The 56957-nt window shown below is 63.7% G+C and carries 58 protein-coding genes (2 of these 58 only partly in view); 19 read left to right on the top strand and 39 right to left on the bottom strand.

Annotated features, from left to right (window positions below):
- The 10 genes from V3587_RS14415 to V3587_RS14370 form a co-directional block, all read right to left on the bottom strand.
- On the bottom strand, positions 1-13 hold the beginning of the coding sequence (locus V3587_RS14415) for a hypothetical protein (protein ID WP_124568190.1). Its footprint begins 503 nt before the window's first position; only the first 13 of its 516 coding nucleotides appear in the window; it begins with the start codon at positions 11-13; its stop codon lies beyond the left edge, outside the window.
- The gene (locus V3587_RS14410) at positions 6-443 is read right to left on the bottom strand and encodes a hypothetical protein (RefSeq protein WP_019744370.1); all 438 of its coding nucleotides are present in this window, start codon (positions 441-443) and stop codon (positions 6-8) included. The genes V3587_RS14415 and V3587_RS14410 overlap by 8 nt, the downstream gene beginning before the upstream one ends.
- A gap of 15 nt (positions 444-458) precedes the next feature.
- Positions 459-614 carry a hypothetical protein gene (locus tag V3587_RS14405; protein WP_003941930.1) on the bottom strand — a complete coding sequence of 52 codons (156 nt, stop codon included), beginning with the start codon at positions 612-614 and terminating at the stop codon, positions 459-461.
- Between the two features lie 57 nt (positions 615-671).
- Entirely contained in the window at positions 672-1334 is a 663-nt protein-coding gene (locus V3587_RS14400; RefSeq protein WP_283376746.1) for a hypothetical protein, read from the bottom strand.
- A gap of 73 nt (positions 1335-1407) precedes the next feature.
- On the bottom strand, positions 1408-2382 hold the full coding sequence (gene hemB / locus V3587_RS14395) for a porphobilinogen synthase (RefSeq protein WP_283376747.1): 975 nt from the start codon (positions 2380-2382) through the stop codon (positions 1408-1410).
- 75 nt (positions 2383-2457) lie between these two features.
- Positions 2458-4020, bottom strand: a complete 1563-nt coding sequence (locus V3587_RS14390; RefSeq protein ID WP_003941969.1) for a uroporphyrinogen-III synthase — start codon at positions 4018-4020, stop codon at positions 2458-2460.
- Positions 4021-4080: 60 nt separating this feature from the next.
- The gene (hemC, locus tag V3587_RS14385; protein WP_050656226.1) at positions 4081-5055 is read right to left on the bottom strand and encodes a hydroxymethylbilane synthase; all 975 of its coding nucleotides are present in this window, start codon (positions 5053-5055) and stop codon (positions 4081-4083) included.
- A complete protein-coding gene (locus V3587_RS14380) occupies positions 5052-6413 on the bottom strand; it encodes a glutamyl-tRNA reductase (protein ID WP_003941867.1) in 1362 nt (453 codons plus the stop codon). Before V3587_RS14380 ends, hemC begins: the two co-directional genes overlap by 4 nt.
- A complete protein-coding gene (locus tag V3587_RS14375; RefSeq protein ID WP_283376748.1) occupies positions 6410-7297 on the bottom strand; it encodes a redox-sensing transcriptional repressor Rex in 888 nt (295 codons plus the stop codon). The genes V3587_RS14380 and V3587_RS14375 overlap by 4 nt, the downstream gene beginning before the upstream one ends.
- A 140-nt stretch (positions 7298-7437) precedes the next feature.
- A complete protein-coding gene (locus V3587_RS14370; RefSeq protein WP_095970481.1) occupies positions 7438-7698 on the bottom strand; it encodes a glutaredoxin family protein in 261 nt (86 codons plus the stop codon).
- 200 nt (positions 7699-7898) lie between these two features.
- On the opposite strand from V3587_RS14370, the gene V3587_RS14365 reads away from it, so the two are divergent.
- Positions 7899-8894, top strand: coding sequence for an HAD family hydrolase (locus tag V3587_RS14365; protein WP_124568188.1), 996 nt, complete (start codon positions 7899-7901; stop codon positions 8892-8894).
- A gap of 39 nt (positions 8895-8933) precedes the next feature.
- On the opposite strand, the gene V3587_RS14360 is transcribed toward V3587_RS14365, so the two are convergent.
- The 7 genes from V3587_RS14360 to V3587_RS14330 form a co-directional block, all read right to left on the bottom strand.
- On the bottom strand, positions 8934-9971 hold the full coding sequence (locus tag V3587_RS14360) for a lysophospholipid acyltransferase family protein (RefSeq protein WP_200315957.1): 1038 nt from the start codon (positions 9969-9971) through the stop codon (positions 8934-8936).
- Positions 9968-11101, bottom strand: a complete 1134-nt coding sequence (locus V3587_RS14355) for an NAD-dependent epimerase/dehydratase family protein (RefSeq protein ID WP_283376749.1) — start codon at positions 11099-11101, stop codon at positions 9968-9970. The genes V3587_RS14360 and V3587_RS14355 overlap by 4 nt, the downstream gene beginning before the upstream one ends.
- A gap of 217 nt (positions 11102-11318) precedes the next feature.
- Complete coding sequence (locus V3587_RS14350; RefSeq protein WP_003402602.1) at positions 11319-11420, bottom strand: 30S ribosomal protein bS22; 102 nt, start codon at positions 11418-11420, stop codon at positions 11319-11321.
- Between the two features lie 244 nt (positions 11421-11664).
- Entirely contained in the window at positions 11665-11901 is a 237-nt protein-coding gene (locus V3587_RS14345) for a helix-turn-helix domain-containing protein (protein WP_003941845.1), read from the bottom strand.
- Between the two features lie 126 nt (positions 11902-12027).
- Complete coding sequence (gene proC, locus V3587_RS14340) at positions 12028-12843, bottom strand: pyrroline-5-carboxylate reductase (RefSeq protein WP_124568185.1); 816 nt, start codon at positions 12841-12843, stop codon at positions 12028-12030.
- Positions 12844-12877: 34 nt separating this feature from the next.
- On the bottom strand, positions 12878-13723 hold the full coding sequence (locus V3587_RS14335) for a thioesterase family protein (RefSeq protein WP_235171642.1): 846 nt from the start codon (positions 13721-13723) through the stop codon (positions 12878-12880).
- A complete protein-coding gene (locus tag V3587_RS14330) occupies positions 13723-14358 on the bottom strand; it encodes a MerR family transcriptional regulator (RefSeq protein ID WP_095970483.1) in 636 nt (211 codons plus the stop codon). Before V3587_RS14330 ends, V3587_RS14335 begins: the two co-directional genes overlap by 1 nt.
- A gap of 155 nt (positions 14359-14513) precedes the next feature.
- On the opposite strand from V3587_RS14330, the gene V3587_RS14325 reads away from it, so the two are divergent.
- The 4 genes from V3587_RS14325 (at position 14514) to V3587_RS14310 (ending at position 20533) form a co-directional block, all read left to right on the top strand.
- Entirely contained in the window at positions 14514-15137 is a 624-nt protein-coding gene (locus tag V3587_RS14325) for a TetR/AcrR family transcriptional regulator (RefSeq protein ID WP_166811142.1), read from the top strand.
- Positions 15138-15296: 159 nt separating this feature from the next.
- On the top strand, positions 15297-16763 hold the full coding sequence (locus V3587_RS14320; protein WP_124568181.1) for a wax ester/triacylglycerol synthase domain-containing protein: 1467 nt from the start codon (positions 15297-15299) through the stop codon (positions 16761-16763).
- A gap of 3 nt (positions 16764-16766) precedes the next feature.
- Positions 16767-19103, top strand: coding sequence for a glycerol-3-phosphate 1-O-acyltransferase (locus V3587_RS14315; RefSeq protein WP_124568180.1), 2337 nt, complete (start codon positions 16767-16769; stop codon positions 19101-19103).
- Positions 19100-20533: an HAD-IB family hydrolase gene (locus V3587_RS14310; RefSeq protein ID WP_003941905.1), complete on the top strand. Its 1434-nt coding sequence runs from the start codon at positions 19100-19102 to the stop codon at positions 20531-20533. The genes V3587_RS14315 and V3587_RS14310 overlap by 4 nt, the downstream gene beginning before the upstream one ends.
- Here V3587_RS14310 and V3587_RS14305 read toward each other — a convergent pair.
- The 3 genes from V3587_RS14305 to V3587_RS14295 are packed head-to-tail and all read right to left on the bottom strand — an operon-like array spanning position 20513 to position 23479.
- Positions 20513-21397, bottom strand: coding sequence for a sugar phosphate isomerase/epimerase family protein (locus V3587_RS14305; RefSeq protein WP_095970386.1), 885 nt, complete (start codon positions 21395-21397; stop codon positions 20513-20515). The genes V3587_RS14310 and V3587_RS14305 overlap by 21 nt on opposite strands.
- 7 nt (positions 21398-21404) lie before the next feature.
- Positions 21405-22529: a hypothetical protein gene (locus V3587_RS14300; RefSeq protein WP_235171641.1), complete on the bottom strand. Its 1125-nt coding sequence runs from the start codon at positions 22527-22529 to the stop codon at positions 21405-21407.
- Entirely contained in the window at positions 22529-23479 is a 951-nt protein-coding gene (locus V3587_RS14295; RefSeq protein ID WP_003941975.1) for a Ppx/GppA phosphatase family protein, read from the bottom strand. Before V3587_RS14295 ends, V3587_RS14300 begins: the two co-directional genes overlap by 1 nt.
- A 66-nt stretch (positions 23480-23545) precedes the next feature.
- Between V3587_RS14295 and V3587_RS14290 the strand changes: the two genes are divergently transcribed.
- On the top strand, positions 23546-24331 hold the full coding sequence (locus V3587_RS14290) for a hypothetical protein (protein WP_003941928.1): 786 nt from the start codon (positions 23546-23548) through the stop codon (positions 24329-24331).
- A 73-nt stretch (positions 24332-24404) separates the two neighbouring features.
- Here V3587_RS14290 and V3587_RS14285 read toward each other — a convergent pair whose 3' ends face one another.
- The 8 genes from V3587_RS14285 to V3587_RS14250 form a co-directional block, all read right to left on the bottom strand.
- The gene (locus V3587_RS14285) at positions 24405-25094 is read right to left on the bottom strand and encodes a response regulator transcription factor (protein ID WP_003942020.1); all 690 of its coding nucleotides are present in this window, start codon (positions 25092-25094) and stop codon (positions 24405-24407) included.
- Entirely contained in the window at positions 25091-26326 is a 1236-nt protein-coding gene (locus V3587_RS14280; RefSeq protein WP_003941938.1) for a sensor histidine kinase, read from the bottom strand. The genes V3587_RS14285 and V3587_RS14280 overlap by 4 nt, the downstream gene beginning before the upstream one ends.
- A 162-nt stretch (positions 26327-26488) precedes the next feature.
- Positions 26489-27244 (bottom strand): phosphoglyceromutase, encoded by a 756-nt coding sequence (locus V3587_RS14275; protein ID WP_003941992.1) that lies wholly within the window; start codon positions 27242-27244, stop codon positions 26489-26491.
- A 46-nt stretch (positions 27245-27290) separates the two neighbouring features.
- Positions 27291-28892 (bottom strand): AMP-binding protein, encoded by a 1602-nt coding sequence (locus V3587_RS14270; RefSeq protein ID WP_095970388.1) that lies wholly within the window; start codon positions 28890-28892, stop codon positions 27291-27293.
- Positions 28893-29031: 139 nt separating this feature from the next.
- Complete coding sequence (locus tag V3587_RS14265; protein ID WP_283376750.1) at positions 29032-29529, bottom strand: YbjN domain-containing protein; 498 nt, start codon at positions 29527-29529, stop codon at positions 29032-29034.
- The gene (gene mshA, locus V3587_RS14260) at positions 29526-30854 is read right to left on the bottom strand and encodes a D-inositol-3-phosphate glycosyltransferase (RefSeq protein WP_095970485.1); all 1329 of its coding nucleotides are present in this window, start codon (positions 30852-30854) and stop codon (positions 29526-29528) included. The genes V3587_RS14265 and mshA overlap by 4 nt, the downstream gene beginning before the upstream one ends.
- Before the next feature lie 42 nt (positions 30855-30896).
- Positions 30897-31724 (bottom strand): alpha/beta fold hydrolase, encoded by an 828-nt coding sequence (locus V3587_RS14255; protein ID WP_283376751.1) that lies wholly within the window; start codon positions 31722-31724, stop codon positions 30897-30899.
- Positions 31670-32896, bottom strand: a complete 1227-nt coding sequence (locus tag V3587_RS14250; protein ID WP_095970486.1) for an MFS transporter — start codon at positions 32894-32896, stop codon at positions 31670-31672. The genes V3587_RS14255 and V3587_RS14250 overlap by 55 nt, the downstream gene beginning before the upstream one ends.
- A gap of 111 nt (positions 32897-33007) precedes the next feature.
- Here V3587_RS14250 and V3587_RS14245 point away from each other — a divergent pair, with 111 nt between their 5' ends.
- The 3 genes from V3587_RS14245 (at position 33008) to V3587_RS14235 (ending at position 35239) form a co-directional block, all read left to right on the top strand.
- Positions 33008-33781 carry a PIG-L family deacetylase gene (locus V3587_RS14245; protein ID WP_019744397.1) on the top strand — a complete coding sequence of 258 codons (774 nt, stop codon included), beginning with the start codon at positions 33008-33010 and terminating at the stop codon, positions 33779-33781.
- Positions 33782-33845: 64 nt separating this feature from the next.
- Positions 33846-34238 (top strand): PaaI family thioesterase, encoded by a 393-nt coding sequence (locus V3587_RS14240; protein ID WP_283376752.1) that lies wholly within the window; start codon positions 33846-33848, stop codon positions 34236-34238.
- Entirely contained in the window at positions 34235-35239 is a 1005-nt protein-coding gene (locus V3587_RS14235) for a tocopherol cyclase family protein (RefSeq protein ID WP_283376753.1), read from the top strand. Before V3587_RS14240 ends, V3587_RS14235 begins: the two co-directional genes overlap by 4 nt.
- On the opposite strand, the gene V3587_RS14230 is transcribed toward V3587_RS14235, so the two are convergent.
- Positions 35205-36074, bottom strand: a complete 870-nt coding sequence (locus V3587_RS14230; RefSeq protein WP_283376754.1) for a LysR family transcriptional regulator — start codon at positions 36072-36074, stop codon at positions 35205-35207. The two genes, V3587_RS14235 and V3587_RS14230, sit on opposite strands and share 35 nt — an antisense overlap.
- A 70-nt stretch (positions 36075-36144) precedes the next feature.
- Here V3587_RS14230 and V3587_RS14225 point away from each other — a divergent pair, with 70 nt between their 5' ends.
- On the top strand, positions 36145-36504 hold the full coding sequence (locus V3587_RS14225; RefSeq protein ID WP_166811125.1) for a YybH family protein: 360 nt from the start codon (positions 36145-36147) through the stop codon (positions 36502-36504).
- A gap of 15 nt (positions 36505-36519) precedes the next feature.
- Here V3587_RS14225 and V3587_RS14220 read toward each other — a convergent pair whose 3' ends face one another.
- On the bottom strand, positions 36520-37791 hold the full coding sequence (locus V3587_RS14220; protein ID WP_095970487.1) for an ROK family transcriptional regulator: 1272 nt from the start codon (positions 37789-37791) through the stop codon (positions 36520-36522).
- A 342-nt stretch (positions 37792-38133) separates the two neighbouring features.
- Here V3587_RS14220 and V3587_RS14215 point away from each other — a divergent pair, with 342 nt between their 5' ends.
- From V3587_RS14215 to V3587_RS14205, 3 genes are read left to right on the top strand one after another with little or no spacing between them, the layout of a single operon-like run.
- Complete coding sequence (locus V3587_RS14215) at positions 38134-39111, top strand: TauD/TfdA dioxygenase family protein (RefSeq protein WP_095970394.1); 978 nt, start codon at positions 38134-38136, stop codon at positions 39109-39111.
- Positions 39108-41429 carry an arylsulfatase gene (locus tag V3587_RS14210; RefSeq protein ID WP_283376755.1) on the top strand — a complete coding sequence of 774 codons (2322 nt, stop codon included), beginning with the start codon at positions 39108-39110 and terminating at the stop codon, positions 41427-41429. The genes V3587_RS14215 and V3587_RS14210 overlap by 4 nt, the downstream gene beginning before the upstream one ends.
- A gap of 15 nt (positions 41430-41444) precedes the next feature.
- Positions 41445-42194: an SDR family NAD(P)-dependent oxidoreductase gene (locus V3587_RS14205; RefSeq protein WP_095970396.1), complete on the top strand. Its 750-nt coding sequence runs from the start codon at positions 41445-41447 to the stop codon at positions 42192-42194.
- 15 nt (positions 42195-42209) lie between these two features.
- On the opposite strand, the gene V3587_RS14200 is transcribed toward V3587_RS14205, so the two are convergent.
- The 4 genes from V3587_RS14200 to V3587_RS14185 form a co-directional block, all read right to left on the bottom strand.
- Positions 42210-42968 (bottom strand): ESX secretion-associated protein EspG, encoded by a 759-nt coding sequence (locus V3587_RS14200; RefSeq protein ID WP_283376756.1) that lies wholly within the window; start codon positions 42966-42968, stop codon positions 42210-42212.
- Complete coding sequence (locus tag V3587_RS14195) at positions 42965-44494, bottom strand: hypothetical protein (protein ID WP_283376757.1); 1530 nt, start codon at positions 44492-44494, stop codon at positions 42965-42967. Before V3587_RS14195 ends, V3587_RS14200 begins: the two co-directional genes overlap by 4 nt.
- A gap of 128 nt (positions 44495-44622) precedes the next feature.
- On the bottom strand, positions 44623-45819 hold the full coding sequence (locus V3587_RS14190; RefSeq protein ID WP_283376758.1) for a L,D-transpeptidase: 1197 nt from the start codon (positions 45817-45819) through the stop codon (positions 44623-44625).
- Between the two features lie 32 nt (positions 45820-45851).
- Positions 45852-46895, bottom strand: a complete 1044-nt coding sequence (locus V3587_RS14185; RefSeq protein ID WP_283376759.1) for a UDP-N-acetylmuramate dehydrogenase — start codon at positions 46893-46895, stop codon at positions 45852-45854.
- A gap of 74 nt (positions 46896-46969) precedes the next feature.
- Between V3587_RS14185 and V3587_RS14180 the strand changes: the two genes are divergently transcribed.
- The 3 genes from V3587_RS14180 (at position 46970) to V3587_RS14170 (ending at position 48841) form a co-directional block, all read left to right on the top strand.
- The gene (locus V3587_RS14180) at positions 46970-47467 is read left to right on the top strand and encodes a DUF2505 domain-containing protein (RefSeq protein WP_095970400.1); all 498 of its coding nucleotides are present in this window, start codon (positions 46970-46972) and stop codon (positions 47465-47467) included.
- Between the two features lie 77 nt (positions 47468-47544).
- Entirely contained in the window at positions 47545-48045 is a 501-nt protein-coding gene (locus V3587_RS14175) for a DUF2505 domain-containing protein (protein ID WP_095970401.1), read from the top strand.
- Between the two features lie 7 nt (positions 48046-48052).
- Entirely contained in the window at positions 48053-48841 is a 789-nt protein-coding gene (locus V3587_RS14170) for an SAM-dependent methyltransferase (RefSeq protein WP_095970402.1), read from the top strand.
- A 70-nt stretch (positions 48842-48911) separates the two neighbouring features.
- On the opposite strand, the gene V3587_RS14165 is transcribed toward V3587_RS14170, so the two are convergent.
- From V3587_RS14165 to V3587_RS14155, 3 genes are all read right to left on the bottom strand, one after another.
- The gene (locus tag V3587_RS14165) at positions 48912-50954 is read right to left on the bottom strand and encodes an Ig-like domain-containing protein (RefSeq protein WP_283376760.1); all 2043 of its coding nucleotides are present in this window, start codon (positions 50952-50954) and stop codon (positions 48912-48914) included.
- Between the two features lie 81 nt (positions 50955-51035).
- On the bottom strand, positions 51036-52472 hold the full coding sequence (locus V3587_RS14160; RefSeq protein ID WP_283376761.1) for an Ig-like domain-containing protein: 1437 nt from the start codon (positions 52470-52472) through the stop codon (positions 51036-51038).
- Positions 52473-52784: 312 nt separating this feature from the next.
- On the bottom strand, positions 52785-53363 hold the full coding sequence (locus V3587_RS14155) for a type IV toxin-antitoxin system AbiEi family antitoxin domain-containing protein (protein ID WP_095970405.1): 579 nt from the start codon (positions 53361-53363) through the stop codon (positions 52785-52787).
- 127 nt (positions 53364-53490) lie between these two features.
- Here V3587_RS14155 and V3587_RS14150 point away from each other — a divergent pair, with 127 nt between their 5' ends.
- The gene (locus V3587_RS14150; protein ID WP_007735358.1) at positions 53491-54261 is read left to right on the top strand and encodes an LmeA family phospholipid-binding protein; all 771 of its coding nucleotides are present in this window, start codon (positions 53491-53493) and stop codon (positions 54259-54261) included.
- Here the strand turns inward: V3587_RS14150 and deoC are convergent.
- Positions 54258-54923: a deoxyribose-phosphate aldolase gene (gene deoC / locus V3587_RS14145; protein ID WP_095970489.1), complete on the bottom strand. Its 666-nt coding sequence runs from the start codon at positions 54921-54923 to the stop codon at positions 54258-54260. The two genes, V3587_RS14150 and deoC, sit on opposite strands and share 4 nt — an antisense overlap.
- A gap of 64 nt (positions 54924-54987) precedes the next feature.
- Here deoC and purU point away from each other — a divergent pair, with 64 nt between their 5' ends.
- A complete protein-coding gene (gene purU / locus V3587_RS14140) occupies positions 54988-55875 on the top strand; it encodes a formyltetrahydrofolate deformylase (RefSeq protein ID WP_003941509.1) in 888 nt (295 codons plus the stop codon).
- On the opposite strand, the gene V3587_RS14135 is transcribed toward purU, so the two are convergent.
- A complete protein-coding gene (locus tag V3587_RS14135) occupies positions 55872-56549 on the bottom strand; it encodes a GntR family transcriptional regulator (RefSeq protein ID WP_185564635.1) in 678 nt (225 codons plus the stop codon). The genes purU and V3587_RS14135 overlap by 4 nt on opposite strands.
- 174 nt (positions 56550-56723) lie before the next feature.
- Here V3587_RS14135 and V3587_RS14130 point away from each other — a divergent pair, with 174 nt between their 5' ends.
- A protein-coding gene (locus tag V3587_RS14130; protein ID WP_283376762.1) for an HpcH/HpaI aldolase family protein crosses the window boundary here: on the top strand, positions 56724-56957 show its 5' portion. Its footprint extends 519 nt past the window's final position; 234 of the gene's 753 nt are visible here — the first part of the coding sequence; it begins with the start codon at positions 56724-56726; the stop codon falls past the right edge of the window.

The following is a 56957-nucleotide window of genomic DNA, read 5'->3' as shown; positions in this document are numbered from 1 at the left end:
CACGGTCAACCACGGGCGAACCAACTTCGGGTGGTGTCGCGATAGATCGCGACGCAGGCACAGATCAGCATGACGGGAACGACAAGCGCGAGCACGGTACTGATCCCCGCGACGACCAGCGCGATCTGCAGCACCGCGAACACTCCGGACACGATCACCAGGATCCGTCGGCACAGAGGTTTGCCGGCGCGGGTGGGACCGGCGAGGCCGCCGATCGCGAGGCCGGTCAACAGCAGAACCAGTCCGGACACCCGCACGAAGGTGACGTAGATGTCGATGTTTCCGGCCGAAACGCCTTGATCGGTGAACTGCTCACGCAGCGAATACGACGCGCTGGTGACATTGATCAGGCCGAAGAGTATGAGCAGGAACGCGCTGGCGATCCACAGCCAGAATGCTGCCTCGACGGCCGTCGGGCGCCTGACCTTCGTAGAGATACTCACGGGTTCAAGTGTGCGCTATCCGCTGACGATGCCCGGAATCATGAGCATCAGGAGTGTCACCAGAACAGAGGCTCCGAGGATCGCGAACAAGATCACTTCGGTGCGTGAACCACGTTGGCGCAGTGGCGCGTCGTGGGTGCTTTCCGTACGCAGGGCTTCCTGAGAACTCATCGCGTCCGACCTCTCCCCTACTACTTCAGTGACCCGTTTCACAGTACCCCGAGCTACCTACCGGTTCCCCGCCGGGGGGAAACGAAGAAAGTACGGATTGGACTCTTTTCGGTGCATCATCACGATCGCCCCGACAGCCGCAACTGCCTGCAGGATTTCCGCTCCGCCGAACAGCAGAGTGGCCGCACCGCCGTCGCCGCCGAGCCCGAAGATCACCGGGATCGCGGAGACCAGCATGAAGACGCCACAGAACGTCAGCAACATTCGAGCCCAGTTCTTGCCGCGACTCATCGCGCGCACGAACAGGAGGAACACCGCGGTGACAATCACGACCAGAACCGCAGAGAACACGATGACCAGTGGGAACATGCCCTCCACGTCGGAACGCGTCAGGCCGGCGTCGACAGCTGCTTGGTTTCTGAGCATCTCGTCGACGAACATCGACTTCTGCCCGAGCAGCATCCAGATCATCGCGCCGCCCTGGACCAACCCCAGAGCCGTCACGGCCCACCACAGCTGAATCGCAGTCACGACGTCCGTCGGCGGCTCGAGCTTCGGCTGGGGCCTCGGGTATCCGTTGTAACCGGGGCCGTAACCCGGGATCTGACCCGTCGGCATCGGTCCGAGTTCGCGGTACGGCTGATTCTCGAACGGCTGGTTGTCGTAGGGAGGTTCCCGGCGGGGCGGTTCCTGGCGCGACGGCGGCCACTGCTCGGTCATGACACCAGCGTATCGGTCGACGCCGGCGCAGCCACCATGTGTGACTCCGTCACAGCCACCATGTGTGACTCCGTCACAGCCATCCGGCAACTTCCGACGCCCAGTACGTGAGGACCACGTCGGCACCGGCGCGGCGAATGCTGGTGAGCGATTCGAGAATCGCCGCATCCCGATCGATCCACCCGTTCTGCGCGGCGGCGGTGATCATCGAGTACTCCCCCGAGATCTGGTACGCAGCGACCGGAACCGGAGACCGGTCGGCGGTCTCACGCAGAATGTCGAGGTAGGACATTGCCGGCTTGACCATCACCATGTCGGCGCCCTCGGCGATGTCGAGGTCTACCTCGCGCATCGACTCGCGGCGATTGGCCCCGTCCTGCTGATAAGTACGACGGTCGCCTTGCAGTGAGGATCCGACGGCTTCACGGAACGGCCCGTAGAACGCCGACGCGTACTTCGCGGCATAGGCGAGCTGGCCGACCTCCACATACCCGGATGCATCGAGTGCGCCGCGGATCGCGGCCACCTGACCGTCCATCATGCCACTGGGACCGAGCAGATGCGCACCCGATTCAGCTTGCGCGAGAGCCATTTCGACGTATCGGTTCAAGGTTGCGTCGTTGTCGACGGTGCCGCCTGCAGTCAACACGCCGCAGTGGCCGTGATCGGTGAACTCGTCGAGGCAGGTATCGGCCATGATGACCGTCGAATCGCCGAGTTCGTCTGCCAGAGCACGCAATCCGACGTTGAGGATGCCGTCGGGATCGGAGGCGCCGGACCCCTGCGGGTCCTTGTCCTCCGCCTTCGGTACACCGAAGAGCATCAGGCCACCGACTCCGGCTTCCACCGCTTCCACCGCGGCGGACCGCAGCGAATCGAGGGTGTGCTGGAAAACGCCTGGCATGGAACTGATCTCACGCGGGGCGTCGATGCCGTCTGCAACGAACATCGGCAAAACGAGGTGCCGGGGTTCGAGCGAGGTCTCAGCCACGAGTCGCCGGAGCGCAGGGGTGCGCCGGAGCCGGCGAGGGCGATGAGTGGGAAACACGAGAAGTAGCCCTCCTTCGTCGGAACCTGTGAGTGGTTGAGGAGTCCACAGACTCCTCAACCACTCACGGGTGCGCTAGCGCCTTCGAGACTTCTTGCGCGGGGGCGGCAGAGCACCTTCGGCACGCAAGCGCGCTGCGTGCTCGGCTAGAGCCTCCACCAGCGGTCCCACCTGCGAGGTCTCGGGCTGCACGTCGACGCGCAGACCGAACTCGATAGCGGTTTCAGCCGTCTTCGGGCCGATGCACGCGACCAACGTGCGGGCGTGCGGCTTGCCGGCGATGCCGACGAGGTTGCGCACTGTCGAGGACGAGGTGAAGCAGACGGCGTCGAATCCACCGGTCTTGATCATCTCGCGGGTCTCGGCCGGCGGCGGCGCTGCCCGGACGGTGCGGTAGGCGGTGACGTCGTCGATCTCCCAACCACGTTCACGTAGGCCCTCGGCGAGGGTTTCGGTTGCAATGTCCGCGCGCGGCAACAGAACCCGGTTGACCGGATCGAAAACGTCGTCGTACGGAGCGAATTCGGCCAACAGGCCTTCGCTGGACTGCTCACCGGTCGGGATCAGCTCGGGGTTGATACCGAACGAGCGAACCTTGGCAGCGGTTGCTTCGCCGATGCAGGCGATCTTCACACCGGAGAAGGCGCGAGCGTCGAGACCGAACTCCTCGAACTTCTCCCATACTGCGCGAACGGCATTGGTGGAAGTGAAGACGACCCACTGGTAGCGACCGTCGACGAGACCCTTGACCGAACGCTCCATCTGAGCCGGGCTGCGGGGCGGCTCGACGGCGATGGTCGGAACCTCGATCGGGATGGCTCCGTGAGTGACCAGACGGTCGCTCATCTCGCCGGCCTGATCCTTGGTGCGCGGCACGAGGACAGTCCAGCCGTACAGTGCGCGCGATTCCCACCACGACATCTTGTTGCGCTGCGCGACAACCTTGCCGACCGTGACGATGAGCGAGCCCACCAGTTCGGATCCGGCTTCGTTGAGAGTGGCGAGAGTTGCCTCGACGGTTCGCTGCTGACGAGTGGTGCCGCGGACGGTGATGGCAGCGGGCGTCTGCGGAGCCAAGCCGTTCTCGACCAGCGCGCTGGCGGTCTCGGCGAGATGTCCTGACGTTGCATGCAGGACAAGCGGTCCCGGTGCAGCGGCCAGAGCAGCCCAGTCGACTTCACCGCGAACGTCGGCCTCGGTGTGACCCGAGCCGAGCGCCATGCCTGCGTAACTCGGCACAGCCGAACCGGAAGGCAGACCCGGGAGAACCTCGAACTGAACCTGCGTGCGGGCGACTGCGGTGACCTCCGCGATCACGGAATCGGTGGTCAGCGGGTCGCCGGAGACCAGACGCACGACGTCGTGGCCGTTCTTGGCCTCGTGAACCAATGTCTTTGCAACCTCGGCAGGTTCACCGAGTGCCGGACGCACGTCCGCGATCAGCTCGCCGGTCTCCTCGTCGCGGCCCATGTCGATGCCGACGAGCGCGACGACGCCCTTGTCGACGTCCGGATCGGTGAATGCCATTGCGGCGCCGGTGAGGACGTCACGTGCGCGAACGGTGAGCAGGGCGGGGTCGCCCGGTCCCGATCCCACGAACAGGATCCGTCCGGGAGTGTTCTTTCGGACTCGGGTCATCGGTGATTCTCCAGTGCGCTGTATCGAAATGGGAACTTGGTGCAAGTGCAAAGTGGGGCGTCAAACATCGGCTGCCTCGCCTGTAGTCACGTTCATCAACTCACGGGCGCCGAGTTCGAGTAACTCGCGCGCTACCGCTCGGCCGAGTTCCTCGGCCTTGTCCGGCGCACCCACTGCGCCGGTACGGATGACGTCCGAACCGTCGATGGCGGCTGCGCAGCCGCGTACCGACAGTTCGTCGAAGATTCTGCCGTCGTCGTCGAGAGATTCGACGATCTCCGCGATCGCACCGACCGGCGCGGTGCAGCCGGCTTCCAACTCGGCGAGCAGGGCACGCTCGGCAGTGACTGCCGCACGGGTACCGGCGTCGTCGTGCTCGGCCAGGATCGCCGCCAATTCCGTATTGGCAGAAAGGCATTCGACGGCCAGAGCACCCTGGGCCGGAGCGGGGAGCATCTGGACGGGCTCGATGTTCTCGGTGATGAGGTCGAGCAGACCGATCCGGGACAAGCCGGCGCGAGCGAGGATCACGGCGTCGAGTTCACCGGATTCGACCTTGCCGAGACGGCGTTGCAGGTTGCCCCGCAACGGCACGATGTCGAGGCCGAGCCCGAGTGCCTTGAGCTGCGAAACACGGCGGGGCGCCGAGGTTCCCACCTTGGAACCGGCCGGAAGCTCCCCGAGGACCAGACCGTCGCGGGCGACGAGCGCGTCACGCGGATCCTCACGAGGCGGAATCGCAGCAATGACGAAGCGCGGATCCTGAGCGGTCGGCAAGTCCTTGTAGGAATGCACAGCAACGTCGACGCGGTTGTCCAGCAAGGCTTCCCGAAGCTCTGCGGTGAACACTCCGACGCCGATCTTCTGGACGGGATCGGTGGACTGGTCGCCCTTGGTCTTGATGATGACCAACTCGGCGGGATGTCCCGCTGCAATGAGGGCATCGCGCACGGTGCCGGCCTGCGTGGTCGCGAGAAGACTTCCGCGAGTGCCGATCCGCAGCGGGCTCCCCGATCGAGGGGTGGTGACGCTCATGCCTGCAGGTCCCTTCCAGTGCGGTCGCCGTCCACCAGATCGGTGGGTGTGGCCACGGCCGCGGGAGATCCGGGGCTGAGTTCGAAGAGTTCGCGCAGCGCTGCTGCGTAGGAGTCGCCCCCGGGGGCCGACGCCAGTTGCTTGACGCGCACGGTCGGGGCGTGGAGAAGCTTGTCCACGACGCGTCGCACGGTGCGCGCAACCTCGTCGCGCTGCGGATCGTCCAGGCCGGGCAGACGCGAATCGAGACGCATCAGTTCGGCTTCGACGACGTCGGCGGCGCGCTGACGCAAAGCCGTCACGGTCGGAGTGACCTCGGCGAGGCGTTGTCCGGCAAGGTAGGTCGCAAGTTCGCCGGCGACGATGGTGCGTGCGGCATCTGCGTCGGACGCGGCTGCGCCTGCCGCCGGATCACGCTGCAGCGTCTCCATGTCGAGAACGGTGACACCCGGCAGGCCGGCGACGGCGGGATCGATGTCGCGCGGCAGCCCGAGGTCGCAGATGACCAGGTGCTTGGTGTTGTCGCGATCGGGCTCGGCGAGTGCGCGGTGCACATCCGCCAGGGTGACCACTGCCCCGACCGCGCCGGTACAGGTGACCATGACATCTGCCTGCGCCATCGCGGCCGAAAGCTGGTCGAAGGCAACACCGTCGGCGTCGACGCCGTTGGATCGTGCCGTCTCGGCGAGGTGCTCGGCGCGTTCCTGGGTCCGGTTGACGACGACGATGCGTGCGATTCCGGCGCGGGTGAGATGCGCAACCGACAGACCGCCCATCGAACCTGCCCCGACGACCACGGCGGTGCGGCCGACCAGGCCGCCCTCGCCGATGATGCCGGCTGCACGATCGAGAGCCACGGACACGACAGATGCTCCGGCGGAGTCGATTCCGGTTTCGGAATGCACTCGCTTGCCGACGCGCAATGCCTGCTGAGCCAGTTCGTGGACGACGCGTCCGGCGGCCTGTTGCGCGTCCGAAGATGCGTAGGCCGAACGGATCTGGCCGAGAATCTGCTGTTCGCCGATCACCATCGAGTCGAGGCCACTGGCCACGGCGAAGAGATGTTCGACCGCTGCTTCGCTGTAGCGGACGTACGCGTGAGCGTGCAGCGCCGTCAGATCGAGACCCGAATGGTCGGCCAGGATTTCACCGACCTCGGTGAGTGCACCGTGGAACGCGTCCACCACCGCGTAGACCTCCACCCGGTTGCAGGTGGAGACGATCATCGCTTCGGAGATGTGCGAAGACGCCAGAAGCTTGTCGATCAGCTTCGGACGATCGGTGTCGGTAACAGCCACTCGCTCGAGCACCGGGACGGGCGCGGTTCGATGCGAGACCCCGACAAGCAGAACACTCACGGCGCGATCACTGATCCGTTTCTTGTCGAACCTGCTCCGACCGGAGCGGGTGAACTGGTGGATGGGACTGACGAAGCGGATGCGGCGTGAGCCACGCGTACTCGCGGCGCACTGGATGCCTGATCGGCATTGCGTGCGCTGTTGAAGGAAAGAACCTGCATCTCGACGGCAAGATCTACACGTCGCAGCTCCACGTGATCGGGAACGTCGAGGGCAATCGGCGAGAAACTCATGATGCAACGCAACCCGGCGCTGACGAACTGGTCGCACACGCCCTGCGCTGCCTCGCCCGGGGTGGAGATGACGCCGATGGTGGCGTTCAGTTCGCGGCAGGCGACGGTCAGTTCCTCGGTGCTACGCACGACCAGGTCACCGACTCGGCTTCCGATTCGATCTGCGTCACTGTCGAAGAGTCCGACCATCTCGAAACCTCGGCGACTGAATCCGCCGTACCCGACAAGCGCCTTGCCGAGATTTCCGACTCCGACGAGAACGACCTTGTGCCCACGATCGAGTCCGAGTGCACGCTCGATGCGAATGCGGAGCCTGTTGACGTCGTACCCGACACCGCGGACGCCGTTGGGTCCGAGGAACGAGAGATCCTTGCGCAATTTCGCTGATCCGACGCCCGACGCCTGGGCGAGCTCCTCGCTCGAGACGATGGAGGTACCGCGATCGGACATCACTCCGAGGACCCGCAGGTATGCGGCCAAGCGCGTCACCGTAGCCTGGGGGATGACGCGATCCTGAGTGATCGAGTCGGTAACCGAGGCGCTGGCAGCGTCGGTGACGGAAGAGCCCGCAGCGCCGGTGACGCGCTGAGCCACAGGCTCATGCGTCTGGTGCGGTTCGGTCACGTCGCTGGCTCCTCGTCCGGTCGACACGACTGTCGACCTCCACGATGCTCCGGGGGAATGTTCACACCACGGTAACCGCTTGTGAACCCATGCACAAAGTTGCTCGAGACGGGTTCGATGTGCCGTTCACCTGCAAAGCGGCTCCGCGGACAACTTTGAGGGTTGCCTTACTTGCGTAAATCGTCACGAAGGCGCTCTTCGTCAACTTCCCAATAACCGTGCTCGCGTCCGTCGAGAAGAATCACCGGCAACCGGTCTCCGTATTCCGCTCTCAGCTCCGGATCCGTCGCAGCAGCTTCGTCCACGTCGATGCACGTCAATTCGAGCTGGAACTCGGAACAGACCCGTCGTAGTACCTCCGCCGCGCCGACACAGGACGCGCATCCTGCGCGTGTCAACAGGGTTACTTCATGCGTAGCTGTAGTCATCGACGCATACCTTTCTTCTACTGGGACGCCATCTACTTGATCGGTCGAGTGTGCCTCCGGAGCCCCACTCGGTACCAAATCAGCGGAGAGGAACGTCACACACCACAGGGAAGGTCGCCATCCAACCCATCGGGCCTCACCGCGGAGGATAGGCTGACTCGAAGAGTTCTCTGCTCGAGAGTGCAACACGGGAGGTGCGGGTGCCTGCGCGATCACTACCGAACGGCTCCGGATTCGGATCAGGGCTGGCCGGGGTCATTCTCCCCGGACGTCGACATGTGAAGAATCCGCTGGGCCCGAGTGAGTCGGAAGTTCGAGCCAATCTCGCCGGCGAGGCGAGCGCTGACGCAGCTCTGGCATTGCACGAAGCTGCCAATCCCTCCGAACCGGAAACCGGCGAAGAGCCCCCGGCCGTTCCGCGCGACCTCACGGCCGCCGCATTCTTCGACGTCGACAACACCATGGTGCAGGGTGCCTCGATCATCCACTTCGCCCGTGGTCTCGCCGCACGCAAGTATCTCAAAACCTCGGATCTGGTGGATTTCGCGTGGAAGCAGATCAAGTTCCGAGTCACCGGCCGAGAAAGCAGTGACGACGTCGCGGAAGGCCGCGAGAAAGCACTGTCCTTCGTGGCCGGTCGATCCACCGCCGAACTCGCCCGCCTCGGCGAGGAGATCTACGACGAGGTCATCGCCGACAAGATCTGGCCAGGCACGAGGGCGTTGGCCCAGATGCACCTCGATGCCGGGCAACAGGTGTGGTTGGTGACGGCCACTCCGGTCGAACTGGCTCAGGTGATCGCCGAGAAACTCGGACTGACCGGTGCACTGGGCACCGTCGCCGAGAGTGAGGACGGCGTCTTCACCGGTCGACTCGTCGGTGACATCCTGCACGGCATGGGCAAGGCGCACGCCGTGCGGACGTTGGCGGTGCGTGAAGGACTCAATCTCAAGCGCTGTTCCGCCTACTCGGACAGCCACAACGACGTACCGATGCTCTCGCTGGTGGGAACGCCGGTGGCGATCAATCCCGACGCGGATCTTCGTGAACTCGCCAAGAACCGCGGCTGGGAAGTTCGCGATTTTCGCACCGGACGAAAGGCCGCCAAGATCGGCGTGCCGACGGCACTGGTGCTCGGGGCGGTCGGCGGTGCGCTCGCGGCAATTCTCGCCCGGCGCAAAGAACAGAACGCCTGAGCGGGTTCGGTCCGGATCGATTCTCGCTCCGGACCGAACTCAGCCGAGAAAGACGTTGCGCCGCTTGGCCAGCAACCGATACAGCGTCTGCTGAATCGTTTCCCGAACGTGGTCCGTGACCTCGAACAGGACCATCGGATCGTCGGCGGCACCGCTCTCGAACGTGTCGGTGACGATGGGCTTTCCGAATTCGATGTACCACTTCGACGGCAACGGCACCAGGCCGAGCGGCCCGAAGTGCGGAAACAGTGGCGTCACCGGGAAATACGGAAGACCGAGAACTCGTGCGAGAGTGGTCAGATCACCGATCTTGGGATAGATCTCCTCCGAACCCACGATCGAGCACGGAATGATCGGGACGCCGGTACGCATCGCGGCCGACACGAATCCACCACGCCCGAACCGCTGCAACTTGTACCGCTCACTGAACGGTTTCCCGATGCCCTTGAATCCTTCCGGGAACACGGCGGCGACTTCACCGTCGTTGAGCAGACGCTCGGCGTCGGGGTTGCACGCGAGCGTGTGACCGGCCTTGCGCGCCAGTCCGCCCACCACCGGCATCTCGAATGCCATGTCCGCAGCCAGCATTCGCAGTGGACGATGCGCCGGATGATGATCGTGCACGGCAACCGACGTCATCAGTCCGTCGATCGGGATCACACCGGCGTGATTGGCGACCACCAGCGCTCCCCCGGTGAGGGGAATGTTCTCGATCCCACTGACCTCGACGCGAAACCATTTCTCGAACAACGGCCGCAACATCGGCATGACGACGTTGTCCGCGAAATGCGGGTCGAATCCGAACTCGTCGACCTCGTAGTCGCCGGAGACCCGACGTCGGAAGAATTCTGCTGCCGAGGCGATCTGGTCGACGAGCGCAGACCGGGCCGCATCGACGAGCGTGTTCTCGCCGCCGTGGTCGGCTGCCGACGACGCTCCGGACGGATGCCGACGCTCACTTTGTTCACGGATGTCACGCTCCGCGCCGGTGACGGACTCACGCGAACGAGAAGTTGCCGACTTTCCGGCGTGAGTTGCGCTGGGCCGCAGGGGAATTACTTTCGCCACGTCAGTCACCCCTTCACCGCACTTCGTCCCGACAACGGCATGTGCATCACGTCTGCACTTGCTGTCGCCGCCGCGGAGTCACCGCCGAGGATGGTGGTCAACGCATTCTCCGCCCGATCGATCCACTCGGACTTGATGATCCGGCGGGTCTGCGTCGCGCGCATGAAATCGTCGAGTGCTTGCATGGTGGTCCATCGCGGCTCGAACTCCAGTTCGCTGCGCATGCGAGTGGTGTCGAGTCCGCAGCCGAATCGGAAGTACTCGAGTTGCTCGTCGGTGTAGAGCCTCATGGACGATCCCACCAATGCGCTCCCGACGCTGCGGAACAGAGCGAGCGGCATGGGAACTTCCACGCGTCCTGCCCGGCGGATCGCCTGCGACATCATCACCACTCCGTCGCCGGCGATGTTGTACGTACCCGAGGCGTGGCCGATGGTCGCCTTCTCCAACGCTGCGAGCGCATCCTCGACGTGGAGCAATTGCAGGCGCGCGTTGCGGCCGACGATGGTCGGCACGAGCGGGGCGGTGACGTAGTGGCCGACGGTCGCAGTCAGCTGAGGTCCGATCAACGGCGCCAACCGCAAAATCCCGACCGAGATGTCCGGGCGCCGACGCCCCATTCCGCGAAGGTATCCCTCGATCTCGAGACTGTCGCGGGCATATCCGCCCGGCGGCCGGCGGCGCGCACTCATTTCTTCGGTGAACTGAGCGGGATCCTTCGCACTGCACCCGTAGACGACCGAAGCCGAGCGCAGGACCACCTTGCGAACCGTCGGAGCTTTCTGGCAGACCGCGAACAGTTGCATGGCGCCGATGACGTTCATGTCCTTCATCGCGGCGCGGCTGCCGGCTTTGGGGGCTTTCTGAAGCGTCGACGCGTGCACGACGGTGTCGACCTCGGCGTTTCGGATCACTTTGCCGATCAGCGGATTGCGGATGTCTGCTCGCACGAATTCCGCGCGGCCCATCCTGCGCATCATGTCCTTGCTCGGACTGACGGCGTCGACGGCGATGACACGCTCGATCGACGGATTCTGCGCAAGCCTGGTCACCAGGTACCCGCCGAGGAATCTGCTCGCCCCGGTCACCAGTACGACGCGAGGCGTCGTGCCCCCTGAAGTGTTGTCACCTTCAACCACCAAGTACCCCCATATCCAGTAGAAACGCGCTCTGCCGAAGCGTCCCTCCCGCGATTTTCCCCCACTTTACGGGCAGAGGGGGTCCCGCGCTGACTACCCAAATTTCGGCCATTCAAGACAAACCGCCCAGCCGATGAGACGCGGCACACATCGCCTCCCCCCGAATATGCTGATGCCCGCCACCCCGGAAGGGGCGGCGGGCATCAACAGGTATTGCTTATTTACCGAGTTTCCTGCGCTGTACTCGGGTACGACGAAGCAGCTTGCGGTGCTTCTTCTTCGACATGCGCTTGCGACGCTTCTTGATCACTGAACCCATAGCGGGTGTCCCTCACGTTCTTCTCTAGCGTTCCTGCGCACGCCGGTCACGTACGCCTGCGCCAAGCAATTGGCGCCTGGCCCTCGTTTTAACTAGCTCAGCGCCTTACGACACCAGCTTGCTGGTACGACAGTGACTCATCGTACCGGTGTGGAGTCACTCGGCATAAACCGAGCCTCCGGCACAGCAACCGCTGTGCCCGCGACTCGGCTCACGCCGAGGTCATCCTCCTCGAACCGGCTGGTCAGCCGGCATCGAAGTACGAGGTTTCGAGGTAATCGTGCACTGCCTTCGCATGTACACGGAACGAACGACCCACTCGTACAGCGGGTAATTCGCCACTGTGTACCAACCGGTACACAGTCATTTTCGACACCCTCATCAAAGTTGCTACCTCAGCAACAGTGAGGAATTGCGTGCCGGCCACTGCCGGCTTTCCGTCGTGGGACGAACCCATGGACGGCTTGTTTGCAGACACCATTAATCCACATACCTCCAGCACGACTCGCGCCGCCGGCTTCCCCTCCGGCGGAACAGACACGTACGTACTAAGTCGAGCTTAGCTGTACTGGTGGGGTTAAAGCGACGGGTGTGGCTAAACGGACGACTATTCCGCAGCTGCACCCATCGCGGCCGAACGCGACTTCGCGGCATCCAAGGCATCGAAGAACGCCGTCCGCAGGCCGCCCGCTTCGAGCTGACGCAGTGCTGCAGCCGTCGTTCCGCCCGGTGACGTCACCGCGGCGCGAAGATCCGTCGCACTGTCGCCGGTGCGATCGAGCATCGCTGCGGAACCGACCATCGTCTGCACCACCAATTCGGTGGCGACCGGGCGTGTCAGGCCGAGACCGACTCCCGCGTCGATCATCGCTTCGGCAACGAGGAAGAAGTAGGCCGGGCCGGAACCGGAGACAGCAGTGACCGCGTCGATCTGCGATTCGGGAACCGTCACCACCTTGCCGACGCTGCCGAGGATGCCGCGTACGAGCTCGAGATGCTCGGCCTTGACGTGACGTCCGGGTGACAGGACGCTCACGCCCTCTCCCACCAACATGGGGGTGTTCGGCATGACCCGGACGACCGGAAAGCCTGCGGGCAGACGAGTTTCGAAGAACCCGGTGGGGATTCCCGCCGCGAGAGAAACGATCAGCTGCTCGAGGTCACCGTCCAGATCGACCTTCGTCAACGCGGTGAGGGCTGATTCGACGTCGTTGGGCTTGACCGCGATGACGATGACGTCTGCACCCTCGGCTGCGTCCGCGACCGAACTGACTCGGATCGAGTATTCGGCAATCAATTCGTCTGCGCGAGGCTGATACTGCTCCGCGACAACCAGATCCTTGATGGCGTGGCCGGCCTGCAACAGCCCGGAAATCAGCGCCTCGCCGATCTTGCCGCCACCGATAATCGCAATTCTTGTCATGGCGAACAGCCTGCCACGACCGCAGCGATCGACCCTAGCGGGGCATCATCGCCAATTGACGACTCTGTACGACGACCGCGCCCGCCGAATCGAGAACAGCATGATCCTCTTCGAACCACGTGCTGCCCAGAACATCCGAGCTTGCCCGCACGCGAAGCCATCCCGGCGTCGGTAGTCGGCGCAGGTACGTCGTCAACTGCACCGTCGGCGCCCACCCGAACAGGCCGCGGTTCATCGTCACCGGCGCGCTGATGTCACCGGCCATGATCGCGAACAGCACGGCGGTGTCGAGGTCGTTTTCGTCCTCGGGTCGAGGACGAACCCACATCCTGACCTCGGCCTCGCCTTGGCTCCCGGTGAGGAAGTGCGCCGAGGTGGTGTCGATCCTCATGTCGCAGCCCTGCCCGACGTGCACGACCTGCGCCATCGGGTGATCGCCGATCACTGCCACCGCACTCTCCGGCGGTTCCGGTGACATGTCGTCGATCGACGAGGCCGTGACGAAGGTGGGATCGCCGTCATCGGGGAATCCGAGCGTGACCGCCGCGCGAACAGCGCTGCGGCCCGCCTGGCTCAACTCGACGTCGAACAACGCGACCTGGCGCCCCTGCTTTCGGACGATCACCTCCAGTTCGACTTCACCCGGATCGGGCGCTGACAGATAGTTGGCGCTCACCGCGAGTGGCTGCATCTTCACCAGCGAGTCGGTCTCACCTGCGCCGTCTCGCAGACATTGACGCGCGGCAGCGGCGCACACAGCCATCATGGAGCCGCCGTGCACTTTCGGCCCGATGGTCCAGATCGGATCGATCGTTGCGGTGTATCGCCCGTCGCCGAGCGAGGTGAGGCGATTGAGATCTTGAAAGGGGCTGGTGCTCATCAATTTTCCTGTTCGGTGCTGTCTCGGTGTTGCGAGAAATGTCGTGCGGCCAAGTCTTGGTGCGCCAAGCGTCGTAAAGCTGTCAGAACGGGTTCGTACATGGCGGTTCCGAGGACGGCATATCGGATGCCGTCCTCCGTCGTGCTGGTGGGCATCAGTTCGATTTCCACCTCGGCAATCCCTCGGATGTGGTCACCGTAGGCGCGCAGACGCTCGTCCGAGAGACTCAGTCCTGCGTCCTCGAGGCCGATCAGTGCCCGCTCGAGGTGAGCGACCGCCACGTACCTCGGCTCGAAGACTTGACCGAGAAACTCCAGAACCTTGCGAGCTCTGGGGAACTCTGGATCCGGTTCAGGTTCGACGTACGGCGGTAGTTGCGCGATTGCGCGGCCGAACGTCTCGAATTCGGATCGCTCGTCACTGTCCACCAGTTCGAGCACCGCGCGAATCCTCGGAATCGCGAGTCCCGCCCCGGCCAGGGCTCTGATCAACGCGAGTCGCCGCACGTGCTGTTCGCCGTACCTCGCTCCCGTTGCGCTGGTCGGCTCACCAGGCATCAGCAGACCTTCACGGAGGTAGTACTTGATCGTGGCCAGCGCGACGCCTGACTGCGCGGCCAGTTCGGAAACCTTCACCGCTCCTCCGTCCATCCGACTCGCTTCGGCCCACTACTGGATAGTGATGCTATCCAATGGCGGCCGAGCACCGATGAGGAGGACGTGCCTTGCGCTAGGGTTGAACCCTCTTTGCGCACACCACCAGAAATTTCCGAACGGAGCGAACAGGCGGAATGACGGATTTGCAGTCGGAGGCTCAGCCCGACGAACAGTGGCGCATCGTCGAACCACTGACGCTGACTCCCCTGCTCACCGCCGCACTCGAGGTCTTCCACGAACTCGGTTACCACGGAGCGTCGGTTCGTGACATCGCAAAACGCGCCGGCGTCACCGTGCCGACGCTGTATTACCACCACGGCAACAAACAGGGCATCCTCGTCGCGCTGATGGAACCGGGCATCGAGAACGTCACCGCACGCGCGAGCGCTGCGGTCGACGCTGCCGGACCGTCGCCGACGGCGCAGTTCGGCAATCTCATCGAGGCGTGTGTTCTGCACATGACCAGTCGCTCCGACATAGCCTTCCTCGATTCCGAACTGCGGTACCTCGAGGAAGCGGAACGAAAGAGCTACGCCGCCAAACGAAAGAAGCTCGAGAACCTACTCGTCGACGTACTGACGGCCGGCGTCCAGAGCGGTGAGTTCACGGTCCCCGACATCACCGGAACGGGCCGCGCACTGCTGGGCATGTGTCAGTCCGTCGTCCTCTGGTATCGACTCGACGGACCGCAGACTCCGCGCGAAGTCAGTGTTCTCTATCGCGAGATAGCTCTGAAAGCCGTCGGTGTCACTGCGTGAGCGCTGGTCGAATTTCCAGTCATGTCCGATTAGCCCTTAACTGACGAACGTCACACCTGTCGGCTGACACCGAAACCGGGACGCGCCCACGGTCACGGGTCCACACTGAGAAGCAGAGATGCGCGGGGTGGATCCGCAGACCGAGGGAGTTCTTGACGTATGGCCAACAGCAATCCATTTGTTCCTCCGAGCGCGGTCGACGTCGACCTTTCCGCGGTTGCCTGGGGGGCGAACCGCACGATGTCCGACTTCGAGACGGGAATGTGGCGGATGGAAGAGGCGCAGCCGCAACTGCGCTCACCGATCGTTGCGGTCGAGGTTCTCGATCGTGCCCCGGATTGGGACCGGCTGCTCGACGCAGTCGAGTGGGCATCGCACGTGGTTCCGCGTATTCGTATGCGCGCGGTGGAACCGGCGATGCAACTGGGCAATCCGGTGTGGTCGGTTGATCCCGAGTTCGACATCGGCTACCACCTACGACGCGTCCGCTTGCCCGCACCGGCGGACTTCGATCACGCGCTGCGCATGTGTCGTCACCTTGCGACCGAACCTTTCGACAAGGCTCGACCGCCGTGGAGCGCGCTGCTCATCGAAGGTCTCGACGACGGTCGTGCCGTGTTCGTGGTCAAGACTCACCACTCCATCACCGACGGCATGGGCGGCATCCAGATGATGACGCTCCTGCACAGCCGTCGCCCGGACCCCACCCCGAACAAGCCCGACCGCACGCCGCCTGCTCCTGAGCACCTGTCGTCGGTAGGCGCCTTCGGCGAGGAGGTCGTCAGCGAGATCCGGCGTGCGCCCTCCCGTATCGCCAAGCTGGTCCGCGGCGCCACCAATGTTGCGACCACGGCGATCTCGAGTCCGTTCAGCACCGCTTCCGAGGTCCTCGGCTACGCCAATTCACTCCGCAAGATCGTCACTCCCCCAGCTCGTTCCGGTTCCCCTCTTCTCCACGATCGTGGTCTCGGACGGTGGTTCGGAACTCTCGAAGTGGGTGTTCCCGAACTCAAGGCCGGAGCGAAGGCTGCCGGTGGTTCACTCAACGACGCCTACGTCGCCGCCCTGCTCGGCGGTTTCCGTCGCTACCACGAGTCGTTCGGACAATCCGTCGAGAGCATCCCGATGGGTATGCCCATCAGCATGCGCACCGGCGCGGACGCCAACGGCGGCAACCGGTTTGCAGCCGTTCGCTTCAACGGTCCGGTCGCCGAGACGGATCCCGCCAAACGCATCAGGCAGGTGCGGGAAATCGTTCTGGGTCTGCGTGAGGAACCGGCGTTGGACGCTCTCGACGTCGCCGCCCCGATCCTCGCCCGCCTGCCGAATTATCTACTCGCGAACTGGTATCTGTCCCAGTCGACAGGACTGGACCTGCAGGCAAGCAATGTCGCCGGCGTACCGGTACCGGTGTATCTCGCCGGAGCGAAGATCGAACGGATGTTCCCGTTCGGCCCGGCCCCCGGTTGCGCAGCAATGGCAACGCTGGTCTCCCACGTCGGAGTGTGCTGCATCGGAATCAATCTCGACACCGCCGCGGTCACGAAGCCCGCACTGCTCATGCAGTGCTTGCAGGAGAGCCTCGACGAGATCGTGGCTCTCGGAGTCACAACGGAAGGTGCGTGAGTCATGAGCGAAAACACGACCAACCCGCGCGTGTACCTCACCGAAACCATGACAGAGGCCGAAGCCGGAGTGCTGCGAAAGTGGCTCGCCGACAAGGCGACCGCATCCGAAACTCGGCCGGTCACCGTCAACATCACCGACAAGACTCTTGCCGAACTGGCGGCACGGACCGACGACCCGATGCTCGCGCCGCTTCGCGTGGTGTGGATTCCGGACACCCATACCAAGCACAACGTCGCGGTGCGACTGCGTGACGCACTGGCACCACGCGATCCTCTCCACCCCGGACGCGGCGCACAACGCAGAACTCTGCGCACCGACCCGTCACGGTGCCAGGTCATCGAAGGCGAGCCGGCGCCACTGAGCGATCTCGAGCGTCGTCTCGAAAAGAGCGGTGGCGGTTCGCTACCCGAGTTCATCCGACGGCAGGCCGCCCTGGCGCTCGAGCGTGCCGAATTGGGCCTTCTGGGTGGCCAGTACAAGGTGTCGCGGTTCGTCGTCGACGAGATCACCGACACCCGCCGGTTCGCCACCGAGGTCATGGCTCTGGCCGACCGCTTGAACATCGCCGTCGCCGAAGTCGACCGCCGCGCGCGTGAAGCTCTCGAAGAAATGGTTGCCACCCAGAGTCGCCAAGCCATCGCGGTGTGGGATCGTCTGGGGCGCTATTTCGCTCGCGCCTACAAGCTCGACGTGGACACGAGCCGGTTCGAGGAACTCCGTGAGCTGAACAAGGAACACTCACTGGTCTTCCTCCCCAGTCACCGTTCGTACCTCGATCCCCTCGTCCTGCGCCCGGCGTTGATCGCGAACGGATTGCCGCTCAATCACGTCATGGGCGGCCTCAACATCAGCTTCTGGCCCATGGGCTCGATCCTCAAGCGCAGCGGCACCGTCTTCATTCGTCGAAGCATCGGCAACGACGAGGTCTACAAGTGGTCGATGCACGAGTACATGCGCTACCTGCTGACCAAGCGCTTCAATCTGGAGTGGTACATCGAAGGTGGGCGCGGGCGTACCGGGAAACTACGCCCGCCGCGCTTCGGTCTCCTGACCTACCTGACCAAGGCCTTTCAGGTCAGCGGCGCATCCGACGTGTATCTCGTCCCGGTCGCGCTGAGCTACGACCAGCTCTACGAGGTCGGGGCCATGGCTGCGGAGGCTCTCGGCGCCGAGAAGACACCGGAAGGCCTGCGCTGGATGGTGGGTTACGTACGCGCACAGGGAAAACGGAACGGTGTCGCACACGTGACCATCGGCCGGCCGCTCTCACTTGCGGACGCACTCAGCCAGGAAACCGATCAGCGCCTCGCCATTCAAAAGGCCGGCATCGAGGTGTGTCACCGCATCAACGAGGTCACACCGGTGACCGTGTCTTCGCTTGCGATGCTGGCGTTCCTCGGAATCGAAGACCGGGCGTTGACCGTTCGTGAACTCACCGCGATCCTCACGCCGCTGTTCGGGTACATCACCGCGCGAAATCTTCCGATCGCCGGCGACGTCGAACTGTCCGATCCGCGCGTCATCGAGAAGGCGTTGCAGACACACGTCGATTCCGGTGTCCTCGAGCGCTTCGATCGCGGCGGCGAGCAGGTCTTCTACCTCGGCAAGGACCAGCATCTCGTAGCTGCCTTCTACCGCAACAACACAATTCACTTTCTCGTCGTGCGTGCCATCACCGAACTCGTACTGCAGGCAGCCGTCGAAGAACGGTTCGAGGATCCCATCGGGGACGGTTGGGCCGAGGCCAAGCGCATCCGCGATCTGTTGAAATTCGAGTTCTTCTTCAGCGATCGGGACACCTTCGAGCAGGAGATGCGGACCGAGCTGACCCTGATCGATCCCGAGTGGGAAACCGTCATGGCCGACGACAAACGAACCGAGCACATGATCGAGTCGGTGCGGCCGTACCTCGCGCACCGTGTGCTCCAACCGTTTCTCGAGGCGTACCAGGTTGTCGCCGATCAGCTTGTGCTTGCCCCGATTTCGACGTCGTTCGACGAGAAGTCCTTCGTCAGCAACTGCATCGACGTCGCACATCAGCGTCGCCTACGGCAGCAGATCGCCAGCAACGAATCGGTTTCCGGTGAATTGTTCGCCACTGCACTGAATTTGGCGCGCAACCGGAACTTGATCGAAGTCGACGACGACGGCGTCCGGGCCAGGCGCCTGGCATTCGCCGCGGAAATCAAGGTTCAGGTCGAGCGTCTGCGCCACCTCCGAGCACTCGCGCATGCACGGCTCGATCAGGTGGCCATGCCGGTGCCCGACGCCGCTGCAGTAGTCACCATTCCCGAAGCAAACCGAGCGCCCGCCGCGAACGAGGAAGTAGGACTGTGACCGGACTCGAGCGTCTGCACTCCGCCATCGAAGCCGCCCCTCCCGGGCCCGGAACGATCGCCGCCTTCGACCTCGACGGCACCTTGATCAGTGGATATTCGGCCAGCGTCGTCTACCGAGACCGCCTGCGACGCTTGGATATCAGCGTCGGCGAATTGTTGCGCACCACCGGTGCCGCGATCGACACCCAGTTCCGTGGCGCTGATGTCGGAGCGTTGATGGACATCGGCGTGCGCGCCCTGGGCGGCCGTACCGTCGAGGAACTGAACGACTGGGGCCGACGGTTGTTCAAGCAGGAGATCGCCGCGATGATCTACCCGGAAGCCCGTGGACTACTGGCGGCGCACCGGCGAGCCGGCCACACGATCGTGATGGCCACGTCGGCGACTCCGTTCCAAGCCAAGTACGTCGCCGAAGATCTCGATATCGAAGATGTGCTGTGCACCGAGCCCGAAGTCGTCGACGGCATGCTCACCGGCGAACTGTCCTCGCCCGCTCTGTGGGGGCCGGCCAAGGCCAATGCCCTTGCGGGCTATGCCGAGAAGATGGGCGCCGACTTGAAGAACGCGTTTGCGTACTCCAACGGTGTCGAAGACGTGTTCATGCTCGAGGCCGTCGGGCGACCTGTCGCGTTGAACCCCGATCGTGGTCTGGCCAAGATCGCGTTGCGCAATCACTGGCCTTCGGTCAGCCTGCGTAAACCGCAACGAGGCGCAACACCGATCTCGACGATCCGAACGGCGACGGCCATGGGCGCGCTTGCTGCCACCGCCGCCCTCGGTGCGTCGGCAGGCATCGTCACCGGCAACCGTCAACTGGGTGCGAACCTGGTGGGCACGTACGGCCCCGACATCTCACTCTCACTGCTCGGCATCGACGTCGAGATCGACGGCGAGCACAACGTGTGGGATCACCGCCCGGCGGTGTTCATGTTCAATCATCAAAGTTCCCTGGACATGTTGGTCCTCGGCACCGTCATCAAGCGTGACGTGACCGGCGTCGCGAAGAAGGAAGCGGCAAGCGATCCACGGTTCATGCCCGTCGGTGCACTGCTCGACGTCGCCTACATCGACCGCACCGACACCACAAAGGCGAAGGCTGCGCTGCAACCGGCAGTCGACAAGCTGAAGAATGGTGTCTCGATAGTCATAGCTCCGGAGGGCACCCGTTCTCCGACGCCACGCCTGGGCCCGTTCAAGAAGGGCGGCTTCCACTTGGCGATCCAGGCCGGTGTGCCGATCGTGCCCGTGGTGATTCACAACGCGGGCGAACGGATGTGGCGCAATTCGCTTGTCGCCCATCCCGGTCCGGTCTACGTCTCGGTGCTCGATCCCATCTCCACCGAAGGCTGGGAGACCAAAGACCTCGACGCACACGTCGAGAAGGTGCGCGCGCAGTTCGAAGCTGCGCTACTTGCCGGCCACCGCTGAGCGTGCCAGGTGCTCGCGTGCAAACGCGAGCGCCTGCGCCAGCATCGACGACCGCTCCCGACGGGTACGCGCATTTTGAGTGTTGATCTCGATGACAGCCTGGCCGCTGAAGTCGCTCGCAGCCAATTGCCGACACAACTCCGCGCACGGCTGTGAACCGTGTCCAGGAATCAGGTGCTCGTCCATCGACGCCCCGCGGCCGTCGGCCAGGTGCAGGTGCTCGAGGCCCTTGCCCATCCGGGAGGCCAACTCCAAAGCGTCCATTCCCGCCGTCGCGGTGTGCGACAGATCGAGTGTGTAGTGAGCGTGATCGGAATCGGTCGGGTCGTACGACGGGCTGAATGCGGACAACGCTGCCCCGGGACCGCCACGTTTACGCAGACGCTCCGCGGACTTGTCCTTGCCACCGAAGAAGCTGTCGGCGCGCATGGGGAACATGTTCTCCACCGCCACCACGACGCTGCTCTTCGATTCGAGATCGACAACTTGTTCCGCGAAGCCTTCGGCGTACTTGCGCTGCCACCGGAACGGCGGGTGGACGACCACCGTCGTCGCGCCCAAGGTTTCGGCCGTGCGTACCGAACGCTCGAGCTTCTCGACCGGATCGGAACCCCACACGCGCTGCGAAATCAGCAGACACGGCGCATGCACGGCCTGCACCGGAATCGCGTACTTGCGAACGAGGGCAGCAACAGCACCGATGTCCTGACTGACGGATTCGGCCCACACCATCAGCTCGACACCGTCGTATCCGAGATCGGCGGCGTAGCGAAATGCTGCTTCCGTGTTCTCCGGATACACCGAGGCCGTCGACAAACCGACGGCTATCGGCCGACGAACCATGCGCTGCGATCCCCCGATCATCGTCCGATCAACCCGAGGTCAACAAGAACGCCAGTGGACCGAGCGTCACGATCATGCCGACAACCACCGCGATCACGAAACTCGTGATGTCGTCCGTCTTGCGTAGAACCCGCACGACGGCCACCAAGCCGACGATCACGATCAGCGCGAGCACCAACGCCACCCACGGCAGCATGTCCCACAGCTTCTCGAAGCCCTTGAACATCGCGCCGCCGACGATCAGCGCAACAACGACCTGACCGGCAAGCACTGCCCATTCACGGATCGAGTTACGCTCGCCGGCCTCTTCCGCTGCCGGTTCGGCTTCCACGTCGGTCTCGGACTCGGCGACGGCAGTGGACTTTGTCGCACCGTCAGCGGCCACCGGCGCCTTGACCAGATCGACCACGGCGGTCGCTTCGGCCTCGCCGGCGTCCGCGTCTGCGATCTTGTCGATCAGTTCGGTGCTCTCTTCCGGCGCGGCCGGAGCAGGAGCAGCCGGTGCAGGTGCCTTGGCGACGGGAGTGGGGACACGCGGCGGCAGGATCGGCGGACGCAACGACGGCGACTGGGTTGCGGCGCGCTCCTGACGCATCAGGTCGCCCGCCAGGGTCTGACCCGACAGCAGGGCTGGTTCCTGCGTTACCTGCGTCGGCGAGGAGGAGTTGAGCGGCGCTCGGCTCACCCACTGTCCGGGCGAGGACTTCGAGGTCTGTCCCGGAGACGGTGTGGAAGTCGGCTTCGGAGTGGTGACCGGCGGCGCGGCCGGCTTCGACTCGGCCTTGGGTGTCTGCGGCTCGTCGTCATCGTCGTCATCGTCATCGAACGAGACGGCGAAGGCGGCGGTGCGGTCGGCGGGAACCTTCGGTGCCGGTTCGGCTGACTTGGCGGTTTCCGCGACGGCTTCGGCCGCCGCTGAAGGTGCAGAGTTCTCCGGCGCAGCGGCTTCAGGTTGGGCTGCTGCTTCGGCCGACTCTGGCTCGGCGGCGGCGCGCGATCCCGACTGGCGAACGATCGGGATCTCACCCGTCAGTTCGGCGACGGAGATGCCACCGGCTACGCCGCGCCGACGTCGTCCACCTCGGGATTCGACGCTCTGACCGTTCCGCTTGAGCAGTTCCGCTACGGAAATCTGCTGACTGTCCTCGGTCATCAAGCACTCACCACCAATTCACCGCCCATTTCTGTGTCGAGCTTTCGCAGAATCAGACCCTCACGCAATGCCCAGGGACAAATTTCCAGTTCGTCCACTCCGAGCGCCCGCATGGTTGCCTCTGCGATGAGCGCGCCGGCCACAATCTGCTGTGACCGATCCGAGCTCACTCCTTCCAATTCTGCACGGTCCGCTGCCGTCATCCTGGATATGAAGGCTATGAGTTGCCTGAGTCCGCTGGAAGTCAGGGTCCGTTTCGCCCGGGGGCCTGCGGCAGAAGGGGCCGCGCCGGTGAGCCGAGCCAACGATCGGAAGGTCTTCGAGGTCCCGACCGTGCGGTCCCAGTCGCCGGCCGCGCGCAGTTCCTTGGCTGGTCCGACCAACTCCGCGTCCAGCCAGTCGCGCAAGACGGCGACCCGGCGCTTGCCCGGCGGATCGGCCTGGAGCCAGTCGCGCGTCAACCGTCCGGCACCGAGTTGCAGTGAGAAGGCGACGTCCGGATCCTCGTCACCACCTGCGGTGAGTTCGAGCGAGCCGCCGCCGATGTCCAGGTTCAGGATGCGTCCGGCGCTCCAGCCGTACCAGCGGCGCACTGCCAGAAAGGTCAGCCGTGCTTCGTCGACCCCGGAGAGAACCTCGAGATTGACTCCGGTCTCGGCGCGGACGCGGGCGAGCACAGCTTCGGAATTGTTGGCGTCACGGACGGCGGACGTGGCAAAAGCCATCATTTCCTCGCATCCGGACGTCTTGGCGATACCGGCGAATTCGGAGACCGTCGACACCAACCGATCGGCCCCTGACGTGGTGATATCGCCGCGGTCGTCGGTGTTCTCTGCCAGCCTCAACGTGGACTTGGTCGAGCTCATGGGTGTTGGGTGGCCGCCCCGATGGGCGTCCACAACCAATAGATGGACGGTATTGCTTCCGACGTCGAGTACCCCTAGTCGCACATCGCCACGTTACTGGGTCTACGGTCGGCCCTTGTGACAGCAGGTAACCCAGACCGGTCCCACAAGATGACTCCGAGCCCCGAGGTCGATCTCGATTTCCCGCGCGAATGGGTCGAATTTGTCGATCCGGATAACTCCGAACACCTCATTTCCGCTGATATGACGTGGTTGCTCTCGCATTGGACCTGCGTGTTCGGCACGCCGGCGTGTCAGGGCATCATCGGCGACCGCCCGGACGACGGTTGCTGCTCGCACGGCGCTTTCCTCTCCGATCAGGAAGATCAGGACAAGCTCGACGCGTCAGTGAAAATGCTCACAGCCGAAGACTGGCAGTTCATGGAAAAGGGTCTCGGCAAGAAGGGATACGTCGAGGAAGACGACCTCGAGGACGAGCCCGCGCTGCGCACCCGCCGCTACAAAGGTGCGTGCATCTTCCTCAACCGGCCCGGTTTTGCCGGCGGTGAGGGCTGCGCACTGCATTCCATGGCGCTCAAGAAGGGCATCGAGCCGCTCGAGGTGAAGCCGGACGTGTGCTGGCAGCTACCGATCCGCCGCACCCAGGACTGGGTCGACCGACCGGACGGCGTCCAGATCCTCAAGACCACGATCACCGAGTACGACCGCCGCGGTTGGGGCGAGGGCGGCGACGACCTCGCCTGGTATTGCTCCGGCTCCCCTGACGCTCATGTCGGGGAACGGCAGGTCTGGCAGTCCTACGGGCCGGAACTGACGGAGCTTCTCGGAAAGCGTGCGTACGACGAGCTGGCTCGCCTCTGCAGGCGTCGCGCCGGCCTCGGCCTCATAGCAGTCCATCCGGCGACCACGATCGCTCAGAACAAAGCTCAGGGCTGACTCCGCAGGAACAAATAAATTCAGCCGCTCACACGATCGTGTGAGCGGCTGAATTCTTCTCGACGAACTTAGATCACGCTTCGAGCTTGTAACCCAATCCACGGACCGTGACCAGATGTTCCGGCTTGGCCGGATCCGATTCGATCTTCGAACGCAACCGCTTCACGTGTACGTCAAGGGTTTTGGTGTCACCGACGTAGTCGGCGCCCCAGACGCGGTCGATCAACTGTCCGCGGGTCAGCACCCGGCCGGAGTTGCGGAGCAAGTACTCGAGGAGGTCGAACTCCTTGAGCGGCAACGTCACCGGGTTTCCAGCGACCTGCACGACGTGGCGCTCGACGTCCATCCGTACCGGTCCGGCCTCGAGCACCCCGTTGTCGGAGGCGAGGTCCGCCTCGTTCTCCACCCCGCGGCGCAGCACCGCACGGATGCGGGCGATCAGCTCACGCGCCGAATACGGTTTGGTCACATAGTCGTCCGCACCCAGTTCCAGGCCGACGACCTTGTCGATCTCGCTGTCACGCGCCGTCACCATGATGACGGGAACGCCGGAACGCGATCGCAACGCCTTGCAGACGTCCGTGCCGCTCATGCCGGGCAGCATGAGGTCGAGCAGGACGATGTCCGCTCCGGAGCGATCGAATTCCGCCAACGCCGACGGTCCGTCGTTGACGATGGTGGTCTCGAAGCCTTCCTTGCGGAGCAGGAACGCCAGCGGGTCCGCCAAGGACTCCTCGTCCTCCACGATCAGCACACTCGTCATCGTTTGGCCTCCATGCCGTTTTCTCTACTGCCTTGTTCTCGTCTGCCGATCCGCGTGGAACCGGCGGTTCCCGCGTCGTCAGAGTCGATGTCGTCGTCCGACTCCACGTGTGCCGGTATCTGCAACGTGAAGGTAGACCCTGTTCCCGGTTTGCTCCACAGTTCGATGGAGCCGTTGTGATTGGCCGCGACGTGCTTGACGATCGCCAGCCCCAGACCCGTTCCGCCGGTCTGCCGTGACCGTGCCTTGTCCACGCGGAAGAATCTCTCGAACACTCGTTCCTGATCCGCCTTCGCGATGCCCTCTCCTCGGTCGGTGACCGCGATCGCGACATTGTCGCCGCGTACCGACCGACTGACTGACACCGGAGAACCCTTGGGCGAGTATGCAATAGCGTTCTCGATGAGGTTGGACAGTGCCGTCACGAGAAGAGTCTGATCCCCGAGCACCTCCAACCCACTCGGATGGTCGGTGGTGACGGTGATCCCGGCGGCCTCGGCCGACAGATTCGACCTCGACAGTGCCTCGGACACCACGGTGTCGACGTCGACCACGTCGAGATCGGGCAGCTTCTCGGCACCTTGCAGGCGCGAGAGTGCGATCAACTCGGTGACCATCTTGCCCAGACGAATCGACTCGCCCAGCACCCGTTCGCCGAAGTGGCGCACGGATTCCGGATCGTCAGCGGACTCGAGCAGCGCCTCCGCGAGCAAACTCATCGCGCCGACCGGCGTCTTCAGTTCGTGGCTGACGTTCGCGACGAAATCGCGTCGCGTCGCCTCCATGCGGACCTGCTCGGAATCGTCGTCGGCGAACAGGACCACGAAGTTGCGATCGTCCTTGCTCAGCAACCGGGCCGTCCCACGTACCGCGATCTTGTCGCGGCCGCGCTGCGCGGTCTGTGCCGTCAGATCGACCTCGACGGGCTGACCTGTCCGCAGGACTTCCTGCGCCGCCCGCCACGCCCGCTCGTCGACCAGACGATTCTTGACGAGGCCGAGTTCTTCGGCGCGAGGGTTGAAGAGCACGACGTCGTGGAAACCGTCGACGACGGCGATGCCGCTTTCCGACGCCAACACGATCAGGTCCAGAACCTGAGACATCGTGAGCCCGGTCTGTTCGTCGGAGCGCTGACTCTGACGCGACGACAGCCTGGGGACCAGTACCCCGCCGACGAGGTAGCCGACCAAGCCGGCGACCACGACCAGCAGCACTGCAATCACGACACTCACGGCGCAATCGTACGTTCGCGCGAAGTGTCGGTTACGGCGGGTTCGGACGTTCCCGCCCGCGTAATCCGCCAGGTGGACGGCGTTGGTTCGTCGTTCATCTGTTGTTGGCCGAGGCCCCCCGAAAACACTGTTCGGGGGGCCTCGACGCACATCATCGGGTTGCTACTTTCCGCCCTGATTCGCCACCGCGGCGGCGCCGGCAGCTGCGGCCTCCGGATCCAGGTAGGTGCCGCCGGGATTGAGCGGCTTCAGGTTCTCGTCGAGGTCGTAACGCAGCGGGATTCCGGTCGGGATGTTCAGGCCCGCGATGTCCTCGTCCGAGATGCCGTCGAGGTGCTTGACCAATGCACGCAGCGAGTTGCCGTGCGCCGTGACCAGTACGTTCCGGCCGGCGAGCAGCTCCTGCGAGATGGTGTCCTCCCAGTACGGGATCAGACGCTTGACGACGTCGAGCAGGCACTCGGTCAAGGGAACCTCGTCGAGGTTCGCGTACCGGGGATCGGTGTCCTGGCTGTACTCGCTGCCGGCTTCGATGGCGGGCGGCGGGGTGTCGTAGCTACGACGCCAGAGCATGAACTGCTCGTTTCCGTACTCTTCCTTGGTCTGAGCCTTGTTCTTGCCCTGCAGAGCGCCGTAGTGGCGCTCGTTGAGACGCCAGTCGCGGACCACCGGGATCCAGTGGCGATCGGCGGCGTCGAGTGCGAGGTTGGCCGTGCTGATCGCGCGGCGGAGCAGAGATGTGTAGAGAACGTCAGGCAAGAGGTTGTGCTCGGCGAGCAGTTCGCCGGCGCGCTTGCCTTCGGCCATGCCCTTGTCTGTCAGGTGGACGTCCACCCAGCCGGTGAACAGATTGAGTGCATTCCATTCGCTCTCGCCGTGGCGGAGCAGGACCAGGGTTCCGATACTCATGGCGTTCATCCTGGCACGAGTACCGGAACCCTTCTTGATCAACCCTGTCTGGAAATCAGCTCGGAGCTACTTCCGCTGTTCGCAGATCCTTGCGGAGGATCTTTCCGGCCGCGGATTTCGGCACGGTGCTGATGAACGAGACCTGGCGGACCTTCTTGTGCGGTGAGACGCGCTCGGCGACGAACGAGATCACGTCGTCTTCGGTCAATTCGGCGCCGTCCTGGAGCACGACGAATGCCTTCGGAACCTCTTCGCCTTCGGCGTCGAGCACACCGATCACTGCAGCGTCGGCGATCTGCGGGTGTGTCAGAAGCAAAGCCTCGAGTTCCGCTGGGGGAACCTGGTAGCCCTTGTACTTGATCAGTTCCTTGAGGCGGTCGACGATCTTGACGACGCCGTCGCCGTCGACGGTCGCGATGTCACCGGTGTGCAGGTAACCGTCGTCGTCGAGGGTGTCCTTGGTGGCCTGGTCGTTGCCGAGGTAGCCGAGCATGATGTTCGGTCCCTTGCACCACAGTTCCCCGGGCTCGCTGACGCCGTCCGAGCCGAGCGCGGGGTACGCGACCTCTTCGCCCGTTCCCGGGTCGACGAGCTTGCATTCCATGTTGGCGATGGTCGGACCGCAGGTGTCGAGTGCGATGTCGTCACGATCGAACGGGATCGCATGCGAGACGGGGCTCATCTCGGACATGCCGTATCCCTGGCGCACATGGCAGTTCAAACGGTCCGCGACGGCCTTGCCGAGCGCCGCGTCGAGGGGGGCCGCGCCAGAGAAGATGGTGTGCACGCTCGACAGGTCGTACTGATCGACGAGCGGGTGCTTGGCCAGCGCGACGGCAACGGGCGGTGCGACGAAGATGTACGTCGACTTCTGCTCGGCGACGATCCGTAGGAACTCGACGAGATCGAACTTCGGCATCGTGATGAGGCTCGCGCGGCGGTAGAGCGCAGCGTTGAGCAGCACCGTCATGCCGTAGATGTGGAAGAACGGCAGGACCGCGAGGATCTTGTCGTCGGTCTCGATCCCCATCCGCGGAATGATCTGGCAGACGTTGGCCACGAGATTGCGATGGGTGAGCATGACGCCCTTGGGCCGGCCGGTGGTGCCCGACGAGTACGGCAGCACCGCGAGCTGGGTGGCCGGATCGAAGGAAACCTCGGGCGCCGCTGCGCCCTCACCGAGCAGATCTCGCAGCGACAGATGGCCTTCGGCGCCGTCGAGCACGAACACGTTCTCGGTCGGGATACCGACCAGCTCGGCGGCGGCCTTGGCCTGCGGCAGCAGCGGCGAGACGGTGAAGAGGAACTTGGCCTTGGAATCGGTGAGCTGCTTGGCGATGTCCTCGGCGGTGTAGAGCGCGTTGATCGTGGTCGCGACGCCACCGGCACGCAGGATGCCGTGGAAGACGGAACCGAAGGCCGGGACGTTGGGCGAATGGAGCCCGACGACGTCGCCGACGGCGAGTCCACGCGCTGCGAGAGCGCCTGCAACGCCGTTGATCTGCGCGATCAGCGAAGCATATGTGGTTACGGCGCCCGAACTGCCTTCGACGAATGCCGTCTTGTCGAGGTCTGCGGGGTCGGTGTTTCCGAACAGGAAGTCGTAGACGCTGAGGTTGGGGATTTCAACGTCGGGGAACGGACTCTTGAAGCTCACTGTGCTCCTCGAAAAGTTGCGCGGCGGGGTGGTGTGACCAACTTACTGTGACTCACGGGAACAGTATTATTCCGTGACGACAGTCACAAGTAAAGGCCACTTTACGTGACACATCCGCGATGTGTCTCACCCCGCTCGATCAGCTTTGCGCGGGCTCTTCCTCGATGAGGTGCTTGAACGGCTCGAGATTCGCCAGCGACTCACCACGCGACACCCGCCACGCCCACTCACGCTTGATCGACGAGGAGAAACCGAGTTCGAGGATGACGTTGAAATCGCCGTCGGCGACCTCGAGAACCTGACCGAGCACTCGGTCCAGTTCGTCGCCGGTCACGGCATGCTCGGCGATCTTGCCGACCAGGTAGATGTCCCCGACCTTGTCGAGTGTGTAGGCCACTCCGTACAGACGACGGTTGCGCTTGAGCAGGAACTTGTAAACGCCTTCGAAGTTCTCGTCCACCTTGCGGCACACGAAGGCCTCGACCCGCACGCCGTGATTACCGACGGTGAGCAGCGTCGACGTCTTGAGTTTGTGTTCGCCGGGAAGTTCGACGATGAAATGCGCGTCGTCTTTTCTGGTGAAGTCGAGTTCACGCTCCGTGAGAGCCTGCTCGATGGTGTCCGAAATGCTGCTCATGTACGCACCCCTCCGGTCCGGCGCAGACGCCACAGACCCCGCGCACGGCGGGGCGAGAAGTCGCTGGGACCGGTTCCGTTGTTGTAGTTGACTGCGGCTTTGCGATAACTCTCGAGCAAACCGTCCGCGGTGTGTTCCCACGAGAAATTCTCGGCGTGACGCGGTGCCTGCGCGGCGAGTTCGGCCAAGCGTTTCGGCGCTGTCACCAAGGATTCGAGAGCGCCGGCCCAGTCTTCGGTGCGGTGCCCTTGAACCAGCAGGCCGGTCTCACCGTTGCGTACGGCCACTCCCAGTCCGCCGACATCCGCGGCGATCACCGGGGTTCCGCAGGCCTGAGCTTCGATGGCTACCAATCCGAAGGACTCCGAATAGCTCGGCACCGCAACCAGATCCGAGGCGCGGTAGACATCGGCGAGACGCTGCGGCGCCTGCGGCGGCAAGAACGTCACCTGCGCTGTGATGCCCAGTGAGCGTGCCAGTTCGATCAACACGTCCGGCCGCGCGAGACCGGTTCCGGACGGCCCGCCGACAACGAGGATGCGCAGCGGCAACCCCGGGCGACGGCTGATCACCTCGGCTGCTGCGCGCAGCAGAACGTCCGGCGCTTTGAGCGGTTGGATGCGGCCGACGAAGGTCACGACGATCTCGCCCGGGTTCAACCCCAACGACGCGCGGGCGGAATCGCGATCGCCCGGTCGGTAGCGGGTGAGATCGGCGCCCGGAGCCACGACGTCGATACGCGTGGGATCTGCGCCGTACAACTCGTGCAGCGCTTTGGCTTCGTCGGTGGTGTTGGCGACCAGGCGATCGGACTCGGCGACTACTTGTTGCTCACCGATCTGACGTGCTGCGGGCTCGGGGGTGTCTCCCTCGGCCAGCGACAGATTCTTCACCGCCGCGAGGGTGTGGGCGGTATGTACGAGGGGCACGCCCCAGCGGTCGCGGGCCAGCCATCCGACCTGCCCGGACAACCAGTAGTGCGAATGAATCAGGCTGTAGTACCCGGGCTCGTGACGCGCTTCCTCCCGCAGAACTCCCGCGACGAAGGCACACAGTTGAGTCGGCAGATCTGCCTTGTCCAGTCCTTCGAAGGGACCGGCCGCGATGTTCCGAACCCGCACTCCGGGAGCGGCGTCCACCACGGGTGCGTCGGCCGAGGACGTCGCGCGGGTGAATATCTCCACCTCTACGCCACGTTTGGCGAGCTGAATGGCGGATTGCAGAACGTAGACGTTCATCCCACCCGCGTCACCGGTGCCGGGTTGCGCCAATGGCGAGGTGTGGACCGAGAGAACGGCCACCCGGCGAGGGCGCGAAATGTGCATGGGCGTCACCACTCCATACTGCCCCCTCACCGGGCGCGAACTCTAACCGAGGCTCGAGATGAAGGCTCGCACTTCGGACACGAATCGTGTCGGATCCTCCACGAACGGTCCGTGATTGCAGCCTTCCCAGTACGACGCCTGGGACTTGGGAATCAGTTCCTCGGCGTGCTTACCTGCGCTCACGTCGACGACGGAGTCCTCGGTTCCGTGCAGAACGAGGACCGGGATGTCGAGGTTGCGGAGCAACTCGTCGTGACCGACGGCACGGTTGAACAGTGCTGCGCGCACCCGTGGACGCGTCGAGAGGCTGTACCCGAACAAGGCCTGCGACGCTGCGCCCTTGCCCTCGGGTGGGCCGGTGAGCGCGTTGCCGAAGGCACCGAGAGCCCGGATCGCCTCGCGGGGATCTTCGGACATCGCGCCGGGAACCGCACTCCGCATCGCCGAGCCGACCTTGCCGCCCTTCTCACCGCGACCGATGCTGGTGATCGCACCGACCAGAACCGCACCCGCCACCGCACCGGTTCCGTGTGCTGCCAGGTAATCGCAGATCACCAGTCCGCCGTACGACCAGCCGAGCAGGATCGCGTTCTCGGTGACGTCTTCTGCCGCGAGAACGGCCGCGACGTCGCCGGCCCAGTTCGCGGAGTCGTCGTATCCGGATTCAGGCGCATCGGAGTAACCGTGGCCGCGCAGATCGACGGCGATCAGGCGGTAGTCCGCGGCGAGGTCCGCGAGGACCTGCTCACCCCAGCACTGCGACGACTGAGCCCAGCCGTGCAGCAGCACCAGCGGGGTCCCAACCGAATTTCCGGTTACTCGATAGACGATGGACGTGCCGTCGACGCTGACGGCTTCACGAATAGACATGCCGTCACGATAGAGGCTGCGACTGCGGCGCCGACGGCGAGCATGTAGGCCGACGGGACGCCGTAACGATCGATCAGCTGTCCGGCCAGCGCAGACCCGAGCGCCACGCCGACGCCGAGGCCGGTGACCGTCAGGGTCATTCCCTCCGTGAGCTTTTCCGGGGGGACGATCTGCTCGACCAAGGCCGTCGCGATGATGAGGGTCGGAGCAATGGTCGCGCCCGCGAGCACATATGCACCCGCCAGTGCGGCCACGTTGCCGACGAGGAGAAGGGGGACGCTGAGAACGGCGACCGCCGAGGACGCGATCATCAGCTGACCGCGCAGCGATCGCGCCGGGTGCATCGACCCGAAGATCAGTCCCGCGATTCCCGAACCGCCGGCGAACAGCGCAAGGACCAACGTCGCGGATCCCGGCGAATTCTGTTCCTCGGTGAACGCGATGGCACCGACGTCGATGACGCCGAAGATCGTTCCGAGCATCACCATGATCACGATGACGATCCACATCACGTGGTTACCGAGAACCGATCGTCCGCGGCCGGGTCGACGCGGGTGCACCTTCGGTTCGGTTCCACGTTGAATGACCAACAGCAAGGTCCCGGTCACCAGCAGAATCAGTCCCGCCAGCGGTCCCGCTTCGGGAAAGAGTCCGATACTCAGGCCCACCGAGATGACCGGGCCCGCCACGAAACAGAGTTCGTCCACCACCGATTCGAAGGCGAAGGCGGTGCGCAGCTGAGGTTTTCCGACGTAGATCGCGACCCACCTGGCGCGGATCATCGCCCCGATCGTCGGGGTGGCGCCACCGGGGACGACCAGAACGAAAAGCAGCCAGTCAGGAGCTTCCATCCGTACGGCGAGCAAGAGCGCCCCGATCGCGGTGACGCTCACGGCTGCGGCAATCGGCAGGACCGCTCGCTGCCCGAAGCGGTCGACCGCACGCGAGACGGCGGGCGCGATGATCGCCGACGACAGCGCGAAAACCGCGGCGAGCGCGCCGGCGAGCGCGTAGTCACCACGAAGTTGCGAGATCATCGTCACGATTCCGATGCCGATCATGGCGATCGGCAGCCTTGCGACAAATCCGGCGGCCGAGAAGGCGACCGATCCGGGGGCGGCAAAGATCTCGCGGTAGGCGCTCAACAGGCCTTTGTTGGTGGATTCGCTCATGTCAGCTTCTCGTGCACTGAACAAGGTTCACAGAGCCGAGGCCGACTCGACAAATCGTTTTCACTGTGCGCTCGGGTTGACCTGTCGGTAACTTGCCTTACGATTGCGCGAATGAGTGTCCTGGTGTGTTTCCACGCCCATCCCGATGACGAAGTTTTCACTACGGGTGGCGTGATGAGAATGGCCGCCGACGCAGGTCACCGCGTCGTAGTCGTCACCGCTACCGACGGTGCTCTCGGTGAATTCCCCGACGGCCTGTTGGACGAATACGAGACGTTGGCTCAGCGCCGCAGCCGTGAACTCGAGGCGTCCACCGACGCGTTGGGCGCCAATCGCGTCGTGTCCCTGCACTACCCGGATTCGGGGATGGTGGGTACGCCCGAGAACGAGAATCCGGAAGCGTTCTGCAACGTCGACGTCGAGAAGGCCGCCGAGCGTCTGGCCGAGGTACTTCGTGAAGAGAACGCCGATGTCCTGACCATCTACGACCCCAACGGCGGATACGGGCACCCGGATCATATCCAGGTCCACCACGTCGGCGTCCGGGCGGCCGAACTCGCAGGCACGCCGTTCGTCTACGAGGCGTCCACCAACCGCGATCACATGAAGATGCTGATGCAGGCCAACCCCGAGTGGACCGAGGAGGCGCAGCCGCCGGACATCGAATCGTTCGGGCTTCCGGCAGATCAACTCACCACCGCCGTCGACGTCAGTTCGGTGATCTCGTCCAAGCGCGCGGCCATGTACGCGCACGCAACGCAGGTCGGCGATTTCGGCCCGTTCCTCGAAATGCCGACGGAGCAGCTCGCCGCGGCATTCGGCACCGAGTGGTTCCGTCGCCGCAACGCGCCCGAGGGACTGTCCGAAACCGCCCTCCCCCTCTGAGCCACCTCCCTCGATAAACCGAAGTCCCGACGGAGGTTTCGGCGGCTCGTTACCATCGGTAGGCATGGACCTCGAACAACTTGTCGCGACCATGCCTTTTGCAGTTCACACCGGAATTCAGTTGGACAGCGCGGCACCCGAACAGGTTGTCGGCCATCTGGATTGGGACAGCCACCGCACCACCGCCGGCAGCGGAATGCACGGCGGCGCCTTGATGACGCTGGCAGACAGCGTCGGCGCCGTCTGTGCATTCCTCAATCTTCCGCCCGGTGCAAGCACTTCCACCACCAGTTCGTCGACCGTCTTCACACGCGGGGTCCGCAAGGGCACGGTCACCGCAACCGCCCGGCCACTGCATGCGGGGCGCAGCACCATCGCGGTCGTGACCGAGATTCGCGACGACGAAGGCCGCCTCGTCGCTCAGGTCACCGCATCACAGGCAGTACTGGGACCGTGAAACTTCCCGCGTACCGCGCTTCAGGCGCCACCCTGCCGTACGGCAATCTGCTTGCCTCCCATGACGTTGCAATGGAGGGTTACTTCTGGCGATTCACGATGCCAGGCAGCGGACGGGTGGTGATCGCGCTCGCCGGTATCAACAAGTCCGACAGTGGCAACTGGTCGACGCTCGGTCTCGCGGCGCATCCGGGCGGATTTCTCCGTACCGCCGAACATCCGCGTGGGTCGGCGGATCCCCGCACACTGGGGGCCTACGCCGACAACGTTTTCCGCGGTAACGCCGATCGACTGCAGGTCGATTTCGGCGACAGCCACCTCGACGTGCGGATCAGCAATCAGCGATTCTGGCCGCACCGCCGCTTCGGCGGATCGAGCTACTTCCAATCAGTTCCCGCGCTCAATCAGTACTGGCATCCGTGGCTGCTCGGCGGCCGGGTCGAGGGAAGCGCCGTCATCGACGGACAGAGCTGGGATCTCACCGGAGCGCAGGTGTACGGCGAGAAAAACTGGGGAAAGGGAGGATTCCCGGAATCCTGGTGGTGGGGACAGGCACAGGGGTTCACCGATCCTCGAGCCTGCGTGGCGTTTGCCGGCGGACAGGTCAGCGCCGGACCTCTGCGCACCGAAGTCACCGCCGTCGTTGCCGCGCTACCGGACGGAACGGTGTTGCGGCTGGGTAATCCTCTGACGTCACAGGTGGAGACGACGGTGTCCGACGATCGCTGGACGCTTCGGGGTTACAGCCGGAAGTGGAGCATCGACATCGACGGGACCGCACCCATCGCCGACGCACACATACTTCCTGTTCCGATACCTGCCGAGCGTCGAAACGTGCCAGGAGCGCTCGAGCATCTCGGTGGAACGATGTCGGTCATCGTCCGGCGACGCGGCACCATCGTCTGGAAGGACAGGTCACGGTTGGCTGCTCTCGAGCACGGCGGATTGGATCGGGCGCAGGCCGAACTCACTCGGCGGGAACAGCTCTCGCAAGATCGATGAGAGCGGAGGCCGCAGGATTCTTGCCGCCCGACGAACGCCAGACCAATTCCAGCCGAGATCGCGCCTCCGGTTCGAGATCGATCCGATGCAACTCCCCCACTGCCGACTCGGGAAGCACGGCCATTCCCAGCCCCTGCGCTGCCAATGAAACGATGATGCCGAGGTTGCTTGCCTCGAGCGCAACCGTCGGCGTGGTGCCGGCCGCGGCGCACGCGAAGTTCAGACACGTCCTGATACCGGTTCCCTCCGGCAGACAGATGACCGATCGCGTGGCGAGCTCGGCAAACGGTAGAGACGACACCTCGGCCAGCGGATGATCCGTTGCCACTCCGGCCACCAGTCGTTCGTCGGTGATCACCCTCGATTCGAGCCCTTCCGGCAGTTCGCCCGCCACCCCGATGACGGCTATGTCGAAGGTTCCGTCCAGCACTCCGGCAAGCAAGCTGCGCGAGTCGTCCTCGGACAGGGAGATGTCCAGACCGGGGTGTTTGTTGTGCAACCGACTGAGCAGGTCGGTCAGGTCGGCAGACGCGCATGCAGTGACCATCCCCACCGCTACCGAGCCCCGCACCAGTCCGTTCAGGGCGTCGACGACATCTCGGGTGCTCTGAACGGACGCAAGCACAGCGTGGGCATGTGGGAGGACAGCTCGCCCGGCCTCGGTCAGACGAACGGTTCGACCACTCCGATCGAGCAATTCCTGACCCAGCTCACGTTCCAGCCTTTTGACCTGCGCACTCACACCCGGCTGCGCTACGTGAAGCCGCTCGGCGGCGCGAGTGAAGTTGGCTTCCTCCACTACCGTGACGAAGTATTCGAGCTGCCGAAGTTCCATAACTGATAATTCTAGCTTCGAGACAAACTAGATCTTGGACTTATCGCCGGCGGACTCGCAAGATGGAGACATGACAACAACACATGAAGCTCAGAAGGCCGAAACCCCGGAAGACATCGCCCGATTGTTCGTCCAGTTCGCGAACGCCGGAGATGCAGACGCCGTCGCCGGACTCTACGAGGAAAACGCCGTGATGGCGTTTCCACCCGGGTCACTCACTGTGGGAAGGACGGCCATCCGAGACGTCATTTCTCAGATGCTGGCCGCAGCACCGACATTCACCGTCGAGGAAGCGCTACCCACGGTAATCAGCGGCGACCTCGCCATGACCTCGACCAAACCTTCCGACGGGACCGGCGGACGTACTCAGGTGGCACGCCGCCAGCCCGACGGTTCGTGGTTGCGGGTGCTCGATCGTCCGGAACTCTGACTGCCCTCTTCGCAGTCAGATGGCCGAAGCACGCCGCATTGCCGCCGCAGGATCGGCGAACAAGGAACTCAGCGACACGACGGTGGACGCGTATTCCTGAACCCGATTGCCGAACCCGGTAATCCGAATGTCCTTACGCTCCAACGAGGATGCCGTCGAGAAGGCCTCGGCGACGTGCGGCACGCCGGCCGGGTAGTCGGTGAAGGCCTGGCCGCCGAGGATCACCCGATCCGGATTGAACAGGTCACGCAACATCGCCACCGTTCGCCCGAGGACGCGTGCTCGATCAACCAGAAGTTCGTGCGCCGGAATGGAACCCGCCGACGCAGCACGGTAGACATCCGCGATCGTCACACGCTCACTGCCCTGGATCACTGCGCCCGAAGACAGTGCCTGCGCGACGACAGCGCGGTCGCTGATCGTCGCTTCCAGGCAACCCACCGCACCGCAGGTGCACCGTGCCGACGAACCGGTGGGGAGGTGTGCGATCGAGCCTGGCCCACTGGACGGCGTGTGCACTCGCCCTTCGAAAGTGATTGCGATACCGGCAGTTTCGCGGGCATAGAAGTAGAGCCCGGTGGTTCCCGGCGTCGGGGCCTCGGCGCGGTCGGTGCTGAGCAGAAGTTCCGACGCCGCCATCGCCTCGACGTGGGCGGCGACCGAAACGGGAAGGTCCAAGCCGGCTCCGATGATGGATCCGACCTTGGCGCCCTTCCAGCCCAGGCGCGCGTGGTCGACTACACCCGTAGCCGAATCGACGCGACCGCCGATGGCCACCCCGACCGCGAGCGGACGACGCTTGTGCCACCGCGAGGCGAACGATTTGGCCGAGCGCGCAATGGTGGCAAGCGCGACAGCGGAATTGGTGGCGGGCGTCGGGATCTCGACGGCGCCGAGCACCTTGCCACGAATGTCGCTGGCGATGATGCTGGTGACGACGGCACCGATGTGGATGCCGACGGTCAGGTACGGCTCGTGATTGACCTCGAACGGAACTCGCGGACGCCCAATGGCGCCGGAAGCTGTCAGGTCTGCGCGTTCGCGCAGGATCCCCAGGTCCAGCAGGCTCGTGACCTGCCGGTTCACGGTCGCAATACTCAGCCCGGACGCTTTGGCCGCGGTATCGCGAGAGAGCGGTCCGCGGGATCGAGCAATGCGCAACACCGTCGCGGACGGACCGTCGGCAATGCGCAGCTCCGGCGCAACTATCTGGGTTCGGGTCCGGGTTCCCGAGAGCGCGGTTCGCGATCGGATGTTCGGAATGGCGGAAATTGTGGGTGTCGACATGGCTGTCCCTTGCAGAAGGAGGAGAAGGCGCACATCTCTGTCGACCGAGAACTCAGCGTTTCCACTGGTCATACGAAGAAATAGACAGAAAAGGCGCAGAAATTAGCTGCAGAAAGAACGGCGGCGACAACACAGCTCTCGCGCCAGAGGCAGACGCGAACCAAGCGCAGCGGTCACATAGGTGACCCGCAAAGCGGCAGGCTGGTCGGTCGACATGGCTCCAAAAGTAGCAGCTTCACCGAGATTCACAAATCAGGTGCGGTAACGATCACACTGAACGCAACCCTGTCGTGGCGAAATCTCGCGTGTTTGGGTGGGCACACTCCCCACGAAAGGTGCACCATGTCTACAGCTTTCGCCAAGCCGACTCTCACGAACACGGCATCAACGAACGGGGTGGCTGCTGACGCCGCTCGCGGCACTGTCACCACCCTCGGCGCGCATATCGGCGCCCGAATCGACGGAATCACTCTCGGCGGGCACCTCGACCCGGCGACGATCTCACTCATCCGACAGGCCCTTCTCGAGCACAAGGTGATCTTCTTCCGCGGGCAGGACCACCTCGACAACGATTCGCAGTACGAGTTCGCCCAGCTACTGGGCACCCCGACCACTGCCCACCCCACGGTGAAGTCGCACGGCGCAAAAGTTCTGCCCATCGATTCGGACCTGGGCAAGGCCAACAGCTGGCACACCGACGTCACCTTCGTCGATCGCATCCCCAAGGCCTCGATCCTGCGCGCGGTGCAGCTCCCCGAGTACGGCGGTTCCACCACGTGGGCGTCGGGGGTAGCCGCGTACAACGGACTGCCGGATCCGCTCAAGGCACTCGCGGAGAACCTCTGGGCCCGTCACACGAACGTCTACGACTACGCGGCCACCAGCGCCGAGCGGCTCACCGAAGATCGCACGGCCGCCTACCGCGAGGAGTTCCAGTCCACGTACTTCGAGACGGAACACCCGGTGGTGCGTGTACACCCCGAAACCGGAGAGCGCACGCTCGTCCTCGGACATTTTGTCAAGAACTTCGTCGGGTTGAGCACCGAACAGTCGAACGGTGTGTTCAAACTCTTGCAGGACCACGCCATCAAGCTCGAGTACACGACGCGATGGAACTGGGCGGCGGGTGACGTCGCGATCTGGGACAACCGCGCCACCCAGCATTACGCGATCGCCGACTACGACGACCAGTACCGCCGTCTGGAGCGCATCACACTTGCCGGTGACATTCCGGTCAACATCCACGGGGAACGAAGCCGGAGCATAGCCGGCGACGCTTCCGAATACTCGGTTATCGAAGGTGCCTCGACCAACTCATGACGCACGCAGATTCCGCCCTTCCGCCGCACGCGCGCGGCTACGAAGGCTTCGAGGGTCGAATCGGCCGCACTGCAGCCGATTCGACCCCGTCGTGGCCCACCGCCACGGCCCCGGCCCCCGGCTCACCCAACATCGTCGTGGTTCTGATCGACGACATGGGATACAGCGACATCGGGCCGTTCGGCTCCGAGATCGAGACTCCGACCCTCGATCGCCTTGCCGCGCAGGGTATTCGAATGACCAACTATCACACGACGCCCCTCTGCTCGCCGTCGCGCGCCGCTCTTCTCACCGGCCTCAATCCGCACCGCGCCGGATACGGATTCGTCGCCAACGCCGATCCGGGATACCCCGGACTGCGCCTGGAATTGGCCGACGACGTACAGACACTCCCCGAAATCCTCCGCGGCGCAGGCTATGCCACCTATGCGGTGGGCAAGTGGCATCTCGTGCGCGACGCAAACCTCGCCCCCGGACGAAGTCGTGACTCCTGGCCGACTCAGCGCGGATTCGATCGCTACTACGGCTCTCTCGAAGGACTGAACTCCTTCTACTACCCCAATCAACTGATCTCCGACAATTCAGTGGTCGACGTCGACGAGTATCCCGAGGGCTACTACCTCACCGACGATCTGACCGACAAGGCCGTCGGGTACATCAAGGACCTTCGCGCCCACGATCAGGACAAGCCGTTCTTCCTTTACTTCGCACACGTCGCCATGCACGGACCGTTGCAGGCCAAACCCGCCGATCAAGCGAAATACCGCGGTCGCTACGACGAGGGCTGGGATCGAATCCGCGAGTCGCGGTTCGCCTCTCAGCTACTGCAGGGACTCTTTCCGGAGGGGACACGACAGGCACCGCGTAACTCCGAACCCGGGTTCGACGTGCCCGAATGGGATTCGCTCACGCCGGAGGTGCGGTCTCGGTTCGCCCGCTACATGGAGGTGTACGCGGCGATGGTCGACTCGATCGATCAGAGCGTCGGACGCATCGTCGACACCCTGGACGAACTGGGCGAACTCGACAACACGATCATCGTCTTCACCTCGGACAACGGCGGCACCGCCGAGGGCGGTTCGGACGGGACTCGAAGCTACTTCGCGCAGTTCGCGCATATCCAGGATCCAGACTGGGTCGGCGATGTCCCCCACGACGAATCCCTCATCGGCGGACCTGAATTGGGCGTGCACTATCCACGTGGATGGGGGCAGACGTCCAACACCCCCTTCCGGTTCTACAAAGGGCAATCCTTTGCCGGTGGAATCCGTGTTCCCTTCCTCCTGTCCTGGCCCGCGGGACTGAAACCCGAAGCGGGCGACAACGGGATCCGCGACCAGTTCGCGTATGTCACCGACCTGACGCCGACGCTTCTCGAACTGGCCGGAATCGAAACCCCCACCGTGCGAAACGGGCTGCCTGTCAAGGAGTTCGACGGCGCGTCGAGCGCGCCGGTTCTGCGTTCACCCACCGCTCCGAGTACCCACACCGAGCAGTACACCGAGGTGACCGGAATCCGCGGCTACTACAAGGACGGATGGAAACTGCTGGCGCTCGCTCCAGCTGACATCGACAAACCGCACTGGCAATTGTTCGACGTCCGAACCGACCCGACCGAGCTCGACGACCTCGCATCACGGTTTCCCGACAAAGTTCGCGAACTCGCCGAGGCCTGGGACCACTCGGCGTGGGCGAACACCGTGTTTCCTCTACTGGGCAATACCGTCGGCGCGGTTCGCCGTCCGGAGGAGGAGGCACTCTCACGCCCGGTGCGTCTACTTGCGGGAACGCCCCCACTGGAGCGCTACCGCTCATCCAAACTGATCGGGTTCCGTGACTTCGACATCACGATCGAACTCGACGGTTACCGCGAAGGCGACGCCGGCGTCCTTGTCGCCCATGGGGATCCACAAGGTGGATATCTTCTCTACGTCGAGGACGGCAACCTGCATCTCGGATACAACGCCTTCGGTTCCTACTCCGTGGTCGATGCGGGGCCATTGCCGGTCGGCACCAAGCGAATCGACGTGTCCGTGGCGGTGTTACCGCGGTTGCGTTGGGATCTCCACGTCAGCGTCGACGGCATTCACGCGGGCCAACTGCTCGGGCAAGTACAACTGGTCGGGATGGCGCCGTGGACCGGCATCTCGGTCGGGGTCGACGCCAGAGGACCTGTGTCGTGGGAAGTACGACGGCGCCACGGACCATTCCGGTACAGCGGGGCGCTGCGCGCCGTCACCTACACCCCCGGCCCGGTCAAGGTACCGCGTCGTCACATTGAATCCATCGAACGGGAAGCAGAGTATGCCGCCGACTAGCCCTACGATTGCGTCATGACCATTTCTTCCGATGCCCGCATCGCCGTAGTCACCGGAGCCAGCTCCGGAATCGGTGAGGCCACCGCCCGCACCCTGGCAGCTCAGGGATTCCACGTCGTGATCGGTGCTCGCCGCGTCGATCGTCTCGAGAAGATCGCCGAGGAGATCGGTGGTACCGCGCTCGAACTCGACGTCACCGACGAGGATTCCGTCGACGCATTTGCCGCCGTGGTCCCCCGTGTCGACGTGCTGGTCAACAACGCCGGTGGCGCGAAGGGCCTGGCGACGGTCCTGGACGCCGATCTGGACGACTGGCGATGGATGTGGGAGACCAATGTCCTGGGCACGTTGCGTGTGACGAAAGCACTGCTGCCCAAGCTGATCGATTCGGGTGACGGTCTGGTCGTGACCATCACCTCGGTAGCGGCGCTGGAGGCATACGACAACGGTTCGGGCTACACCACCGCCAAGCACGCTCAAGCCGTCCTTCATCGGACATTGCGCGGTGAACTCTTGGGTAAGCCCGTTCGTCTGACCGAAATCGCGCCCGGAGCAGTGGAGACCGAATTCTCACTCGTCCGGTTCGAAGGTGATCAGGACAAGGCCGACAAGGTGTACGAGGGAATCACACCGTTGGTGGCGCAGGACATCGCCGAGATCATCGGTTTCGTCGCGTCCAGGCCGTCACACGTGAACCTCGATCAGATCGTCGTCAAGCCGCGGGATCAGGCAAGCCCCGGTCGGTTCCACCGCACCACCAGCTAGTTCGAACAACTCTGGCTAACCAGTCCGAATCGCCCGGTGCAGGACGAGGCCGAGATTGCGTGCAATCTCGGCCTCCGTCATTTCCGCGGAAGCGCTGCGGGCAGTCACTGTTTCACCGGCGGTGATGATGTACCGACCGTCACCGGCATAGTCGTACCAGTGGAAAGTCATGCCGTCGTCGGTCGGCCTGCTGTCGACGGCTCCGCCCGGATATACAGTGACTTCACCGATCGAGGTCCGCTCTCGGCCGAAGAACCTGCTCACTTCCTCACTCGCTCGCGCACCGTCGACACTGCGCAGAAAACCCTGTTTACCACTAGGTTTCGACGTTTCGATGCTCACCCCACGCTCCGATCCGGCGGGGCAGGTCGGCAGGTGATCGACGAGCATCCGTGGAATTGCCGATGGCCGTGCCACGGTGAGAACCACGTCGGAGCCACAGTCGACAGTCCTGCCGGGCAGTTGAGCCAGGAGCACACCCAGGTCGCCGGCGACAGCACCGTGCAATCGCGTCGCCGTGCTCATTCTCTGTCCGTGAAAACCGGAAACCTCCACGCGAGCATCAGGATTCGCAAGAACACCGAGAACGTGATGCAGCCGATCGTCGAGTACGCAAGACAGGTGCGCTCCCGCTCGACGACGCTGCGCTGTCAGCTCGTCCATGGTTTCGGCCGCCGGACGAAATCGCAGCGGGTACGGGAGTCGGTCGCGTCCGATCGCTTCCCAGAGGATCGAGAATTCGAGGCCGGTGAACTGCCACCGCGTGGTCGTCATTCGCCCAACACCGCCGGAGAGACCATGGGCAGGTCGCCGATCAGGGCGTTGCCGTTCTCGACCGTGACGAGGTAGCCGGGGGTGTCGTGAACGTTGTCTTCGTCGTGTCCTTGTCCGCGTCCCGGTGCCATGCCGCCGACGCCACCCATCGCGCCCCGACCGCTCTGCGCGCCCGACGCCGAGGTACCGCCAGTTCCGTTGACGCCCCCACGTCCGCCACCGGCGAGGCCGCCGGAGCCGCCGGAGCCGCCAGGCCCGAGAGCGCCACCTCCGGTTCCGACAGGCCCGAAGCCGCCGGTACCGATTCCACCTGCGGAACCACCACCCGAACCGCTACCCATGAGGCCTGAAGGCACTCCGGAACCGAGCTGGGCACCATTCGGAGTTGCACCTGCCAGGCCACCTGGCAATGCACCGGACGGCAGTGGGCCGGCATGTGCCGCGGCAGTCCCGGCCGGGCCGGAATCGTTTGCGAACCGGGCAGCATCGGCACCCGAATTCCCTTGAGCATCAACGCCGCTACGGTTGTCACCACGTTCGGAAGCGGTGCCGGATGGGTTCTGACCGGAACCGTCTCCGGCCGGGTTTGCACCGCCGAGGTCTCCACCGTCCGCTCCTCCACCAACTCCGCCACCCGATGTAAATGGCGCGCCGAGTCCGTTCCCCGAACCCGACGTGTTCCCGCCGCCGGAACCACCGCCACCGAATGCGCCGCCCCCAGCCCCTCCACTGCCGGTGACCAGATTGAACGCGGCCGGGAGGATGGGCACCTGGTCGTCCGCACGCTTCATGTACGGCAGATACACGTCCTTCATCACCTGACGCGCTTGACGTTCGGCTTCTTCCGCTTCGTATTGGGCCTGCTTCCACGTAGCCCCGGGAACCATGCTGAGGATCATCTCGACCGTCGAGGCGCCGTCGGGTGCCGGAATCGAGCGTTTGGCCTCGTGGAGTGCGATCTTCGCCTCCTCGATCTTGTTCGAGATCAGGTCGACCCGCACCTTCAGCTCACCCGCATCTGCCGAGTAGGCCAGCACGGCTTCCAACGCCGCCGAGCCGCCCCGCCCCTGCCAGCCTTCGGTGATCGCGCCGTTCACATCGCTCCGGAACTTCCCGATGCCGGCTTCCACCCGACCGGCAATTGCCTTCCAGGCCTCGCCGATTGCGCTCAGGGTTGCCGGATCCATCTCGTTGACGTGATCGAAGATTTCGGAGTGCGACATCGCGTCGAACGGATCGTCGTCCACGATTGCATGTTCGCTGTACTGCAGCGACGAGGTCTGAGCGGAGAGGGCATCGCGCTCGCCCCAGGCCCGTGCGCGCTCCGCATCGGCGTCAGCAGTCGCAGCAGCCATCTCGTCGTCGAACGCTCCGCGGTCGTCGGTCACGGATTGAACCAGAGCAGATGTAGCGATTGCGCTCGCGATGGGAGTGCCGACAACCGGCAATGCCGCCACGCCGGGAGGCACGGCCCGCGTCGCTTCGGAGATCCTTCCCAGCACGTCTTCCAGAAATGGAATGCCCACCGCTGTCCCCCTGAAGTCGAAGATCCCCGTCAGACTCCCCGAGCCGACAGCACTTACCTGTACTGACGGATGCAGAGCACGGACGGTTCCCTTCGTCCACCGATTTCTCGGTTCACAGCAGGAGAAATCTAAGCCAGTGCAGACATCGACTTCCAGGTCGGCAGATCTATCGCCCAGTCGTAGATGTCGCCGTCCGCAGGAGACAGGTCGATCGACGTGCCGGTCACCTCGACGGGGTCACCGTAGAGAGCCGTTCCGAAGTACTCCTGCGCGTCGGACGTCGACAGATTGATGCAACCGTTCGTGACGTTCGACGAGCCCTGCACCCCGGTGGTTTCAGGATTGGCGTGGATGAATTCGCCGTTGTTGGAGATGCGCACCGCCCAACGCTCACGCACGTTCTCGTAGAACGGCGGATTGGACATCATGAAGTCTTCGTACTTCTCCGTCACCATGTGAATGCCGCTGCGCGTGACGTTTCGAGGTTCGTTTCCCTCGCCGTAGCTGACGGGAATGTCCATGATCGTCTGACCGTCGCGCACCACCTGCATGCGGTGGCTCGGCGCGTTCGCCTTGACGATCTGGCTACGACCGATCGTGAAGTCGAGCGTGAGATCCTGGTCACCGAAGGCGCCACCGCCGTAGTTCAGGCCGTAGAGCTTGGCGTCCAGATGGACAGTTGTGCCCGGCACCCAGTAATCGGCCGGACGCCAATGGGCCCGTGATCCGCCGTTGTCGTCGGCCAGCCATGCCCACGATCCGGCGGTGGGCGGCACGGTGGTCACGACAAGCGCCTTCTCGACGGCCGCCTTGTCGACGACGGAGTTGTCGAACTGCAACGTGATCGGTGCCGCGATACCAACTTCCTGGCCGTCGGCGATGTTGAGGGTGGCGCCGGTGGTCGACTCCGGGGCAACCGTCGTGAAGCTCCCCTGAACCGGCACCGCTTTGCCGTCGGTTCCGGTTGCCGCACCCGACCACGAATACGTGGTGCCGTAGCCGAGTGCCTCACTGACGGTGAAGGTTGTCTTGTCAGGCGACAGTTGCCCGGCGACGGCCTTACCGGCCGCGTTGCTGAGATTGACGTCCGACAGTGTTCCCTGGGTCACCGCTACCGAGACGGGAGCTACCGGGCTGACGTCTTTGGTGCCTGGTGCGGGCGTCGACACCACGGTCGCGACCGGGGCCGGTTCGGCGGCGGCCGCGCCGCCCTGTCCGTCCTTGCCGCCGATCGTGCAGCCGACTACGGCCACCATCACAGCGAGTAAAACAGCTACCAACGCAACAAGACGCGAACGACTTCTCCGACCACCCAGCTCATGCACTTCAACAGGCTACCTGCGGGCTCTGTCAGGAATCAGATGGTGCAGCCCACAGTTACCGGTTCCGGTTCCAGCCGGACGCCGAACGCGGCCTCGACGCCGTCGCGCACTGTCTGCGCGAGCGAGACCACATCCGCACTTGTTGCGGACCCTCTGTTGGTCAACGCCAAGGTGTGTTTGGTCGACAGCCTGGCCGGTGCATCTTCGCCGGGATAACCCTTCGAGAATCCGGCCCGTTCGATCAACCATCCGGCCGAGAGCTTGGTTCCACCACTGCCGGGGAACTGTGGCACGGTGACGTCTCCGAGCTGTTCGGTGATGGCCCCGAGCACAGCAGGCAGCTCCGCCTCCGGCACCACGGGGTTGGTGAAGAAGGAACCCGCGCTCCAGGTGTCGTGGTCGAACGGATCGAGGACCATCGCCTTACCGGTCCGCAACTCCAGAACTGCCTCGCGGACCTGCGACGCAGGCAACCGCGCGCCTTCCTCGGCGCCGAGTGCAGTGAACAGTTCGCGGTACGCGAGCGGGGCGCTCAATCCGTCGGTCGACGCGTCGAATTCGACGGCCAGAACCAGTGCTGCATCCGAATGCTTGAGAACGCTCGACCGATAACCCAATTCGAGTGTCGACGGTTCGACCCACGACACTTCCCCGCTGCGTCGGTCGAGCAATTGAACCTGCCGGAGCCGCGAGCCAACCTCGACGCCGTACGCGCCGACGTTCTGCACCGGCGTCGCACCGGTCGAGCCCGGAATCCCGGACAGACATTCGAGGCCGCCCAGTTCCGCGGCGACGGATTGGCCGACTACTTCGTCCCACACTGCGCCCGCTTCGGCGACGACGCGGTCCGTGTCGAGGCTCACGGTGGTGTTGGCCACACGAACGACAACTCCGTCGAATCCCGCGTCGGAGATCACGAGATTGGACCCGCCGGCGAGAATCAGCGTCGGGATCTGCTCGCGATCGAGCAGCGTCACGACGTCGATCAACGACTGCGTCGTCGGGCATTCGGCGAGCAGCCGCGCCGGTCCCCCGATTCGGAGCGTCGTCAATCCCGACAAGTCAACGTTCTCGGACACGAAAGCGCCTGATTCCACGACGCGTCTGCCAATGGTTACGTCCCACACATCGATAAACGGTAGCCTCCACAATCGTGAGCCGTCGCATCGAGCATTCGTCGAAGTACACAGTCCCCGCCGAGAAGGTCCATGAGGCGGTGACCTCCGAGCAGTACTGGCGCGACCGAATCGTCGCTGTCGGCGGTCCCGGCGCAACGATCGAAGAGCTGACCGTGCGCGACGAGACCGTCGCGGTCACGATGTCGCAGATCATTGCCGCCGAACACCTCCCGAGCATGGTGTCGAAGGTTGTCAACGGCGACATCGTCATCAAACGCAGCGAAACGATGGCGCCGTTCAAGGACGGCAAGGCCACCGGCACCTTCTCCGCCCACGTCGACGGCGTTCCCGCCCGTATCGAGGGCACTCAGGTCCTGACGGGTGACGAGAACTCCGCCACTCTCGAGATCGACGGTGAGGTCGAGGTCAAGATCCCGTTCCTCGGCGGAAAGATCGAAAGCGCGATTGTCGACGAGGTTGTCCGGCTCATCCAGGCCGAGCAGGACTTCACCCGGGAGTGGATCGCGAAGTAATTCGCTGCGGGCGGCGACAGTTTGTCGATACAGCCAATTTGCCTTGTCACAGCGCGTAACCGGTATTCTTTCCGATCATGGCTCGCCGCATCGACTACTCCGCCCGCTATCAGCACTCCCCCGAGCAGGTCTACGCGGCGCTGGCGGACCGCTCGTACTGGGAGGCCCGCGTCGACGAGATGCGCAAGCATTCCGAGAACCATGTCGAACATTTCGAGGTCACCGATTCCGGAATCGATCTCGTGCTCCACCACATTCTTCCGCGTACCGATTTGCCGGACATCGCACAGACTGTGATGAAGAAGGACCTGGTCATCACCCGTAAGGAGTCGTACGGCGCCTTCGGTGACACCGTGACCGGCACATACGAGGCTTCGATCCCGGCCGGTCCGGGAAGTCTGTCCGGAACCATGGAGTTGTTCGCCACCGATACCGGGTCCACGCTACGAACCACGTCCGAGGCCAAGGTATTCATACCGTTCATCGGCGCGAAGTTGGAACAGCTCATGCTCATCAACCTCGTCGATCTGTTCCGCACCGAAGCTCAGGTCACGGCGACCTGGCTCGCCGCTCGCTGAAGCCGTCGTGAAGAAGGCTCCACCCCCGAAGATCGAGGGGGTCATCACCCGTGGCACGACGGGGATCAACCGACTACGCCGTAGTGACCGGTGGATCGTCCACAACCGGACGATTGCGCATGCCCTGAACAACGCAGCCGATCCGTTGATCGTCGACCTCGGATACGGAGCGAGGCCGGACACCACCTTCGAGATGGCAAGCCGCCTCACCGCTGTCCGGCGGGATCGACGCGTCATCGGCCTCGAGATCGACCCTGCCCGCGTGGTCGAGAGTCGTGACGGTGTCAGCTTCGCCCGTGGTGGATTCGAACTGGCCGGTCTCACACCCGTTTTCGTACGCGCCTTCAACGTGCTCCGGCAGTACCCGGAGGACGCCGTGGGTTCGGCCTGGTCGCACATCCAGTCCGGCCTCGCACCAGGCGGACTGCTACTCGACGGAACCTGCGACGAACTCGGGAGGCGTTGCGCCTGGGTGCTTCTCGACGCCGATCGTCCCTTGACCCTGACACTGGCATGGGATCCCTTCGACATCGATCGCCCTTCCGACATCGCCGAACGTCTCCCGAAGGCCCTCATCCACCGCAACGTTCCGGGCGAGCCGATCCATGCACTGCTCAGCGCTGCCGATCGAGCCTGGGCAACTGCCGCGCCGCACGCCTCCTTCGGCCCTCGCCACCGCTGGGCCGCTGCCTTGGAGATTCTTCGGGCGCAGGGAATTCCCGTTCAACCGGCGCGACGTCGCCTTCGCGACTGCATCTTGACGGTGCCCTGGCATGTGGTGGCGCCGAACCCCTGAAGTCGCCGACGTGAAACGCCCCGCCGCGGAGGTTCTCTCCGCGGCGGGGCGTCTTCGTGCAAGCGTCGGGCTAGGACCCGAAGATGTTTTCCAGGCTTCCGAGCGAACCGGTCGAACTGCCGCCGTTGCCGGGCTCTCCGCCGTCGGACTCTGCCGTGACCTTGACAGTGACTGCAGTCTGGGTCTCGGAACCGAGGTAGCCGTCGGTTCCGCTGAACACCGCGGTGATTCGGCGATCACCGAGTTCGGTGAAGGTATGCGAGAGCGTGGCCTTGCCGTTCACTACCGCAACCGGTCCGCCGATCGGGGTGGTTCCGTCCATGAACTGGACCGTTCCCGCACTGAGCGTAGGAACAACTGCCGCAACAAGATCGACCTTCGCGCCCTTGACCGCTGACGTCGGAGCGCTCACGGTGATGGACGTTTCCTGATCCTCCGCAGCCGGAGCTGTGACCGAAACCGTTTGCGCGGCCGAGGTAGAGGTGAGAAATCCTGCTGCACCCGAGTACACCGCCGTGATGTCGTGAGTGCCAACGCTCGCGAACTCGTGCATGATCGACGCTTTGCCGTCTACGACCGGCACCGCCGAGCCGAGATTGCCCGAGCCGTCCTTGAACTGCACCGTGCCACCCACCGGCGACGGAGTGACCGTCACGGAGAGACCCACTGCCGTACCGGTTTTCGCATCCGCCGGAACTGTCAAGACCGTCTGGGTCTGCTGGTCGGTGGGAGCCGGCGCCTTGACGTTCACAGTCTGGGTGTTCGACGTCGACCCCAGGTAGTTGCCCGAACCCGAGAATACTGCGGTGATGCTGTACTCGCCCGCCACGTTGAAGGTCGGCATGGTTGTCGCCTTACCCGCGGCGTCCACGGGAACCGAGGGGCCCAGATCCCTGCCACCTTCCTTGAACTGCACGGTGCCACCTGCAGCACCGGTAGAGACCGAGGCAGTGAACGACAATGCCTCTCCGGTCGAAGCGGTCGACGGACCGACGAGAGTGGTCGTGGTGTTCTCCTCGACCACCACCGGAGCGACCGTCAAAGCATGCGGCGCTGACGTCGAGGTTTGGTAGACGCCGGAACCGGAGTACACCGCCACGATCGAATGTGCGCCTTCTGCATAGGAATTCGCCAGTGACGCCTTGCCGTTGGCGTCGACCGCAACAGCGCCGCCGAGGTCGGTTGCACCGTCCTTGAACTGCACCGTTCCACCCGCCGGGACAGGAGAGACCGAAGCTTCGAGGGTTACGGACTCACCTGCGACCGCACTCGCGGGACCGGTAATCGTGGTGGCGGTGTTCTTGTCGGCTTCGGACACGACGACGTCGATTGCCGACGACGTGGAGGTCGCTACTTTGGCATTACCGAGATATTTGGCCGTTACGCTGTGCGTCCGGACGTCAGCAGCTGTCCAGGCAAGTGTTGCAACACCATTGGAAAGAGCGCCCGCACCGATCTTGGTGGCACCGTCGAAGAACTCCACCGAATCACCGTCAGCACCACCGGTCACCGTCGCACTCAAAGACACCGACTGCCCCACCTGAGCGCCGCCGACGGGCGCAAGTGCCGTCGTCGATACGTTCTTCGACACCGTCACCGCCGGGCCCTTGTTCTGGAAATCTGAACTCGTCACCGATGCGTTGTAGTGCACCGAGGTATCCAACGGCACGTCCCGCGCGCAATCGGCGCCCACCGTGTACTTGAACTCGAAAGTCTTCGAGTCGTTGTTATACAGCGGCCACTCTGTCAGTGACCCCTTCACACGAACAAAATCAGCACCCTTGGACTCGACACTCCGCGCCGAACCGTTCACCTTTGCCGAACCCTCGACGTACGTCAGACACGTCGGATGAACATCCTTGATCGCGTACAGGTAATCCACGACGATGTTTTTTCGCTTGAACACAGTCTTCACGGTGATCGTCTCACCCTCGGACGGAGTCACATTGCTGATGGTCCGCGTGTATTCGTAGTTGTTCGCATTCCACGTCAACGAACCTGGTGTCTCTGGTGCAGCTCCTGCGATACCGACACCCGCAACCACGGCAAAACCCGCAGAAACAGCAAACACACTCAAACCTGCAACTGCACGACGTGCAGAACCTACAGACATAGATTTTCCTTCTCGAGAAGTGAGGGATATGGGTGATGCCCCACCACCTGAAGCGGGCGGGGCATCACCGGGTATCGATTGCTAGGAGCCGAAGATGTTGCCGAGGCTGCCGAGCGAACCGGTGCCGTTTCCTGGTTCTTCACCGTCGACCGGTGCGGCGATCTGGACGGAGACCTGATCGGAGGATGCCGTCACCGTGCCGGCGCCCGAGTACTCCGCCGCGACAATTCGCTGCCCCTGAGTTGACGGCTTCCACGAGATGCTGGCTTTTCCGGAGGAGTCGACCGTCGCCGTGCCGATGACGGTCTCGCCGTCCTTGAAAGTGACTGTGCCACCGGCATTTGCAGGACTGATCTGAGCGGAGATCGTCTGTGCAACGCCGACCTGCCCCGCCGCTACGCTGAGATCTGTTGTGGAGCTTGTTGTTCCGGCGGGCTGTTCGGCAACTGTCACATTCGTGGTGGTGCTCGATCCGGTGACGCCGGATCGGCCGGCAAACACAGCCTCGACGGTCTGCGCACCTGCAGCCGTCGGAACCCAGGCATACGTCGCTTCACCGTTGCCCGCCACCGGCACCGAAGCAAGCACTGTTCCGCCGACCTTGAACGTGACCGTTCCGCCGGTGCCCGACGCGGACACAGTCGCTTTGAGAGTGGTCGACTTGCCGACCTGCGCGCCCGAGATCGGCGCCAGAGTGGTGCTGGACTGAGCATCGGCCTGCGAAACGTTCACATTCACCGGTGCCGAAGCGGAACCGACTGCGCGCGCCGTGTCGGCGAACTTCGCTGTGATCGAGTGGTCTCCACGGGTGGTCGGCGTCCAGGCAAGTGTTGCAACACCATTGGCAAGAGTGCCCGCACCGATCTTGGAACCGGCGTCGAAGAACTCCACCTGATCACCGTCGGCACCACCAGTCACCGTCGCACTCAGCGCAACAGACTGCCCCACCTGAGCGCCACCGACCCCAGCCAAGGTCGTCGTCGAGACGTTCTTCTGAACCTTGACCGAAGGACCACGACCATTTGTCGTGTCGTTCACCCAAGCCGAACCGTCGAAATGCACTGTGCTTGCCAGATCGGTCCCGCGCTCACACCCTGCGCCGACTCGATACTGAAACTCGAAAGACTTCGTATTGTTCTGATACAACGGCCAATCCGTGATGCTCGCGCTCACACGCACAGAATCAGCGCTTACCGGCGTTTCCGGGGAATAGGCCTTCCCGTTCACCTTCGCCGAGCCCTCGACATACGTCATGCACGACGGATGAAAATCCCGAACCGCGTAGAGGTAATTGACCACAAAGTCGGTCCGCTTGAACACTGTCGTAGAGGTGATCACATCACCTTCCGACGGGGTCGCGTTACTGATCGTTCGTGTGATCTTGTAACCACTCGAATTGAACTCCGCCGTCACCGGAGCCGCACCAGCAACCCCAACACCCGCAACCACCGCAAACCCCGCAGCAACAGCAAACACACTCAAACCACCGACAACGCGACGAACACCACTCACGGACATCCACATCCCTCTCGACAAACGGGGGCAGACAGGCGTCCAGGACAAGCGTCCGTCTGCTTTCGATGCCGTGACGTTATCCCATTGACTGTAAAGTAACTACGCTTTTCGCAGATTTAGTTCATCGGCGACATCGCCGAACTGCAGCAACAGTGGGCTGAACGTCCCGAACCGCCCATTCGGATGCATTCTTACCTGCGCTAAAGACACAATGTTCGCCCGAAAATAGCGAATTACCAATCTCTGATATCGGCGTCATATTCGTTTTCGGGCGTGATGCCAGAAGGTCGCAGGAGCCTCGAAGATCTCTCTCGACTACAGGCTTGCGGCAAGCGCCAACTCCACCCGAACGGCAACGTCGACACTCGCGTTCTCACACGAGAGATACAACTCGTGCGCGTCGAGTCGGCCTATCGCTACGGCATCGGCGACTACTTCATTGAGCAGGACTTGAGAGATTCCACCCGAAGCGAGGTCGTGCACGGTACGCAAAGGCGTGGTGATGCGGATGGGCCCGATCTGTTCGCACTCGTCGTCCGCAAGCGGCAGTCGGTGCAGTGCCACCTGCCGGGTGGGCGCCGCGAGAGGGTGAGCTATCGAGAGGTGAATGAAACGAGGTTGCAGGTGCCCGAGGCCATGGAGGTCAGCGGCGCTGTAGTGCGAGACGGTGGCACTACCGGCGAACCACGTGCACCACTTCGCGAACTCGTCCAAGGCAGTATGCCTGACGCGTTCGAGACGAAAGAGTCCACGGCACTCACATGTCCATGTTCCGGATTCCGTCATTTCTTCCATCAACGCCAGACCGAAACCCAGTTCCGATGCCTGGAGAGCCGTGACAAATCCGCACTGTCGCAGCGCCAGCAGCTCGAGTGACTCGTAGTCCGAAGCCATGACCACCTCCGGTGACCGTCGAAAACGCCGTTTCGAACAGACTACGGGCGACTGTGTCGCGCATCACAGGAATGAGGAAGTGCGTATTCACAGAGTTCGTTCAGACTCGTCGGGAAGAATCTGGCGAATGACTGTCGCAGCGAACAACCCTCGTCCGCGCAACCGAGTGCTCATCATCCTTCTCGTGGTGATCGCCGTACTCGTCGCGGCACTCGTCGGTGGAGAACTGTACGTACGCAACCAGGTGAAGACCTGCATGGCCGATCAGTTCCAGAGCGAACTGGGATCCCAGGTCGACGTCGGGTTGAGCTGGAAGCCCGTGCTCCTGCAGGCAGTCGACAAGAAGGTGCCGTACATCAGCATCGACAGTGACGACTCTTCGTTCGGCCCCGCAACGGGAATGCAGGTTCACGCGAAGGTGAACGACATCAACTTGCAGCCTTCGGCGGGTAACAGCGGCACCATCGGCAGCTCCAGCGCCGACGTCACCTGGTCTACCGCAGGCATTCTCGCCACCTTGCAGGAGCAGACCTTCGGTGGCCTCGTCTCCGGCGTCACCGCCGACTCGAGCGCCGGAACACTCGCTTTCGACGTCGGACCGGTCGGGCTCGCGAAGCTGACAGTCAAGCCCACCGTCACCAACGGCGTAGTCGACGTTCAGACCGTCGGCGCCGAGATTCTGGGATTGGGTCTGCCGACCGACCTGGTCGACGGCATCGTTCAGACACTCACCGACAGCCTGCAGACATACCCGCTGGACATGAAGCCCACGAAGCTGACCGTCACCGACGACGCGATCCAGATCTCACTGGAGGGCGGCGCTTACGCCATGCCCGTCGCCGACGCGAACAACCAGAACACCTCGGCGGTGCCGGACAGCTGCGGCCTGCTGACCTAGTCGGTCAGACCGTCCAATACTGCTCGGGTTCCGGACAATCCGAGGCGGGTGGCGCCGGCTGCAATCATGTCGAGTGCGGCCTGCGTCGTACGTATTCCGCCACTGGCCTTGACTCCCACGCCCGGGCCGACGGTTTGCGCCATCAGTCTGACGGCCTCGACGGTTGCCCCACCTGCAGGGTGGAATCCGGTGGAGGTCTTGACGAAGTTCGCCCCGGCGCGCACGGCTGCGCGGCAGCATTCGACGATGGCCTCGTCGGACAGCGCTGCGGTTTCGAGGATCACCTTGAGGATCGCACTCTCCCCCATCGCCTCACGGACGGTGAGGATGTCTGCGAGCACAGCGCTGTAGTCGCCCGCGACCGCCGCTCCCACGTCGATGACCATGTCGATCTCGGCTGCGCCCTGATCGACGGCCAGTCGCGCCTCGGCACCCTTGACCAGTGAATGATGCTTCCCCGACGGGAATCCGACGACGGCCGCCGTCACCAGTCCGTCGGCGCGAATCGGCAACATCGACGGCGAGACGCAGACAGCCAGCACACCGAGGCTGCGCGCCTCGTCGATCAGGGCGGTCACATCGGCCGCGGTGGCTTCGGGTTTGAGGAGAGTGTGGTCCACCATCGCGGCAACCTGGGAACGAGTGAGTGCAGCTTCAGACATGTTGGAAAGCTTGGCACACCACCACGCGACCGTCGCTGCAGCCGCACCTGAGAGACTAGGCCGCATGACCGCTGCACCTTCGATCGATGATCGTCGCTATGTTCTGTCCCTCGGCTGCCCCGACACCACGGGCATCGTCGCACGCATCTCGACCTTTCTCACCGATGTCGGTGGATGGATCGTGGAGGCCGCGTATCACGCCGATGCCGACACAGGATGGTTCTTCACGCGTCAGGCGGTCCGTGCGTCGTCTGTGAGCATGAGCATCGACGAACTTCGTGAACGGTTCAAAGCTGTTGCGGCCGAGATCGGTCCGGAAACCGAGTGGACTCTTCACGACTCCGGCGCACCCAAGAAGATCGTGTTGCTCGTGAGCAAGGAAGGCCACTGCCTGCATGACCTCCTGGGCCGTGCCGCGGGCGGAGAACTTCCGGCAGAAATCAGCGCCGTCATCGGAAACCACGAAGATCTGCGCAGTGTCACCGAGCGCCACGGGATCGACTTCCACCACGTTCCGTTCGCCAAGGACCCGGCCGAACGCGGACCGTCCTTCGAGAAGGTTCGCGCCCTGGTCGACGCTCACAACCCCGACGCCGTCGTTCTTGCGCGCTTCATGCAAGTGCTGCCGGAATCACTGTGCGAGCACTGGGCCGGACGCGCGATCAACATCCACCACAGCTTCTTGCCGTCGTTCATCGGTGCCCGCCCCTATCACCAGGCGTTCGCCCGCGGCGTGAAGTTGATCGGCGCCACCTGCCACTACGTGACCGCCGAACTCGATGCCGGTCCGATCATCGAGCAGGACGTGATCCGAGTCGACCACGCCGACGATGTCGCCGACATGGTCCGGCAGGGCCGAGACATCGAAAAGCTCGTGCTCTCACGCGGACTGCGCTGGCACCTCGAGGATCGGGTTCTGGTCCACGGGCGCAAGACGGTCGTGTTCAGCTAAGGCTGATCGGCAGGCAAGAGGGCAAGGACCTCCGGTACCGGCCGGAGGTGTGCGGCCAGAATTTCGAGGGCCTTGTCGGCATCGGATTCGTCCAGCGCCGCAACCAAGGCACGATGCTGCGCATTGATCGTGTCCAGGCGGTGCGGTCCCACGTTCAGGGCGCGCACCGCAACTCTCTGTTGCCGTGACCGGAGCGACTCGTAGAGTTCGGTCAGTACCGAGTTCTGTGCAGCTCTGACCATCGCAAGATGAAACTGCCGGTCGAGACCGGAAACCTCGAACCAATCGCGTTCGCGCCCTGCGGCTTCCATCGGTTCGATCAGCTCGATCATCGATGTCGGCGCGCCGAAGCCCCGGGCACACAGCACTGTCACCGCGTGACCCTCGATCAGTTGTCGGCTCTGGTAGACCTCTTCGAGCTCTCGGGCGGTCACCGTTCGTACCTGCGCGCCCTTGCGCGGCAGGAGGGTGATGAACTTTTCGGCGGCGAGCCGATGGAATGCCTCTCTGACCGGTGTACGGGAGACCCCCATAGTTCCGGAGACCCACAGCTCGTCCAGGAATCGTCCGCCTTCGATCGATCCACGAATGATCTCGTCCCGCAACCAGACGTAGACGCGGTCACGTGCCGGCCCCTGGGTCGCTGACGGGTCGGCAGTTGCCGGTGTCGACATCACAATCCCTTCGCACTGGCGTCCGCCGGGTTGACGAACTTGTAACAAATTCATCATACCGACTCTGGACACACCAAGTATTCTCTGTGTATACATGACGTATACGACAGTTGTGCGGGTCGTCACACCGATCCGATCAGTCGTAGAATCCCAACTGCCAAGGAGCCCCCCAGCATGTTCAGCACTCCCGCCGACCGCCGTCACGCGATCTGGCTGTCCGATCCGAGCTTTGCCGCAGCAGAAATCGCGCGTGGACTCGGCTACGGCGCGGTGATCCTCGACATCGAACACGGGTCGTTCGACCTTGCCGACCTCGAGCGATTCATCCCCTTCCTTCGCGGCCTGGACATGGAGGTTCTCGCGAAAGTCCTCGGACCCGAGCGCGGACCGATTCAGCAGGCTCTCGAC

Origin of the sequence: Rhodococcus sp. IEGM 1306 (genome assembly GCF_036541985.1) — a bacterium.
Classification (GTDB): domain Bacteria; phylum Actinomycetota; class Actinomycetes; order Mycobacteriales; family Mycobacteriaceae; genus Rhodococcus_F; species Rhodococcus_F qingshengii.
This window is presented reverse-complemented; position numbering and strand designations above follow the sequence as displayed.

Excerpts from the sequence above, each read along its gene's own strand:
- V3587_RS14405 (WP_003941930.1), bottom strand. The coding sequence starts at position 614 with ATGAGTTCTCAGGAAGCCCTGCGTACGGAAAGCACCCACGACGCGCCA.
- V3587_RS14400 (WP_283376746.1), bottom strand. The coding sequence starts at position 1,334 with ATGACCGAGCAGTGGCCGCCGTCGCGCCAGGAACCGCCCCGCCGGGAA.
- V3587_RS14390 (WP_003941969.1), bottom strand. The coding sequence starts at position 4,020 with ATGACCCGAGTCCGAAAGAACACTCCCGGACGGATCCTGTTCGTGGGA.
- hemC (WP_050656226.1), bottom strand. The coding sequence starts at position 5,055 with ATGAGCGTCACCACCCCTCGATCGGGGAGCCCGCTGCGGATCGGCACT.
- V3587_RS14370 (WP_095970481.1), bottom strand. The coding sequence starts at position 7,698 with ATGACTACAGCTACGCATGAAGTAACCCTGTTGACACGCGCAGGATGC.
- V3587_RS14350 (WP_003402602.1), bottom strand. The coding sequence starts at position 11,420 with ATGGGTTCAGTGATCAAGAAGCGTCGCAAGCGCATGTCGAAGAAGAAG.
- V3587_RS14345 (WP_003941845.1), bottom strand. The coding sequence starts at position 11,901 with ATGGTGTCTGCAAACAAGCCGTCCATGGGTTCGTCCCACGACGGAAAG.
- proC (WP_124568185.1), bottom strand. The coding sequence starts at position 12,843 with ATGACAAGAATTGCGATTATCGGTGGCGGCAAGATCGGCGAGGCGCTG.
- V3587_RS14335 (WP_235171642.1), bottom strand. The coding sequence starts at position 13,723 with ATGAGCACCAGCCCCTTTCAAGATCTCAATCGCCTCACCTCGCTCGGC.
- V3587_RS14325 (WP_166811142.1), top strand. The coding sequence starts at position 14,514 with ATGACGGATTTGCAGTCGGAGGCTCAGCCCGACGAACAGTGGCGCATC.
- V3587_RS14320 (WP_124568181.1), top strand. The coding sequence starts at position 15,297 with ATGGCCAACAGCAATCCATTTGTTCCTCCGAGCGCGGTCGACGTCGAC.
- V3587_RS14315 (WP_124568180.1), top strand. The coding sequence starts at position 16,767 with ATGAGCGAAAACACGACCAACCCGCGCGTGTACCTCACCGAAACCATG.
- V3587_RS14305 (WP_095970386.1), bottom strand. The coding sequence starts at position 21,397 with ATGATCGGGGGATCGCAGCGCATGGTTCGTCGGCCGATAGCCGTCGGT.
- V3587_RS14300 (WP_235171641.1), bottom strand. The coding sequence starts at position 22,529 with ATGACCGAGGACAGTCAGCAGATTTCCGTAGCGGAACTGCTCAAGCGG.
- V3587_RS14290 (WP_003941928.1), top strand. The coding sequence starts at position 23,546 with ATGACTCCGAGCCCCGAGGTCGATCTCGATTTCCCGCGCGAATGGGTC.
- V3587_RS14285 (WP_003942020.1), bottom strand. The coding sequence starts at position 25,094 with ATGACGAGTGTGCTGATCGTGGAGGACGAGGAGTCCTTGGCGGACCCG.
- V3587_RS14275 (WP_003941992.1), bottom strand. The coding sequence starts at position 27,244 with ATGAACGCCATGAGTATCGGAACCCTGGTCCTGCTCCGCCACGGCGAG.
- V3587_RS14265 (WP_283376750.1), bottom strand. The coding sequence starts at position 29,529 with ATGAGCAGCATTTCGGACACCATCGAGCAGGCTCTCACGGAGCGTGAA.
- mshA (WP_095970485.1), bottom strand. The coding sequence starts at position 30,854 with ATGCACATTTCGCGCCCTCGCCGGGTGGCCGTTCTCTCGGTCCACACC.
- V3587_RS14255 (WP_283376751.1), bottom strand. The coding sequence starts at position 31,724 with ATGTCTATTCGTGAAGCCGTCAGCGTCGACGGCACGTCCATCGTCTAT.
- V3587_RS14250 (WP_095970486.1), bottom strand. The coding sequence starts at position 32,896 with ATGAGCGAATCCACCAACAAAGGCCTGTTGAGCGCCTACCGCGAGATC.
- V3587_RS14245 (WP_019744397.1), top strand. The coding sequence starts at position 33,008 with ATGAGTGTCCTGGTGTGTTTCCACGCCCATCCCGATGACGAAGTTTTC.
- V3587_RS14240 (WP_283376752.1), top strand. The coding sequence starts at position 33,846 with ATGGACCTCGAACAACTTGTCGCGACCATGCCTTTTGCAGTTCACACC.
- V3587_RS14230 (WP_283376754.1), bottom strand. The coding sequence starts at position 36,074 with ATGGAACTTCGGCAGCTCGAATACTTCGTCACGGTAGTGGAGGAAGCC.
- V3587_RS14225 (WP_166811125.1), top strand. The coding sequence starts at position 36,145 with ATGACAACAACACATGAAGCTCAGAAGGCCGAAACCCCGGAAGACATC.
- V3587_RS14220 (WP_095970487.1), bottom strand. The coding sequence starts at position 37,791 with ATGTCGACACCCACAATTTCCGCCATTCCGAACATCCGATCGCGAACC.
- V3587_RS14215 (WP_095970394.1), top strand. The coding sequence starts at position 38,134 with ATGTCTACAGCTTTCGCCAAGCCGACTCTCACGAACACGGCATCAACG.
- V3587_RS14210 (WP_283376755.1), top strand. The coding sequence starts at position 39,108 with ATGACGCACGCAGATTCCGCCCTTCCGCCGCACGCGCGCGGCTACGAA.
- V3587_RS14205 (WP_095970396.1), top strand. The coding sequence starts at position 41,445 with ATGACCATTTCTTCCGATGCCCGCATCGCCGTAGTCACCGGAGCCAGC.
- V3587_RS14200 (WP_283376756.1), bottom strand. The coding sequence starts at position 42,968 with ATGACGACCACGCGGTGGCAGTTCACCGGCCTCGAATTCTCGATCCTC.
- V3587_RS14175 (WP_095970401.1), top strand. The coding sequence starts at position 47,545 with ATGGCTCGCCGCATCGACTACTCCGCCCGCTATCAGCACTCCCCCGAG.
- V3587_RS14165 (WP_283376760.1), bottom strand. The coding sequence starts at position 50,954 with ATGTCTGTAGGTTCTGCACGTCGTGCAGTTGCAGGTTTGAGTGTGTTT.
- V3587_RS14160 (WP_283376761.1), bottom strand. The coding sequence starts at position 52,472 with ATGTCCGTGAGTGGTGTTCGTCGCGTTGTCGGTGGTTTGAGTGTGTTT.
- V3587_RS14155 (WP_095970405.1), bottom strand. The coding sequence starts at position 53,363 with ATGGCTTCGGACTACGAGTCACTCGAGCTGCTGGCGCTGCGACAGTGC.
- V3587_RS14150 (WP_007735358.1), top strand. The coding sequence starts at position 53,491 with ATGACTGTCGCAGCGAACAACCCTCGTCCGCGCAACCGAGTGCTCATC.
- deoC (WP_095970489.1), bottom strand. The coding sequence starts at position 54,923 with ATGTCTGAAGCTGCACTCACTCGTTCCCAGGTTGCCGCGATGGTGGAC.
- purU (WP_003941509.1), top strand. The coding sequence starts at position 54,988 with ATGACCGCTGCACCTTCGATCGATGATCGTCGCTATGTTCTGTCCCTC.
- V3587_RS14135 (WP_185564635.1), bottom strand. The coding sequence starts at position 56,549 with ATGTCGACACCGGCAACTGCCGACCCGTCAGCGACCCAGGGGCCGGCA.